General features: G+C 44.3%; 50 protein-coding genes, 3 tRNA genes, 1 other RNA gene and 1 pseudogene (2 of these 55 cut by a window edge). 43 read left to right on the top strand and 12 right to left on the bottom strand.

Annotation, left to right across the window (positions count from 1 at the left end; genetic code table 11):
- From fliR to C7Y69_RS04775, 19 genes are all read left to right on the top strand, one after another.
- A protein-coding gene (fliR, locus tag C7Y69_RS04865) for a flagellar biosynthetic protein FliR (protein ID WP_126871972.1) crosses the window boundary here: on the top strand, positions 1 to 740 show its 3' portion. The gene continues 40 nt to the left of window position 1, outside the view; 740 of the gene's 780 nt are visible here — the last part of the coding sequence; its start codon lies beyond the left edge, outside the window; its stop codon occupies positions 738 to 740.
- Positions 741 to 758: 18 nt separating this feature from the next.
- On the top strand, positions 759 to 1,889 hold the full coding sequence (gene flhB, locus C7Y69_RS04860) for a flagellar biosynthesis protein FlhB (RefSeq protein ID WP_126871971.1): 1,131 nt from the start codon (positions 759 to 761) through the stop codon (positions 1,887 to 1,889).
- Positions 1,890 to 2,099: 210 nt separating this feature from the next.
- Complete coding sequence (gene flhA, locus C7Y69_RS04855) at positions 2,100 to 4,199, top strand: flagellar biosynthesis protein FlhA (RefSeq protein ID WP_013785092.1); 2,100 nt, start codon at positions 2,100 to 2,102, stop codon at positions 4,197 to 4,199.
- 29 nt (positions 4,200 to 4,228) lie between these two features.
- Positions 4,229 to 5,620, top strand: a complete 1,392-nt coding sequence (flhF, locus tag C7Y69_RS04850) for a flagellar biosynthesis protein FlhF (protein ID WP_013785091.1) — start codon at positions 4,229 to 4,231, stop codon at positions 5,618 to 5,620.
- Positions 5,617 to 6,483, top strand: coding sequence for a MinD/ParA family protein (locus tag C7Y69_RS04845; protein WP_126871970.1), 867 nt, complete (start codon positions 5,617 to 5,619; stop codon positions 6,481 to 6,483). Before flhF ends, C7Y69_RS04845 begins: the two co-directional genes overlap by 4 nt.
- Complete coding sequence (locus C7Y69_RS04840; RefSeq protein ID WP_013785089.1) at positions 6,480 to 7,211, top strand: RNA polymerase sigma factor FliA; 732 nt, start codon at positions 6,480 to 6,482, stop codon at positions 7,209 to 7,211. The genes C7Y69_RS04845 and C7Y69_RS04840 overlap by 4 nt, the downstream gene beginning before the upstream one ends.
- Before the next feature lie 36 nt (positions 7,212 to 7,247).
- Positions 7,248 to 7,631 (top strand): chemotaxis response regulator CheY, encoded by a 384-nt coding sequence (gene cheY / locus C7Y69_RS04835; protein ID WP_013785088.1) that lies wholly within the window; start codon positions 7,248 to 7,250, stop codon positions 7,629 to 7,631.
- Between the two features lie 34 nt (positions 7,632 to 7,665).
- The gene (locus C7Y69_RS04830) at positions 7,666 to 8,430 is read left to right on the top strand and encodes a protein phosphatase CheZ (RefSeq protein ID WP_126871969.1); all 765 of its coding nucleotides are present in this window, start codon (positions 7,666 to 7,668) and stop codon (positions 8,428 to 8,430) included.
- Between the two features lie 12 nt (positions 8,431 to 8,442).
- Positions 8,443 to 10,659, top strand: a complete 2,217-nt coding sequence (locus C7Y69_RS04825; RefSeq protein ID WP_126871968.1) for a chemotaxis protein CheA — start codon at positions 8,443 to 8,445, stop codon at positions 10,657 to 10,659.
- A 30-nt stretch (positions 10,660 to 10,689) separates the two neighbouring features.
- The gene (locus C7Y69_RS04820; RefSeq protein WP_013785085.1) at positions 10,690 to 11,820 is read left to right on the top strand and encodes a chemotaxis response regulator protein-glutamate methylesterase; all 1,131 of its coding nucleotides are present in this window, start codon (positions 10,690 to 10,692) and stop codon (positions 11,818 to 11,820) included.
- Between the two features lie 71 nt (positions 11,821 to 11,891).
- Positions 11,892 to 12,656: a ParA family protein gene (locus C7Y69_RS04815; protein ID WP_013785084.1), complete on the top strand. Its 765-nt coding sequence runs from the start codon at positions 11,892 to 11,894 to the stop codon at positions 12,654 to 12,656.
- Between the two features lie 6 nt (positions 12,657 to 12,662).
- Positions 12,663 to 13,514 carry a chemotaxis protein CheW gene (locus C7Y69_RS04810; protein WP_013785083.1) on the top strand — a complete coding sequence of 284 codons (852 nt, stop codon included), beginning with the start codon at positions 12,663 to 12,665 and terminating at the stop codon, positions 13,512 to 13,514.
- Entirely contained in the window at positions 13,489 to 13,980 is a 492-nt protein-coding gene (locus C7Y69_RS04805) for a chemotaxis protein CheW (protein WP_013785082.1), read from the top strand. Before C7Y69_RS04810 ends, C7Y69_RS04805 begins: the two co-directional genes overlap by 26 nt.
- 89 nt (positions 13,981 to 14,069) lie before the next feature.
- On the top strand, positions 14,070 to 14,510 hold the full coding sequence (locus tag C7Y69_RS04800; protein WP_013785081.1) for a DUF2802 domain-containing protein: 441 nt from the start codon (positions 14,070 to 14,072) through the stop codon (positions 14,508 to 14,510).
- Between the two features lie 100 nt (positions 14,511 to 14,610).
- A complete protein-coding gene (gene metA, locus C7Y69_RS04795; protein ID WP_013785080.1) occupies positions 14,611 to 15,549 on the top strand; it encodes a homoserine O-succinyltransferase in 939 nt (312 codons plus the stop codon).
- Positions 15,550 to 15,552: 3 nt separating this feature from the next.
- Positions 15,553 to 16,620 (top strand): homocysteine S-methyltransferase family protein, encoded by a 1,068-nt coding sequence (locus tag C7Y69_RS04790; protein ID WP_126871967.1) that lies wholly within the window; start codon positions 15,553 to 15,555, stop codon positions 16,618 to 16,620.
- 8 nt (positions 16,621 to 16,628) lie between these two features.
- Positions 16,629 to 19,253 (top strand): methionine synthase, encoded by a 2,625-nt coding sequence (gene metH / locus C7Y69_RS04785; RefSeq protein ID WP_126871966.1) that lies wholly within the window; start codon positions 16,629 to 16,631, stop codon positions 19,251 to 19,253.
- The gene (locus C7Y69_RS04780) at positions 19,246 to 19,842 is read left to right on the top strand and encodes a DUF938 domain-containing protein (protein ID WP_126871965.1); all 597 of its coding nucleotides are present in this window, start codon (positions 19,246 to 19,248) and stop codon (positions 19,840 to 19,842) included. Before metH ends, C7Y69_RS04780 begins: the two co-directional genes overlap by 8 nt.
- 543 nt (positions 19,843 to 20,385) lie before the next feature.
- On the top strand, positions 20,386 to 22,407 hold the full coding sequence (locus tag C7Y69_RS04775) for a methyl-accepting chemotaxis protein (RefSeq protein WP_126871964.1): 2,022 nt from the start codon (positions 20,386 to 20,388) through the stop codon (positions 22,405 to 22,407).
- Positions 22,408 to 22,421: 14 nt separating this feature from the next.
- Here the strand turns inward: C7Y69_RS04775 and C7Y69_RS04770 are convergent, their stop codons facing one another.
- Positions 22,422 to 23,315, bottom strand: a complete 894-nt coding sequence (locus tag C7Y69_RS04770; protein WP_013785075.1) for a LysR family transcriptional regulator — start codon at positions 23,313 to 23,315, stop codon at positions 22,422 to 22,424.
- 100 nt (positions 23,316 to 23,415) lie between these two features.
- On the bottom strand, positions 23,416 to 24,360 hold the full coding sequence (locus tag C7Y69_RS04765; protein WP_013785074.1) for a hydrogen peroxide-inducible genes activator: 945 nt from the start codon (positions 24,358 to 24,360) through the stop codon (positions 23,416 to 23,418).
- A 138-nt stretch (positions 24,361 to 24,498) separates the two neighbouring features.
- Between C7Y69_RS04765 and C7Y69_RS04760 the strand changes: the two genes are divergently transcribed.
- The 4 genes from C7Y69_RS04760 to betI all read left to right on the top strand — a co-directional run bounded on the left by C7Y69_RS04760 (position 24,499) and on the right by betI (position 30,074).
- Positions 24,499 to 25,146: a carbonic anhydrase gene (locus C7Y69_RS04760; protein ID WP_126871963.1), complete on the top strand. Its 648-nt coding sequence runs from the start codon at positions 24,499 to 24,501 to the stop codon at positions 25,144 to 25,146.
- Positions 25,147 to 25,181: 35 nt separating this feature from the next.
- Positions 25,182 to 26,819: a SulP family inorganic anion transporter gene (locus tag C7Y69_RS04755; RefSeq protein WP_013785072.1), complete on the top strand. Its 1,638-nt coding sequence runs from the start codon at positions 25,182 to 25,184 to the stop codon at positions 26,817 to 26,819.
- Positions 26,820 to 27,003: 184 nt separating this feature from the next.
- Positions 27,004 to 29,418, top strand: coding sequence for a TonB-dependent receptor domain-containing protein (locus tag C7Y69_RS04750; protein ID WP_013785071.1), 2,415 nt, complete (start codon positions 27,004 to 27,006; stop codon positions 29,416 to 29,418).
- Positions 29,419 to 29,492: 74 nt separating this feature from the next.
- Positions 29,493 to 30,074: a transcriptional regulator BetI gene (betI, locus tag C7Y69_RS04745; protein WP_013785070.1), complete on the top strand. Its 582-nt coding sequence runs from the start codon at positions 29,493 to 29,495 to the stop codon at positions 30,072 to 30,074.
- Positions 30,075 to 30,219: 145 nt separating this feature from the next.
- Here betI and C7Y69_RS04740 read toward each other — a convergent pair whose 3' ends face one another.
- Complete coding sequence (locus C7Y69_RS04740) at positions 30,220 to 32,298, bottom strand: M13 family metallopeptidase (protein ID WP_013785069.1); 2,079 nt, start codon at positions 32,296 to 32,298, stop codon at positions 30,220 to 30,222.
- A complete protein-coding gene (locus C7Y69_RS04735) occupies positions 32,295 to 33,569 on the bottom strand; it encodes a GNAT family N-acetyltransferase (protein ID WP_126871962.1) in 1,275 nt (424 codons plus the stop codon). The genes C7Y69_RS04740 and C7Y69_RS04735 overlap by 4 nt, the downstream gene beginning before the upstream one ends.
- A gap of 104 nt (positions 33,570 to 33,673) precedes the next feature.
- Here C7Y69_RS04735 and C7Y69_RS04730 point away from each other — a divergent pair, with 104 nt between their 5' ends.
- The 10 genes from C7Y69_RS04730 (at position 33,674) to C7Y69_RS04685 (ending at position 41,962) form a co-directional block, all read left to right on the top strand.
- A complete protein-coding gene (locus C7Y69_RS04730; protein WP_126871961.1) occupies positions 33,674 to 34,123 on the top strand; it encodes a regulatory protein RecX in 450 nt (149 codons plus the stop codon).
- Positions 34,124 to 34,366: 243 nt separating this feature from the next.
- On the top strand, positions 34,367 to 36,964 hold the full coding sequence (gene alaS, locus C7Y69_RS04725; protein ID WP_126871960.1) for an alanine--tRNA ligase: 2,598 nt from the start codon (positions 34,367 to 34,369) through the stop codon (positions 36,962 to 36,964).
- 133 nt (positions 36,965 to 37,097) lie between these two features.
- Complete coding sequence (csrA, locus tag C7Y69_RS04720; RefSeq protein WP_013785064.1) at positions 37,098 to 37,289, top strand: carbon storage regulator CsrA; 192 nt, start codon at positions 37,098 to 37,100, stop codon at positions 37,287 to 37,289.
- A gap of 283 nt (positions 37,290 to 37,572) precedes the next feature.
- Positions 37,573 to 37,663, top strand: a tRNA-Ser gene (locus tag C7Y69_RS04715).
- A 41-nt stretch (positions 37,664 to 37,704) separates the two neighbouring features.
- Positions 37,705 to 37,781: transfer RNA gene (locus C7Y69_RS04710), tRNA-Arg, on the top strand.
- 54 nt (positions 37,782 to 37,835) lie between these two features.
- Positions 37,836 to 37,912: transfer RNA gene (locus C7Y69_RS04705), tRNA-Arg, on the top strand.
- Between the two features lie 191 nt (positions 37,913 to 38,103).
- Complete coding sequence (locus C7Y69_RS04700; protein WP_126871959.1) at positions 38,104 to 38,580, top strand: acyl-CoA thioesterase; 477 nt, start codon at positions 38,104 to 38,106, stop codon at positions 38,578 to 38,580.
- Positions 38,581 to 38,742: 162 nt separating this feature from the next.
- A complete protein-coding gene (locus C7Y69_RS04695) occupies positions 38,743 to 39,003 on the top strand; it encodes an OadG family protein (RefSeq protein WP_126871958.1) in 261 nt (86 codons plus the stop codon).
- A gap of 25 nt (positions 39,004 to 39,028) precedes the next feature.
- Positions 39,029 to 40,828 carry a sodium-extruding oxaloacetate decarboxylase subunit alpha gene (gene oadA, locus C7Y69_RS04690; protein ID WP_126871957.1) on the top strand — a complete coding sequence of 600 codons (1,800 nt, stop codon included), beginning with the start codon at positions 39,029 to 39,031 and terminating at the stop codon, positions 40,826 to 40,828.
- A 3-nt stretch (positions 40,829 to 40,831) separates the two neighbouring features.
- Positions 40,832 to 41,962 carry a sodium ion-translocating decarboxylase subunit beta gene (locus tag C7Y69_RS04685; protein WP_013785060.1) on the top strand — a complete coding sequence of 377 codons (1,131 nt, stop codon included), beginning with the start codon at positions 40,832 to 40,834 and terminating at the stop codon, positions 41,960 to 41,962.
- A gap of 201 nt (positions 41,963 to 42,163) precedes the next feature.
- Here C7Y69_RS04685 and C7Y69_RS04680 read toward each other — a convergent pair whose 3' ends face one another.
- The 6 genes from C7Y69_RS04680 to pspF are packed head-to-tail and all read right to left on the bottom strand — an operon-like array spanning position 42,164 to position 48,641.
- Positions 42,164 to 42,970 carry an ATP-binding cassette domain-containing protein gene (locus C7Y69_RS04680; protein WP_126871956.1) on the bottom strand — a complete coding sequence of 269 codons (807 nt, stop codon included), beginning with the start codon at positions 42,968 to 42,970 and terminating at the stop codon, positions 42,164 to 42,166.
- Complete coding sequence (locus C7Y69_RS04675; protein WP_126871955.1) at positions 42,967 to 43,962, bottom strand: oligopeptide/dipeptide ABC transporter ATP-binding protein; 996 nt, start codon at positions 43,960 to 43,962, stop codon at positions 42,967 to 42,969. Before C7Y69_RS04675 ends, C7Y69_RS04680 begins: the two co-directional genes overlap by 4 nt.
- A gap of 1 nt (position 43,963) precedes the next feature.
- Entirely contained in the window at positions 43,964 to 44,857 is an 894-nt protein-coding gene (locus C7Y69_RS04670; protein WP_013785057.1) for an ABC transporter permease subunit, read from the bottom strand.
- Positions 44,844 to 45,875 carry an ABC transporter permease gene (locus C7Y69_RS04665; RefSeq protein WP_013785056.1) on the bottom strand — a complete coding sequence of 344 codons (1,032 nt, stop codon included), beginning with the start codon at positions 45,873 to 45,875 and terminating at the stop codon, positions 44,844 to 44,846. Before C7Y69_RS04665 ends, C7Y69_RS04670 begins: the two co-directional genes overlap by 14 nt.
- Complete coding sequence (locus tag C7Y69_RS04660) at positions 45,872 to 47,494, bottom strand: ABC transporter substrate-binding protein (RefSeq protein ID WP_013785055.1); 1,623 nt, start codon at positions 47,492 to 47,494, stop codon at positions 45,872 to 45,874. Before C7Y69_RS04660 ends, C7Y69_RS04665 begins: the two co-directional genes overlap by 4 nt.
- Before the next feature lie 4 nt (positions 47,495 to 47,498).
- Positions 47,499 to 48,641, bottom strand: a complete 1,143-nt coding sequence (gene pspF / locus C7Y69_RS04655; RefSeq protein ID WP_013785054.1) for a phage shock protein operon transcriptional activator — start codon at positions 48,639 to 48,641, stop codon at positions 47,499 to 47,501.
- A 199-nt stretch (positions 48,642 to 48,840) separates the two neighbouring features.
- Here pspF and pspA point away from each other — a divergent pair, with 199 nt between their 5' ends.
- The 7 genes from pspA to maiA all read left to right on the top strand — a co-directional run bounded on the left by pspA (position 48,841) and on the right by maiA (position 55,075).
- Entirely contained in the window at positions 48,841 to 49,524 is a 684-nt protein-coding gene (gene pspA / locus C7Y69_RS04650) for a phage shock protein PspA (RefSeq protein ID WP_126871954.1), read from the top strand.
- 120 nt (positions 49,525 to 49,644) lie between these two features.
- The gene (gene pspB / locus C7Y69_RS04645) at positions 49,645 to 49,884 is read left to right on the top strand and encodes an envelope stress response membrane protein PspB (RefSeq protein ID WP_126871953.1); all 240 of its coding nucleotides are present in this window, start codon (positions 49,645 to 49,647) and stop codon (positions 49,882 to 49,884) included.
- The gene (gene pspC / locus C7Y69_RS04640; protein ID WP_126871952.1) at positions 49,881 to 50,333 is read left to right on the top strand and encodes an envelope stress response membrane protein PspC; all 453 of its coding nucleotides are present in this window, start codon (positions 49,881 to 49,883) and stop codon (positions 50,331 to 50,333) included. Before pspB ends, pspC begins: the two co-directional genes overlap by 4 nt.
- A gap of 221 nt (positions 50,334 to 50,554) precedes the next feature.
- Complete coding sequence (phhA, locus tag C7Y69_RS04635; protein ID WP_126872079.1) at positions 50,555 to 51,358, top strand: phenylalanine 4-monooxygenase; 804 nt, start codon at positions 50,555 to 50,557, stop codon at positions 51,356 to 51,358.
- Between the two features lie 180 nt (positions 51,359 to 51,538).
- A complete protein-coding gene (gene tyrR, locus C7Y69_RS04630; protein WP_126871951.1) occupies positions 51,539 to 53,095 on the top strand; it encodes a transcriptional regulator TyrR in 1,557 nt (518 codons plus the stop codon).
- Positions 53,096 to 53,302: 207 nt separating this feature from the next.
- Entirely contained in the window at positions 53,303 to 54,313 is a 1,011-nt protein-coding gene (locus tag C7Y69_RS04625) for a fumarylacetoacetate hydrolase family protein (protein WP_126871950.1), read from the top strand.
- Between the two features lie 105 nt (positions 54,314 to 54,418).
- Positions 54,419 to 55,075, top strand: coding sequence for a maleylacetoacetate isomerase (gene maiA, locus C7Y69_RS04620; protein ID WP_126871949.1), 657 nt, complete (start codon positions 54,419 to 54,421; stop codon positions 55,073 to 55,075).
- 44 nt (positions 55,076 to 55,119) lie between these two features.
- Here maiA and C7Y69_RS04615 read toward each other — a convergent pair whose 3' ends face one another.
- Entirely contained in the window at positions 55,120 to 55,587 is a 468-nt protein-coding gene (locus tag C7Y69_RS04615) for an Lrp/AsnC family transcriptional regulator (protein WP_013785046.1), read from the bottom strand.
- A 194-nt stretch (positions 55,588 to 55,781) separates the two neighbouring features.
- Here C7Y69_RS04615 and C7Y69_RS04610 point away from each other — a divergent pair, with 194 nt between their 5' ends.
- Positions 55,782 to 56,840, top strand: coding sequence for a Glu/Leu/Phe/Val dehydrogenase dimerization domain-containing protein (locus C7Y69_RS04610; RefSeq protein WP_126871948.1), 1,059 nt, complete (start codon positions 55,782 to 55,784; stop codon positions 56,838 to 56,840).
- 85 nt (positions 56,841 to 56,925) lie between these two features.
- Positions 56,926 to 57,022, top strand: an RNA gene (gene ffs, locus C7Y69_RS04605) — signal recognition particle sRNA small type.
- A 52-nt stretch (positions 57,023 to 57,074) separates the two neighbouring features.
- Here ffs and C7Y69_RS04600 read toward each other — a convergent pair.
- Positions 57,075 to 57,362: a late competence development ComFB family protein gene (locus C7Y69_RS04600; protein ID WP_057793221.1), complete on the bottom strand. Its 288-nt coding sequence runs from the start codon at positions 57,360 to 57,362 to the stop codon at positions 57,075 to 57,077.
- 158 nt (positions 57,363 to 57,520) lie between these two features.
- Between C7Y69_RS04600 and C7Y69_RS04595 the strand changes: the two are divergent.
- A pseudogene (locus C7Y69_RS04595) lies at positions 57,521 to 57,671 on the top strand (tryptophan 2,3-dioxygenase family protein) (it continues 938 nt past the right edge of the window).

The following is a 57,671-nucleotide window of genomic DNA, read 5'->3' as shown; positions in this document are numbered from 1 at the left end:
ATTTAATGCTGCCTTTTATGCGCATTAGTGGCCTGTTTGTGGCGATGATTGGCTTAAGTGCACAATCTATTCCTCCGCAAGTTCGTGCTTTGCTAGGTATTATGCTGACCCTTATTATCATGCCGGTAGTGCCGCCAGCACCTGTTGATGATTTAGTGAATCTAGGTACATTCATTCTTGGCATTCAGCAGTTGTTAATTGGTGTCGCTATCGGGTTTGTTTCCATGATGGTGCTAAATACCTTTGTACTGGCTGGGCAAATTATCGCGATGCAAACGGGCTTAGGTTTCGCCTCAATCGTAGACCCCGTCAATGGTATTAACGTGCCAGCCGTAGGCCAATTTTACTTAATTCTAGCTACCTTGCTTTTTTGGACCTTAGACGGGCATCTCGCGATGATCCACATGATTGTGTTGAGCTTTCATGCGTTCCCAATAGGAGAAGCATGGTGGACAGGGGAGCAGTTTAGGGAAATTGCCCACTGGGGCGGTTGGATGTTTATCTCAGCGATTACGTTGTCATTGGCGCCCATTGTGTCCCTTCTCATTGTAAATTTAGCGTTTGGCGTAATGACCAAAGCGGCACCTCAGCTTAATATTTTCAGTATCGGCTTTTCTATTGCCCAGGTGATGGGGTTGCTCATCATTTGGATAACCCTAGATAACTTTACTGCGCATTTTGAAACGCAGTGGCTGCGGGCAGAGCAGTTTATGTGTCAACTTCTTAGGATTTGCCCATGAAAATAAGTCAGGTGATACATGGCTGATTCAGATTCTAGCGAAAAAACAGAAGACCCCACGGGGAAAAAACTCGAAGACACCCGAAAAAAAGGGCAGATAGCCCGATCCCGAGAGCTATCCACAACCTTAGTGTTAGTGGTCAGTGCCTTTATGTTTTTGTTCGTTGGAGGCTGGATTGCCGAGTCGGTATTTAAGCTGACGCAGCGCATGTTTGTTCTGTCTCGAGATGAAACCTACGATACCACCCATATGTTTGGTGCATGGGGTGAAGCAATTTCGACAGTCAGTGTACCTGTATTGCTTTATATGACGGTGGCCATGTTAGCCGGAATATATGGCTCTATTGCGTTAGGCGGCTACAACTTCACCTGGGAAGGTGCCAAATTTAAAGGCTCTAAAATGAGTCCGCTTAGTGGATTTAAGCGTATGTTTGGCATGAATGGCTTGGTAGAATTAATTAAATCTATCGCCAAAGTGGTTGTCATCGTTGGGATGGCATTAGGTGCACTGCTGTTTTTTGAAGACGAAGCGCTGCACCTTGATTTAGATCTGTACCCGGGTAATATTTTTCACGCGTTAGATATGCTGAAATGGGCTTTTATCATGTTGGTTTGCGGCATGATACCTATTGCGCTTATTGATGTGCCTTATCAAATTTATAAGCACAACAAAGAAATTAAGATGACTAAGCAAGAGGTGAAAGACGAGCGTAAAAACTCTGAAGGTGATCCTTTGGTAAAAGGGCGCATCCGTCGCTTGCAGTATCAAGCTGCCACTAAACGAATGATGCAAGAAGTTCCTCAGGCCGATGTGGTGGTAACCAACCCAACTCATTACTCTGTAGCAATAAAATATGATGACAGTGGTAATCGTGCCCCAGTCGTTGTGGCAAAAGGCACCGATGAATTAGCCATGCATATTCGTAAAATAGCCACTGCTAACGATGTACCGCTTATTCCATCGCCCATGTTAGCCCGAGCCGTTTACTACTCAACTGAGATTGACGGTGAAGTGCCTAATGCCTTGTTTATGGCGGTAGCGCAAGTATTAGCCCACGTTTATCAGTTAAAAGCACACAGAGCGGGTAAAGGGAAACGACCCAAACCGCTTAAACGTGATTTACCCATACCACCAGAGCTACGCCGTTAGAGCGCTGCTTTTGGCCTAAATTAGCGCTAAATTACGGCTAAGATATCGCTAAGGCCAGGGCTCAAAGTGAGCCCCTCTTAATTGTAATTCTGTAAATTGCGCCCCTCCTACTTACGTTTAATCGGTTTTGTATAAAGCTGGCACGGTAGTTGTAATACTCATTGAAAGATAGCGTTAAGCGTCAATTTTCCGATAGAGAGACTCCCTGTAATGCAGTTATCCGGTTACCTTCAGCGATTCGATAAAAGTCAGCTGCAGAACATTACCAGTGGCTTAGGCGCTCCCATTGTTCTTCTTGCCATTATGGGCATGGTTATTCTTCCCATGCCGCCATTTCTGCTCGACGTATTGTTCAGCTTTAATATAGCCCTGTCTTTAGTCATTATTTTGGTGGCAGTATTAACGCAAAAGCCAGTTGATTTCGGTATTTTTCCCCTAGTATTACTTATCGCTACTGTTTTGCGCTTAGCGCTAAACGTGGCCTCTACCCGTGTGGTATTGCTTTATGGGCATGAGGGGGGCGATGCGGCTGGTAAGGTTATCGAAGCATTTGGTGCGGTGGTTATTGGCGGCAACTATGCAGTGGGTGTGGTGGTCTTTGCTATCTTGCTTATTATCAACTTTAAAGTAGTCACCGCCGGTGCTGGGCGTATTTCAGAAGTAAGTGCCCGCTTTACGCTTGATGCCATGCCAGGTAAGCAAATGGCTATTGATGCCGATTTGAATGCGGGTTATATCGACCAAGATCAGGCGCGTGCTCGCCGAGAAGAAATAACCGCCGAAGCAGACTTTTATGGCTCAATGGACGGTGCGTCAAAATTTGTGAAAGGTGATGCGGTCGCCGGACTCTTTATCATGCTTATCAATATTGTGGGTGGCCTTTTTATTGGCATGATTCAACACGGATTAAGTTTTGGTAACGCCATCGAGGTATACACCATTTTAACCATTGGTGACGGTTTGGTGGCGCAAATACCCTCACTGTTACTGTCTGTGGCTACCGCTATTATTGTTACTCGTGAAAACGAAACCCAAGAAATGGGCAAAGAAATACGTAGTCAATTAGGTAACAGCCAAGCCCTTTATATTGCCTCTGGTGTTTTATTTGTCATGGGGATTATTCCTGGTATGCCTCATTTGGCCTTTATTGGGTTTTCAGTGCTTATCGCTGGTTACGCTTATTGGCAGGGTGTTGCGGCTAAACGCGAGGCAGAAAAACCTAAAACCCCAGCGAATATCGTGAAAGATGACACTGTTGCGCCCGAAATAAAAGAGCTTGGGTGGGATGATGTGCAGCACGTAGATACCATCGGTTTAGAAGTCGGGTACCGATTAATCCCCTTAGTAGATAAGTCTCAGGGCGGAGAACTGCTCACTCGTATCAAAGGGGTGCGTAAGAAGTTATCTCAAGAGTTAGGCTTTCTTATTCCACCGGTGCACATTCGCGATAATTTAGATTTAGAACCTAATTTATACACCATTGCGATGTTGGGCGTAACTATTGGCGATGCGCAAATAAGTCACGATGAAGAACTTGCGATTAATCCGGGTCAAGTATTTGGCAAGCTGGAAGGCCGTGCAACCAAAGACCCTGCCTTTGGCTTAGATGCGGTATGGATAAAACCGAATAAGCGTGAGCATGCGCAAACACTGGGTTATACCGTGGTTGATGCTGCTACTGTGGTTGCTACTCATTTAAGTCAATTGCTGACTAACAACGCCTACCAACTACTTGGACATGAAGAAGCGCAGCAGCTTCTAGATATGCTAGCTAAGCAGCATCCTAAACTAGTTGAAGGGTTAGTGCCTGATATTCTGCCGTTAAGCACCATTGTTAAAGTGCTGCAAACCTTGCTGTTTGAAGGAGTGCCTATTCGTGACATGCGTACCATTGTACAAACCTTGAGCGAATACGGCCCGCGTAGCCAAGACCCAGATGTACTAGTGTCTGCGGTACGTATTGCGCTTAAACGCCTAATCACCCAAGAAATTACCCAAGGTGCGAAAGAGATACCCGTCATAACCTTGGCGCCAGAGTTGGAACAGATGTTGCACCAGTCATTACAAGCAGGTGGCGAAGATGGCGCTGGTATAGAACCAGGACTGGCCGATAAGCTGCAAAAATCATTGCAGCAAGCTAGTCAGCAACAAGAATTAGAAGGTGAGCCTGCAGTACTTCTCACTTCCGGTATGTTGCGCCCCGTACTATCTCGCTTCTTAAAGTATTCGGTCGCGGGTTTACATGTACTTTCCTATCAGGAAGTACCCGACGATAAGCAGATAAAAATAGTCAGTTCGGTCGGTCAATAATCTGACACTGGGTGATTGGAGAGTTTTCAATGAAAATCAGACGTTTCTTTGGCAAAGATATGCGAGAAGCTTTAAGCCAAGTTAAAGCGGAATTGGGCAGCGATGCCGTTATCATGTCAAACCGAAAGCTTGCTGACGGTATCGAATTGGTCGCCGCTTACGATAAAGAACCGGAAGCCAAACTGTCGATTAAAAAGCCAGCGCCTAGTGCAGCAGGGCGAGCGAAAGCGGCTGTTCCAAGTCTTAGCGAAATCATCGGTGATGATGGCCCAGATAGCTTAAAAGCGCTGTTGGAAAAACAACATGGTGGCAGTATTCAAAGCCCAGCTTCAGCACCTAGTGCTAACGCTCAGCATGCCAATAAAATTGCATCACACTTAGACTTTTCAGAAGCCTTTATCGACGATGTAGAAGCCAGTCAAGTCGCCTCAGAATTCCCAAGCCATCAAGCGTCAAGTCTTAATGAAAGCATTGATAACAGCAGTGCTCCTCAGTCTGACGAATTATCTCAAATTAAAGAAGAGTTGGCGTCACTACGAAATGTGCTTCAATACCAAGTTGCTGATTTGATGGAAGCAAAAAGTCGTCGTCAGCAGCCTGTACATCATTATTTAATTCAGCGTTTAACCGACATGGGGTTAAGCCAATCATTGGCAGAGCAACTGATTAGTTATACGCCGTCGCATTACAACGAGCGTGACGCTTGGGTATATCTTTTAAACCTATTGGCTAATCGCATTAATGTGACAGGTAACGATATACTTACGCAAAAGGGCGCAGTAGCGTTAGTGGGTCCTACCGGAACAGGTAAAACCACTACAGTTGCTAAATTAGCTGCTCGTTACGCACAGAAATACGGCGCCGACTCCGTTGCCATGATTACGATTGATACCTATCGTATTGCAGCGTTTGAGCAATTAGCCACATATGGAAAAATTATTGGCTGCACAGTGCGTAAAGCACAAAGTAGTGAAGAATTATCAGATTTATTGTTTCAATTACGCCATAAGAGACTAGTGTTAATTGATACGGCAGGCTTTAGTCAACGAGATAGTCGATTAATTAAACAGATAAATCAATTTGATAACGGTCAAATGCAGCCAGTGAAAAAATACCTAGTAGCGCAAGCGAATACCCAATATGCTGCATTACAACGTATTATAGATGCGTACGAAGGGGTGGAACTTAGCGGTTGTATCTTTACAAAGCTTGATGAGTGCTACTCTCTAGGCGAAGTGCTTAGCGCAGCGGTGGAGTACCAGTTACCTGTCAGTTATGTAACAGATGGACAGAAAGTTCCTGAAGACATTAAGATTGCAGAAGCAAAATCTTTAGTATCTGCTGCTGCAAAGCTTTATAAAAAGTACGGTTTGAATCATACTACTAGTAACAATGTGGTTAAAACAGCACGAGCAGTATGATTGATGATCAAGCGAGTAGCTTACGAAAAATGAAGCAATCACGATTAATCAAAGTTATCGCCGTCACCGGAGGTAAAGGTGGCGTTGGTAAAACAAATATTACGCTAAACACAGCTATTGCTATGGCAAAGCAGGGAAAGCGGGTAATGGTATTGGATGCAGACTTAGGTCTGGCCAATGTGGATGTAATGCTAGGATTGCGAGTAGAGAAAAACCTCTCCCACGTATTATCTGGTGAGTGTACCTTGGACGATGTTCTCGTTACGGGTCCTCACGGTATAAAAATAGCACCAGCCACATCAGGTTCTCAATCAATGGCAGAGCTATCACCAACGCAGCATGCAGGACTCATAAGAGCATTCAGCGAGTTGCGCACGCCCATTGATGTGCTTATTGTGGATACCGCAGCGGGTATTTCCGATATGGTGCTAAGCTTCTCCAAAGCCTCCCAAGATATTATGGTGGTAGTGTGTGATGAGCCCACTTCACTTACCGATGCCTATGCATTAATTAAAATTCTTAACCGAGAACACGGTGTCTTTCGCTTTAAAGTGGTCGCTAACATGGTCCGCGATGTTAGAGAAGGTCAGGAACTTTTCAGCAAATTATCTAAAGTAACAGGGCGATTCTTAGATGTTGCGCTAGAATTGGTAGCAATAGTTCCTTTTGACGAGAACATACGCCGAGCAGTACGTAAGCAAACGTCAATTGTAGATGCTTATCCAAGTTCTCCGGCAGCAGTGGCGATTAGCCAGCTAGCAGCCAAAGCAGGATCATGGCCTATACCTGCGCAACCGGGTGGCCATTTAGAATTTTTTATTGAGCAACTAATAGCAGATAAAGCAGTAGGAAGTCAGCGTTGAATAGCAAAGCAGCCGCTTATCAACAGCAAACAGACAAGTCACAATTAGTTGAGCGTCACGCTTCGCTAGTGAAGCGGATAGCACACCACTTAATGGCGAGACTACCAGCCAGTGTTCTTGTCGATGATTTAATCCAGTCAGGTATGATTGGACTGCTAGAAGCTGCACGAAACTTTGACGGTTCCAAAGGGGCAAGTTTCGAAACCTTTGCAGGTATTCGTATTCGTGGCGCCATGCTTGATGAAATAAGAAAAGGTGATTGGACTCCTCGTTCCGTTCATAAAAACGGTAGGGCAATCACAGAAGCCATCTCTCAAGTTGAAGGTGAAACAGGCCGAGACGCGCGAGATGTAGATATTGCAGCTAAAATGAATGTTAGCATGCAAGATTATCATCAAATGCTGAACGAAGTGAATGCCGGAAAATTGGTGGGGATTGAAGACCTTGGGGTTTCTGAAGATGTCATTTCTACAGAAAAAAACCGAGGCAGCGACGCACCGTTAGAAGATTTGATGCAAGGGGCTTTCCAAAAAGCGCTAGCACATGCTATTACTACATTACCCGAACGGGAAGCGATTGTACTTTCTTTATACTATGATGAAGAACTGAATCTTAGAGAAATAGGCGAAGTTCTTGATGTTAGTGAATCGCGAGTAAGTCAAATTCATAGTCAGGCCATGTTAAAACTCAAATCACGAATGAAATCGTGGCAAGTTGACGAAGAATAGAAATTAATAACAATTAACCCCTCATTGGAGGCTATTTTGGATAAAAGTATGAAAATTCTCGTGGTTGACGATTTTTCTACCATGAGACGTATCATAAAGAACCTGCTAAAAGATTTGGGTTTTGCCAATATCCAGGAAGCGGACGACGGTAACACCGCGCTGCCTATGCTACAACAAGGTGATTTTGACTTTGTTGTAACAGATTGGAATATGCCAGGTATGCAAGGTATCGACTTATTACGCGCTATACGTGCCGACGATAAGTTGAAACACCTACCGGTTCTTATGGTGACAGCAGAAGCGAAGAAAGAACAAATCGTTGCCGCAGCGCAAGCTGGTGTGAATGGTTATGTTGTTAAACCTTTCACTGCCGCTACGTTGAAAGAAAAATTAGATAAAATCTTCGAACGTTTAGGTTGATCCAGACGCTCACCAGAGAAATGAGGTTTACTGGATGTCGACAAATGAAAGTGTCTCCATAACGCTCGAAGAAGCCAAAAAATTGGTAGCGTATCTTGAAGAGGGCGATAACGCATCAGCGAACGCTGTCTTAGAAGCTGTTTCGATGAAAGAGTCCATTGAGCTCTTTGCTGAAGTGGGTAAATTAACGCGTCAACTTCATGACTCGTTGAATAACTTCCAAATCGATGAACGTATTAAAAATTTAACCGTTGATGACATTCCTGATGCGCAAACGCGACTGATGTACGTTATCGAAGAAACGGAAAAAGCTGCCAATACCACCATGGACGCAGTTGAAGAGAGTATGCCAATTGCTGAAGTGCTCTCTACCCGTATCGAAAAAATTATGCCGGAATGGAAGAAACTGATGAATCGTCAACTTGAGTTGGGCGAATTCAAAGTTTTATGTGCAGATTTAGACGAATTGCTAAAAGACGGATCGAAACAATCAGCTAAGCTTACATCATTGCTTACCGAAGTGTTAATGGCACAAGGTTATCAAGATCTTACCGGTCAAGTTATTCGCAGAGTGATTGAACTCGTAAAAGAAGTGGAAGATAGCTTAGTTAATATGCTGACGATGTTCGGTGAACCCGAACAGGCGGAGCAAGACAAGCCATTGGAAGCGAAAGTCGAAAAAGTTAACAAGATCGATAGTGTCGAAGCCGAAGGTCCAATTATTGATGCAGACCAACGCGATGATGTGGTATCTGGCCAAGATGACGTAGATGATCTTTTGTCTAGCTTAGGTTTTTAGGGGAGCGGGCGCATGGCGTTTGATGTTGACGAGGATATATTACAGGACTTTCTAGTTGAAGCTGGGGAGATCCTTGAACAATTACAAGAACAGCTCGTTGATCTGGAAAATAATCCTGAAGATGCAGATTTACTGAATGCTATCTTCCGTGGTTACCATACCGTAAAAGGTGGCGCCGGCTTTTTGTCGCTTACCGAATTAGTTGAAATTTGCCATGGTGCAGAAAACGTTTTCGATGTAATGCGAAACGGACAACGTACTCTTACGCCTGAATTAATGGATACCATTCTTCAGGCCACCGATGTAGTAGTCGATATGTTTGAGCGTGTTAAAGCGCAAGAACCACTAATTCCTGCAGACGCAAAGTTAGTTGATTTGCTGCATAAGTTAAGCACCCCAGAAACCCCAGACGAAAACATCTTTGGTGACAGTAGTGAAGCGGCTGAAGTCCCCGCTGCCGAAGAAGAATTCGCGTTAGAAGAAGCGCCTGTACCTGAAGCGCCTGCCGCAAGTAGCGATGGCGGCATCGACGAGATTTCTGAAGATGAATTTGAAGCCTTGCTGGATGAACTTCATGGTTCAAATGCCCCAGGTAAATCTGCGAAAGCAGAACCAAAAGCGGCAGCCCCCGCGGTTGGTGGTTCAGGTGATGATATTACCGACGATGAATTTGAAGCACTGCTAGACGAATTGCACGGTAAAGGTAAATTCAAAGAAGAAGAACCAGCGCCTGTAGCTGCGTCGAAAGCGGCAGCGCCTAGCGGTGAAGAAATTACCGACGATGAATTTGAAGCATTGCTTGACCAATTACATGGTTCAGGACAAGGCCCTACAGCGCAAGGTGCTGAACCAGCAGCAAATACGCCGCCCGTAGATAAAAAGGCGACAGAAGCAATTCAGAAAGCCAAGGCAGAGCAATCTGCCGCTAGTACGCCGGCTAAATCAACGCCTGCCGCAAAAGCGCCAGCGCCTAGTCCAGCAGCTAAAAAAGCGTCAGAGCCCGCTAAACCAGCGGCTAAGAAAGACGACAAAAAAGCAACCCCAGCACCTCCTCAAGCAGAAACTACAGTTCGTGTTGATACCAAGCGCCTAGACCAAATTATGAATATGGTTGGCGAGTTAGTATTAGTACGAAATCGTTTGCTGAGTTTAGGAATAACCAATGCCGACGAAAGTATGTCGAAGGCAATTGCTAACCTAGATGTGGTGACGGGTGATTTGCAGGGTGCGGTTATGAAAACCCGTATGCAGCCAATTAAGAAAGTGTTTGGCCGCTTCCCTCGCGTTGTTCGAGACTTAGCACGTAGTTTGAAAAAAGAAATTACCTTGGAATTGGAAGGTGAAGAGACAGATTTAGATAAAAACTTGGTAGAAGCATTGGCTGATCCCTTAGTTCACTTAGTAAGAAACTCAGTGGATCATGGTATTGAAATGCCTGATGACCGTGCTGCTACAGGTAAAACCCGAATGGGGACCGTGAGATTATCGGCTTCTCAGGAAGGTGACCATATCTTACTTACCATTGAAGATGATGGTAAGGGGATGGATGCTGAAAAACTGAAAGAGATTGCTATAAGCCGAGGTGTTTTAGACGCCGATGCGGCTGCGCGTATGTCTGATGTTGAAGCGTTCAATCTTATTTTTGCACCTGGTTTCTCAACGAAAACTGAGATTAGTGATATCTCGGGCCGTGGTGTAGGCATGGATGTGGTTAAAACAAAAATTAACCAGCTTAACGGTACTATTAATATTGATTCCCAGCTTGGGAAAGGTACTCGACTCGATATTAAAGTCCCACTCACGCTTGCAATATTACCGACCCTAATGATTGTGGTTGGGAAACAAACGTTCGCGTTACCGTTAGGTGCGGTCAACGAAATTATCAATATGGACATCAAGAAAACCAATACGGTTGATGGCCAATTAACCATGATAGTTCGTTCTAAAGCGATACCACTGTTCTTCCTCGGAGAATGGTTGATCCGCGGACCTAAAAATATAAGCAAAGAAAAAGGTCACGTCGTCGTGGTTCAAATAGGCACCCAGCAAGTTGGATTTGTTGTTGATGCGCTAATAGGCCAAGAAGAAGTGGTGATAAAACCATTAGATGCCTTATTACAAGGAACGCCAGGTATGGCGGGAGCAACTATCACATCCGACGGTGGAATTGCACTCATCTTAGATGTTCCTAGCTTACTGAAGCGTTATGCTAAAAAGCCCTTAAAGTAAAACGGCGTAACAAATAGGAAATTAACATCCATGGTCTTTAAAGTCCTGGTCGTGGACGATTCTACTTTTTATCGTCGTCGAGTTCGCGAGATTCTCGACGATGACAGAGAGCTTGAAGTTATTGGTGAAGCTCGTAACGGGCAAGATGCACTAGATAAAATAGATACACTGCTACCTGATGTAGTCACAATGGATGTGGAAATGCCGATAATGGATGGCATTTCAGCGGTAAAAGCCATTATGGAAAAACGGCCCGTGCCTATTTTGATGTTTTCGTCGCTTACGCACCATGGTGCACAAGCGACCCTAGATGCGTTAGAAGCCGGAGCATTAGATTTTCTACCAAAGAAATTCGAAGATATCGCCCAAGACCGTAAAGACGCAGCACGACTGCTGTGTACAAAAGTAAGATTGATTGCACGGCGTGGTGTCGGTATAAAACGCCCTGTATTAAAGCGTATTGAAAGTAGGAAGTTTCCTGATAACGCGCCGAAACCAGCGTTTTTCAAGAGTTCTAATCTACTTAGCGGAAGGAAAGATGCCACGAGGCAGCCCACCGTTTCCTCGATTAAGGCTTCTGGTAAAAGGTATAAGTGTTTAGCAATTGGAGCATCTACGGGTGGACCAGTGGCATTGCAGAAGATACTGGTAGCACTGCCATCAGACTTTCCTTATCCAATTGTGTTGGTGCAACATATGCCAGGCACTTTTACTAACGCATTCGCACAGCGACTTAATTCACATTGCGATATTGCGGTTAAAGAAGCTGAACATGGTGACATATTGAAACCAGGTTGCGCTTATTTAGCGCCCGGCGGTAAACAAATGTTGATAGAGAGTTCAGGCTCTCATAAGAAAGTAGTAATTACCGACGCTAACCCGTCTGATAAAATAAACTATAAGCCGAGTGTTGATTTAACCTTCGGTTCGCTGGCCAAAGCTTATGGTGGCGATTTATTGGGTATTATATTAACTGGTATGGGTGCAGATGGGCGAGAAGGTTGCCGGTTGATGAAAGACAACGGTGCCACTATTTGGGCGCAAGATCAGGATTCATGTGTTGTTTATGGCATGCCTCAAGCGGTAGCTGTTGCAAACATATCGGTTAACAGTATTGATATAGATGATATGAGCAGCTGTATCTTAACCGAAATGACATAGCCTAAGCGCAGCGATAGTATTGCCTGTGAGTGAATGACAACCCAAGTAAATATAAGCTGGGAATTAAAACGATGAAGGTGTGGACAGTTGCAAACCAGAAAGGCGGAGTTGGTAAAACAACAACAACAGTAACCTTAGGTGGTTTGTTAGCTCAACGCGGGAAGCGGGTATTGATGGTCGACACCGATCCCCACGCCTCATTGAGTTACTATTTTGGCATAGACGCAGAGTTACTCAGTCAATCTGTCTACGACATTTTTATTAAGTCTTCTGAAATTACTGCCGATATGGTCATGGACTGTTTGTGTCCAACTAAGCTAGATAATTTGTACGTTTTGCCCGCTACCATGGCGCTAGCCACATTAGACAGAACAATGGGTAGCGAGCAAGGAATGGGCTTAGTGCTAAAAAAAGCGCTGGCCAAAGTAGAGAAAGAATTTGATGTGGTCATTATTGATTGTCCGCCAGTACTTGGTGTACTTATGGTCAACGCATTGGCAGCATGCAATAAAGTGATAGTGCCGACACAAACAGAGTATTTGGCGCTGAAAGGCTTAGACAGAATGATACGCACTATGGAAATAATGGGGCGCTCTCTTCAAAAGTCTTTTGACACTGTGATTATTCCTACTATGTTCGACAAACGCACTAACGCGGCGCTTGAATCTAGAAAGCGTTTAATGAGCGATTATGGAGAGCGGGTTTGGCAAGGTGTAATTCCCGTAGATACGCATTTTAGAGATGCGAGTTTAGTACAGTTGCCAATTTCCGCAGCATACCCGAAAACCCGAGGGGTAACGGCTTATAGCAAGTTACTTGAGGTTTTGGAGAAGTAAAGTTAGATGAGCAATCAAGGACCTTTTGCACGGGAAGACGTTGTAGAGGCTTATCTCGATAGCCTATTAAAAGAGCCAGATGATCCGGCAGACGTGACTGCGCGAACGGCAAAATTGCTTGAGCAAGCGGTGCAAACGTTAGCCGAAGAAGCCACATTTGATGAAGCACCTACCACTGAACAAGTAGTGGTTGAAGAAGCCATTATTGAAGCAGTGTCATCTAGCACAGGCAAAGATGTCGAAGAAACTACGCAATACGAAAAAAGCGACTACAATGAAATAGATAATGAGACTGCTGAATCAGTCGATGCCTCTTCAGAAGAGGAGCAACCTTTAGAAAAAGCATTGTTGGTCGACAGCCTCGAAAATAATTTTCAGGCATTATTTTTTGAAGTGGCAGGGTTAACATTAGCAGTGCCATTAACCACCCTAGGTGGTATACATCAGATTGAAAAGATAGGCCCTCTATTTGGGAAGCCGGATTGGTTCATGGGGGTAATGATACATCGCGAAGAGAAGCTTAGCGTTGTAGATTCTGCAAGATGGGTCATGCCAGAAAAGTATGATGAGAGTCTCGCAGAGTCATTGAACTACCGATATCTTATTATGTTAGGGGATAGTTCGTGGGGATTGGCCAGTGAGAAACTGGTTAACACGGTCACCTTGGCAAAAGCTGACGTCAAATGGCGTGAGTCTACCGGTAAGCGTCCCTGGTTAGCGGGGATGGTTAAAGAGAAAATGTGCGCGTTAATTGACGTTAACGAATTAATATCTATGCTTAACAAAGGCTTAGGCAGTAACGACCAGACACCGAGTATTGGGAGCCAGGTTCATGAGCGACGAAAGAACGAACAGTAATACCACCGATAGTAACGATGAAGTCCTTCAATGGGTGACATACCGCTTAGGTGAGGAAACATACGGTATTAACGTAATGCAAGTACAAGAGGTATTGCGTTACACTGAAATTGCACCTGTACCCGGCGCACCTGACTACGTACTAGGTATCATTAACCTACGTGGTAATGTTGTTACGGTCATAGATACACGTGCACGTTTTGGATTACCACCAACAGAAATAACGGACAATACCCGTATTGTGATCATCGAGTCTGATGAACAAGTCGTGGGTATACTTGTTGATAGCGTGGCTGAGGTGGTTTACCTTCGCTCGTCTGAAATTGACAGTGCGCCAAACGTGGGTACTGAAGAAAGTGCTAAGTTTATCCAAGGTGTAAGCAACCGAGACGGTGAGCTTCTTATTCTCGTGGATTTAAACAAGCTTTTAAGTGACGAAGAGTGGGATGAACTAAGTTCAATTTAGTCAACCTACACGTCTAAAGGGCAGGTAACTAAGTTATCTGCCTTTTTTATTTCCGGTTTACATAGGTACGAATTAAGGCTTCTTCGCATATGGATCTGCAGTTTATTGCTCCAACAATCAACGAACTTATATTGCTTGCGCTTGTGATAGCACTTGGTGTTTTTGCAATATGGCTGACGTTTAAAGAGCGAAAAACACATGCGGCATTAAGCGAACTGCAAGACCTGGTAACGCGTAGAACCGATGACATGGATACCCAAATTCGAGATTTTGGTCATCAACAAAATGAAGCACAAACCAGAAGCTTAGTGGTCACTCGCCATCTACAAGCCCTTCAAACTAAACAAGATGACTTCGAAAATCAGATTCGTGAACTAAAACTCCAGGATCCCTCCCTAAGGCTTTATCAGCGAGCGGCCGAGTTAGTAAAGCAAGGCGCTAGTATCGAGGAAGTGATGGAGGCTTGTGATATTCCTCGTGCCGAAGCAGAAATGTTATTTATGGTACACAAACAATCCCCTTCTGGGTAATGTAATTAAACGTCCGTTTAGACGTCTAGACGTAAAGATGTTGACATCTGTGTGGTAATTGCCACAATACAGTCATAGTAACTTATGACTGGAGCCTTCTATGCCAATTCGTATACCAGAACAACTGCCTGCGCAGAATGTGTTGTTGGGCGAAAACATCTTCACCATGGAGAGCAATAGGGCGGCGAATCAGGATATACGTCCTCTTAAAGTGGGTATCTTAAACTTGATGCCTAATAAAATTGAGACTGAAGTACAGCTGTTGAGATTACTTTCCAACACGCCACTTCAAATTGATGTAGATTTTATTCGCATCGATAGTCAGGCACCCAAAAATACCCCTCAGTCTCACATGGATGCTTTCTATCACGACTTTTCACAAGTGGCAGACAAAAAGTACGATGGGCTTATCGTGACTGGTGCTCCTCTAGCATTGTTGAAATACGAAGACGTAAAGTACTGGGATACCATGACTACCATTTTAGAATGGGCACAGCGTCACGTTAACTCCACGCTATATTTATGCTGGGCTGCACATGCTGCTATGTACCATTTTTATAACTTTACCCGCACGCTGCGCAAAGAAAAATTTTCAGGCGTGTTCGAGCACAAAGTAAACGACCCCCATAATGAATTATTGCGTGGCTTCGACCCGGTATTCTATGCGCCTCATTCTCGCTATGGTCATATCGATACCGCGAATTACAATAGTGTAGATGGACTGCATGTGGTGGCAGAGTCTGAAGAAGTAGGCGCTTATATTGTCGCCTCAGAAGATAAGCGCATGGTGTTTGTTACGGGGCATCCAGAATACGATGCTGATACCCTTGGCGATGAATATTTTAGAGACGTAAAGGCAGGGCAGACACCGTCTATACCCAAAAACTATTTTACGGATAACGATCCGACCAAGCCACCTATCGTCAGATGGCGCTCCCACGGGAGTCTGTTTTTTACGAACTGGTTAAACTACTATGTTTACCAAACAACGCCATATGACTTAAATCAGTTAGCTGAAAAATCACAGCCAAAGAGGTAACGCGTGAGTCAACATCCAGTTTCTAGCGCCCAAGCAACACTGCTACGCGCTGCACAACAACGTATTCTTGTATTAGATGGTGCGATGGGAACCATGATCCAGCAGCATAAGCTGGAAGAAGAAGATTACCGTGGTACCCAGTTTGCCGATTGGCACTGTGATGTGAAAGGCAACAACGACCTTTTAGCCATTACACAGCCGGATATTATTTATCAAATTCATTGTGATTACTTTGAAGCTGGCGCCGATATCGTTGAGACCAATACGTTTAATGCTACCACAATAGCCATGGCCGATTACGACATGGAAGCGCAGTCTAGAGACATCAATATTGCTGCCGCTAAATTAGCCAGAAAAGCCGCTGATGAGTTCACAGCGAAAACCCCTGATAAACCCAGATTTGTCGCTGGTGTATTAGGCCCAACGAATCGTACTGCGTCTATCTCTCCTGATGTTAACGACCCAGGTAAGCGCAACGTGACTTTCGACGCCTTAGTAGAAGCCTATACAGAGTCTACCGAAGCGCTAATCGAAGGCGGCGTAGATTTGATTATGCTTGAAACCATTTTCGATACGCTAAATGCTAAAGCGGCAGCTTTCGCCGTGGAAACCGTGTTCGAAAAACTAGGTAAGTATTTGCCAGTGATGATTTCAGGCACCATTACCGATGCCTCAGGCAGAACGCTTTCGGGGCAAACCTCTGAAGCCTTTTATTATTCAATGCGCCACATTAGCCCGTTTTCGTTTGGCTTAAATTGCGCTTTGGGGCCTGACTTGTTACGCCAATATGTTGAAGAAGTCTCAACTATTAGCGAGTGCCTTGTCTCTGCTCACCCCAATGCGGGTTTACCCAACGAGTTTGGCGAATATGATTTAGAAGCGCCTGAAATGGCCGAGCATATCAAAGAATGGGCAGCATCAGGTTTAGTGAATATTGTGGGCGGCTGCTGTGGCAGTACGCCAGAACATATTCGTGCTATTGCCGAGGCGGTAAGCAGCATAGCACCAAGAAAAGTGCCTAAGTTCGAACCCAAAATGCGTTTGTCTGGCCTTGAGCCGTTTGTACATTAGGAGGCAGCGTGAGCGCACAATTTTCTACATTTATTAATATTGGTGAACGTACTAACGTTACCGGTTCAGCACGTTTCAAGCGTCTTATTCTTGAAGGCGATTATGAAACGGCTCTTGATGTTGCCCGCCAGCAAGTGGAAAGCGGCGCGCAAATTATCGATATCAATATGGACGAGGCCATGCTTGATTCCAAGCAGGCCATGGTTACCTTTTTAAACCTGATTGCGTCCGAGCCCGATATCAGTCGGGTTCCTATTATGATTGACTCATCAAAATGGGAAGTGATTGAAGCGGGGCTAAAATGTGTGCAAGGCAAGGCGATTGTAAACTCAATCAGCCTTAAAGAAGGCGAAGAAAGCTTTCTTGCCCAAGCACAAAAAATCAAACGTTATGGTGCTGCCACGGTAGTCATGGCTTTTGACGAAAAAGGCCAAGCCGATACGCAAGCTCGAAAAGTAGAGATTTGTCAGCGCAGTTATAAATTACTGACAGAGTCTATCGGCTTTCCGCCAGAAGACATTATCTTTGACCCGAATATCTTTGCGGTAGCAACGGGTATAGAAGAGCACGATAACTACGCCGTAGACTTCATAGAAGCAACCCGAAAAATTCGTGAGCTTTGCCCTTATGCGCATATCTCGGGGGGGCTTTCTAATATATCGTTCTCGTTTAGAGGTAACAACCCTGTTCGCGAAGCGATGCACTCGGTGTTTTTGTATCACGCCATTCGTGCTGGTATGGATATGGCTATTGTGAATGCGGGGCAGCTTGAAGTTTATGATGAAATACCAAAGGAGCTTCGCGAAGCGGTAGAAGATGTCATTCTTAACCGCCGTAGTGACTCTACGGAGCGTTTGCTTGATATTGCCCCTAACTATCAAGGCGACGGTAAAGCAGCGGCAAAAGAAGATTTAAGCTGGCGAGAGCAAGACGTGAATAAACGTTTGGCCCATGCGCTTGTAAAAGGCATTACCGATTACATCATTGATGATACTGAAGAAGCCCGCCTTCAAGCCGAGCGCCCGCTACACGTAATTGAAGGGCCGTTGATGGACGGCATGAACATTGTTGGCGACTTGTTTGGTGAAGGCAAAATGTTCTTGCCTCAAGTTGTAAAATCGGCGCGGGTAATGAAAAAAGCCGTGGCTCATTTACAGCCTTACATTGAAGCCGAAAAATCCGATGGTACTAAGAGCAATGGCAAAATATTGCTTGCTACCGTGAAAGGCGACGTTCACGACATTGGTAAAAACATTGTAGGCGTTGTACTTCAATGTAATAACTTTGAAGTGATTGATCTTGGGGTGATGGTGCCCGCTGCCACTATCTTGCAAGTGGCAAAAGATGAAAACGTAGATATGATTGGCCTTTCTGGCCTTATTACCCCTTCACTTGATGAAATGGTGCATGTGGCAAAAGAGATGGAGCGTCAAGGCTTCGACTTACCGTTATTAATTGGCGGCGCAACTACTTCCAAAGCACACACTGCGGTGAAGATAGAGCAAAACTATCATGCGCCTGTGGTTTACGTACCCAATGCGAGTCGCGCTGTTGGCGTGTGTCAAAAACTACTTAATCGTGGCTCTCGAGATATTTACGCCGAAGAACTGGCAAAAGAATACGACAAAGTACGCGATCAGCATGCTCGTAAGAAGCCTCGAAGTAAGCCTGTGACCTTAGCGCAAGCGCGAGCTAATGCCTTCACGCCAGATTTTACAGAAGCACCGGTAACCCCTAAAAAATTAGGCGTAACGCCAGTGGATGTAGATATTGCTACGCTGCGTCCGTATATCGACTGGACGCCCTTCTTCCTAACCTGGTCTTTGGCTGGTAAATACCCACGAATTTTAGAAGATGAAGTCGTTGGGGAAGAAGCAAGATCCTTATTCGCCGATGCTAATGAGATGCTAGATAACATTATTGCTAACAACTCATTAGCCGCTAAAGGGGTTATTGGCTTATTTCCTGCCAACCGCGTAGATGATGATATTGAAGTGTATACCGATGAGTCGCGCTCAGAAGTGCAAGGTGTAGCGCATCATCTTCGTCAACAAACCTTAAAAGATAAATTTGCTAACTACTGCTTAGCCGATTATGTTGCAGAGAAATCATCAGGTATTAATGATTATATCGGTGCTTTCGCAGTGACAGGCGGAATAGGTGAAGATGAGCTAGCCGATAGCTTCATTAAAGCTGGTGATGACTACAACGGTATTATGGTGAAAGCCGTGGCCGATAGGTTAGCCGAAGCATTTGCCGAATACCTTCACGAACAAGTGCGTAAAGTGTATTGGGGCTATGCCGAGAGTGAAAACTTAACCAATGACGACCTTATTCGTGAAAAGTACCAAGGTATTCGCCCTGCGCCAGGTTATGCCGCGTGCCCAGAGCATACCGAGAAGCAGCTTATCTGGGATTTATTATCGGCGGAACAACACACCGGCATGAAACTAACCGAAAGCTACGCCATGTGGCCAGGTGCGGCGGTGTCGGGTTGGTATTTCTCCCACCCTCAAAGTAAATACTTTGCCGTGGCTAAAATACAAAAAGACCAAGTGGAAGACTATGCCACGCGCAAAGGTTGGATACTGGAAGAAGCTGAGAAATGGTTGGGGCCTAATTTACATGACTGAGTCGTTCTCAAAGCCGTTTAGCCAAGCGTGCGAAAACAATAAAGCGCCAATCTTAGCTGTGCTTAATCGCACGTTTGCTAATTGTAAAGGCGTATTAGAAGTTGGCAGTGGGACAGGTCAGCACGCGGTATATTTCGCTGAAAACTTGCCGCATTTGCAATGGTATTGTAGCGACCAACCTGACTATCATGAAGGTATTATAGCCTGGTTAGAAGAAGCTTCGTTACCCAATGTCACAAAGCCCGTGGCGTTAACTATAGGTAAAGACAGCTTTCCATCGCTACCCATTCAAGGTATCTACAGTGCTAATACCGCCCACATTATGCAGCGTCATGAAGCTGAACTGTTGATGAAATCAGTAAGTGAATACTTACCTTCGGGTGGTGTTTTTTGTCAATATGGCCCCTTTACTATTGGCGGCGAATTCTCTTCTGAAAGTAACAGAGTATTTCATGAATCACTTATCGAACGTGGATATGGTGGCTATCGTGATATCAGCGAGCTGACAGCATGGAGTAATGACTTAGTGCTGCGTGAAATACATAAGATGCCGGCCAATAACTTGTTATTGGGGTGGCATAAGCCGTAACCCTTATGTTTTTCCGCATACAGCCATGATGTATTTGGTCGTGGCTGTATTGTTCATCTTGTATTTTTAAAAGAGTCTTGAAGTCGTTTCGAAATAGTTTAAAAATTTTGGAAATTTTCGAAGACCTATCTTCTGTTATTACTCTAATCAGTTTTCAGCATCTCATTCTCTGTTGGCTTTATTCTCTATCAGTGTTTTATTCACTGTAGCATTTCTTACTGACATCACAGCTTACAGCTTACAGCTTTTTGTATCGACTTCCCTTCATTGATTGCAGTAAATTTAACCACTTAAAGCTAACTTGTGTGCAAAATAAACAAAAATATCTAATCTGTTTTTTAAACTTTAGTTGAATTGGCTTTTTGCGTTAAATATGAGTTGAAATCGACTCGCTTGTATTGGAAAGTAATAATGCACTGATTATTATGAGTAAAGTGGAAGGGAGCGCCTTTTACTATTTTAAGAGAGTGGACGATATTAAGCGCCAGATGTTCATTATCTATTGCGCGCGACTAAAATAAAAAAACAAATAGAGTAGTAATCATGAGTTCATTGTCCCTTCAGAAGAAGTTTATGTTGATCGTGGGGGGAAGCATTGCAGTTATGTTGCTTATCACCGCGTTCTTTTTGGTGAATATAGTTGGTGATAGTACGAGGCACCAAGTAGAACAAGAAGTTGCAGCACTAGTGGCTAACGAAGCCGATTCAGTGGAAGCTTTTTTTTCCCTCTATGGTGGTGTAGCCAAAACCTTTTTAAGTAACCCTTTTCTTAAAGATTTCTTTATACAACACACCCGTCGTGGTGCCAGTGAAGCCCAACTGTCTGACGCCGCCACTGTTTACACTGTTTTTGACAATATAAGTAGCCAAGACACTAATATTAAGTCGGCTTTTTTTGCATCTGCCGCTACCAGTGAGTACTTTTTTGAGCAAGGGCGTGTTGGGGTTGATGAAAGCGGCCCTGATGCTGGAGATGTGAATAAAGGCTACTTTGCATCTAAACGACCCTGGTTCCAAACGGCGGTAAGCAAGGGAGAGCTTTACGTTACCCCTCCCGCGGTAGATTCGCAGGATGGCAGTGTGTCAGCGGTAGTACAATCACCTGTTTATCAAAACGGTAGGCTGATAGGCGTAGGTGGCATTGATATTCTTATCAGTACCATAGGGTCGGTTATCGACAATATTCGGTTTGAAGGTCAAGGTACTGCGTTCCTACTGGATGAGAACCAAAACATTGTTTACTTTCCAAAGCAAACCACACCGCTCCCGCTGAGCTCGTCGTTAACGTCATTTGATTCAGTATTTAGTGATACTAAGGGTTTTAGTGCCTTGTCGAGAAAGATAGCGTCGACATCATCAGGGCAAGTGTCAGTAATATGGCAAGGTGAAGAATACGTGGCGATATTCAGGCACGCTAAGCTTGATAACCCTACGATGGATTGGTCGTTAGGTATTTTGATCCCCGCGAGTATTATAGCGGCACCAATTAATAACGCTATTTCTACCGCAGTTATTGTGGCACTAGCGATTATTTGCCTTATTGCACTTATCACTTATGTAGCCAGTGCAAAAATCACTCAGCCGTTAACCAAAATGCGTGTTGCAATGGCGGATATCGCTAGTGGCGACGGTGATTTAACAAAACGATTAGACATTACTAGTAAAGATGAAATTGGAGCATTGGCGGTAGAATTTAACCGTTTTACCGACAAGCTCCGAGGTTTGTTAACGGAAACGGCATTAAACACTAAGGCTGTTTCCGATGCAGCTGATCATTTACGAGACGTATCCCAAAGTACCAGTGCAGAAATTCATCAAGAGCGAAGCCAAGTTGATAATGTATCTTCTGCGGTTACTCAAATGGCCGCCACAGTCGTGGAAATATCAACAAATGCGGCGCACTCTAGTGAAGCGGCTAACCGAGCAGAAGCTATTGTTACTCAAGGTAGTCAACAAGCAAAAGACGCCATGGCTGAAATCACTTCTTTAGCCGAAGCCATCGACCAAGGGGTGGAAGTGGTGAGTGGGTTAAGTCAGGAATCGGATAACATTGGCGCGGTAATCGATGTTATTAACAGTATTGCTGATCAAACTAATCTACTTGCACTAAATGCTGCCATAGAAGCTGCTCGAGCTGGTGAGCAAGGCCGAGGATTTGCTGTCGTTGCAGATGAAGTCCGCTCTCTTGCCAGTCGTACGCAAGAGTCCACCACGGATATCCGTAAAATGGTAGAGCGTTTGCAGCATATGGCAGAGCAAACTGATTCAGTTATGCAAACAGGCAAGGGCCTTTCTCAAAGTGGCGTTGAAAAAACCGCTAAAGTGGTGACTTCGTTGGAGCAAATCAATCAAGCGATAGGCACCGTGCATGAACAAAGCACGCATATTGCCCATGCTACTGAGCAACAAACTGAAGTCGCCCAAGATATTCATAAATCTTTGGTGGCAATTACAGGTTTAAGCGATCGTACAAGCCAACACGCAGAAGAACTGGCGGTTGAAGCAACCCAGCTTAGCGGTGTATCAACTGAGTTAAATGATTTGGTAGGGCAGTTTAAAATTTAAGTACCTATAAGTACTTATTGAGGCCGCACGGTTGCTTTGGCTAACGAGATAAATTCGTCAACAAACCCAATTGGGTCAACCTCTTTTCGGTGACCCAAATATAAGGTTTTCTGTAAGCCCTTTTCACCTAAGGGCTTATACGTTAACACCGCAGATTCTTTCGCTTCATCAACCAACCATTTAGGTAGTGCGGTAACACCGCGCCCCGCTGCCACCATTTGCAAAATAATTTCTGTGGTTTCAATGGTTCTGTGTTGTTTCACGCTTGCCCCAGCAGGGGTAAGGAAACCTGAAAAAATATCCAGTCTATTGGTTTCTACCGGATAAGTGATCACCACTTCATTGGCTAATTGCGCAGGTGTGATATAGGCGCATTCAGCCAAAGGGTGCTCATTATGCATCACCAATACTTGTTCGTAATCTAATACGCCGGTGTAACTTATTGTATCTAAATGTAATGGGTCGGGCGTGAGTAATAAATCGATGTCGTAGCCATGTAAGGCTTGTAAGCCACCGAATGAAAAGGCCCGTCTTACGTCAACGTCTACATCGGGGAAGGCCTTTAAAAACGGTGCAACCACTTTTAACAACCATTCGAAGCAAGGGTGACATTCCATTCCAATACGCAATATACCTTGCTTGCCTTCCGCCATACGGCGAAGCTGTGCTTCGGTATGCTCGAATTGAGGAAGCACTCGCTGAGAAAGCCCAACCAGGCTTTTGCCAGCTTGGGTTAACACTAACCTTCGCCCTTCCTTTTGCCACAGTGGCAACGAAAAGCTTGCTTCAAGCTTTTTCATCGAATGACTAAGCGCTGACTGAGTAACGAACAACGACTTGGCAGCTTCCGTCATGGTGCCGTGTTTATGAATAGCGCTAATTATTTTAAGGTGCTGACGTTCAATCATAATTTATGAATTTTGTTCATGTATTAACGCAAATATACCATTTTTTTTATCAATCGTGTCATGAACATGGGGTAGCTCGCGATAATATCTAGACAAGTGATTAATCGTTAATAACTTCCACCGCAGTGGAAAGTCGATTACCTATAATATCTCTTATCACAGAGGTAATTTCTCTAAAGGTCTTGCGCCCCGGGGCGGTATTTCTCCATGCCAAGGAGTGCTGCCTTTCAATAGGCATACCCTCTATTTCACAAACGTGAAGTGCTTCAGGGTGATGCAACTCTGAATGTATATATAGCCCCGGCAAAAATGCAACGCCCATACCCATGACTACCATTTGTCGCAGTGTATCTAGGCTTGTTCCTTCATAGTCTCGTTGCAGGTCTGCGCCAATTTCATCGCAAATATGTTGCACTTGATGATGAAAGTGGTGTCTATCTTCTAGCGTGAGTACTTTTTCTCCAGCAATTTGCTCAGGGCGAACAAAGGCATTTCCGGCAAGCTTATGATCAGAAGGCACAACGAATTTAAGCGGTTCGTTAAACAGAGGCTCAGTTATAAGCTGCGAATATTCACTGGAAAGTGGTGAGATAATTAAGTCGTATTCACCGTGCAGCAATCCATGTTGTAGTGCCTGTGGTGCAGCTTCTCGCACGTAGAATCGAAGCCCTGGCTTGCGCTGATGCAATTCGGGTAAAATATGGGGCAACAAGTAAGGACCAAGCGTAGGGGGGATACCAAGGCGGAAAGTAACCACTTCACCTTCAGCCAGATCCCGTGCTATTTCATTGAAACGGTGATTCGCTTGAAGTACTTCTTCCGCCGCTTCGAGTAGCGCTTTGCCTTGAGGCGATAATAAGGTGCCAGTTCTTGAACGTTCAAATAAGACTAAATCTAAACTGTTTTCAAGGGCATTAATTTGACTCGTTAAAGTAGGCTGACTAATACCTAGGCTTGTGGCTGCTTGACGAAAGCTTAAGTATTTAGCTACTGCAACAAAATAACGAATTTGGTTAATAGATGGAGTTTTACCGTTCAGTAACATGGTTATTACGTCGCCTTAATTTTTTTAATTCTCACGCTTGATAGGTGTAGGCTATCACGAACTAGTGTATTAAACTATTAATCTATCAGGTGACACTGGTGCAGACAGTAAAAAAATAATTATTCAATGGAGATATTTATGGATCACGTAATTTCAGGTGTAGCTAAATTCCAGAAAGAAGTTTATCCAGGAAAAAAAGCAGCTTTCCAAAAACTGGCGAACGGTCAGAACCCAGAAGTGCTTTTCATCACGTGTTCAGACTCTCGTATAGATCCAAACTTGGTAACGCAAACCGAGCCGGGTGAATTGTTTATCTGTCGTAACGCGGGCAACATCGTGCCGCCGCATAGCAACCAAACGGGCGGTATGACTGCCTCAATCGAATTTGCTGTTGCAGCACTAGGCGTTACGCATATCGTTGTTTGTGGACATACAGATTGTGGCGCAATGAAAGGCGCATTAAAGCCAGAAGGGCTTTCTTCATTGCCGCACGTTAAAGAGTGGCTGGGCCATTGTCGCGCTGCAACTGAAGTTGTTAAAGAGCGTAGTGGTTGTTCTGAACTAACCCACGATCACCTAGAAGATGTAACGAAAGAAAACGTGGTACAGCAAATTCAGCATTTACGTACACACCCTGCTGTTGCCGCAAAAATTGCGAACAAACACGTTACGCTTCATGGTTGGGTTTATAATATAGGTAGTGGCGAAGTGTTGTGCTACAACAGCGAGTCTGGTGAGTTTGAGGTAATGGATCAATCTCACGCAGAAGCGCAGCTTAAGCGATAAGCACTTTTGCGCGATAAGAATTTAGGAAACATTCCATGTTTAAGTTAAATGTAAGTAATTTACGTGGTGACATCACCGGTGGTTTAACCGCCGGTATTGTTGCCTTGCCGCTAGCCTTAGCGCTAGGGGTAGCCTCAGGACTTGGTCCGATGGCCGGCCTTTATGGTGCTATTGCGGTGGGTTTCTTCGCCGCGTTGTTTGGTGGCACACCCTCACAAATCTCTGGGCCTACAGGGCCTATGGTTGTTGTATTAGCAGGTTTGTTTGCCAGCCTCTCAGGCGATGCAAGCTTGATCTTTACCGCAGTTATACTCGCCGGTATTTTTCAAATTATCTTCGGCTTCTTAAAAGTTGGGGAATATATCCGCCTAGTTCCATACCCTGTTATTTCAGGCTTTATGTCGGGTATTGGTGCCATTATTATCATTCTACAATTAGGCCGCTTGTTGGGGCATGAGCCTCCAGGTGGCACTATTGGCGCATTAAGCTATCTACCCACAGCACTTGCAGATATTAATTTTGCAACGCTAGGCTTAGGTATTGGTACATTAATTATTGCCTACAAATGGCCTGCGTCATTAGGTAAATATGTACCGGGTGCGCTAGCAGCACTGATCATTGGTACTCTTGTAAGCTTGGCGTTATCTGTACCTATCTTAGGTCAAATTCCTACGGGCTTACCAAGCATCCAAATGCCAGTATTCGAGCAAGGTACAGCATTACTAATTTTAGAAGCTGCGTTTATTCTTGCAGTTCTTGGCGCTATCGACAGTTTGTTGACGTCATTGGTAGCAGACAACATGACCCGTACTCGTCATGACAGCAATAGAGAGCTAATCGGTCAGGGTATTGGTAACACCGTAGCGGGTTTAATTGGTGGTATTGCGGGTGCCGGTGCAACCATGCGAACGGTTGTGAATATTCGTAGCGGTGGTAAAGACCGTATTTCGGGTATGGTTCACGCATTGGTTTTACTTGCGATAGTGTTGGGTCTTAGCCCGCTCGCGGCGCAAATTCCTCATGCTGTACTTGCTGGTATTTTGGTTAAAGTGGGCTTAGATATTATCGATTGGAGCTACTTAAAGCGTGCTCATAAGGGGCCTCGTTGGGACTTCGGTCTGATGATATTGGTACTTGCACTCACTGTGTTTGTTGACCTTATCACTGCTGTGGGTGTGGGCGTGGTATTCGCAGCCCTTGCTTATGTGCGCCAAGTTGCTCACTTGCAATTAGAAGAGCTTCGCAAAATTCCAGAGTCGCTTAACGATCCAGAAGAAAATGCATTACTTGAGTCGCTTAAAGGCAAGGTCTCTATTTTCAGCTTCGGTGGCCCGTTAAGCTTTGGTGCTGCTGCTGATGTAGGTCACCATGTAAGAGATAACGTGAAAGCGGGATCGAAGGTGATGATCTTAGATTTCACCCGTGTGCCTACTGTGGATGTCTCTGCAGCAATGGCGGTAGAAACAGTGACTGTGGATGCTATAGCGGCTGGTAGACAGTTAGTGATCTGCGGTGCTAATGCCGCTGTGAACGAAGTGTTAGAGAGTATCTGTGTTAATCATCCAGGCATCGTTATTTATGACAACCTGCATGATGCATTGCTTTATGCGAAAAAAAAAGTGACGGAAACACCTAACCAAGAAGTTAATTTTAAGGCTGTATCGCAATCTTAACTTACTGTTAAATAAGATTATTTAATGAAAGCCCTTCTCATGAAGGGCTTTTTTTTTCGCTTTTTTCATTTCCTGTCACTTTTTATTAATTGAATGTTCAATTTAACTTAACGTAACTGTCACATCTGCTTTTTAAGGTGGTTGGGTAAAACACACTCAAACGATTAAAAAGGGAACATTACACATGACGCGTTACCATCTCATTGCACTTAGTGTACTTGCCGGATTATCAGGCACATCGAATAGCCACGCCGAAGCGATAGCCGAAGATAAATCTAATGAAATAGAGGAAATTACGGTTGTTGGCCGAAGCGTGTCATACGCTAATAACGCCGCTTCTGACGACATGCAAAAGCAACAAGCTAATTTAAGCAGTGTGCTTGCTGTTGTAGATAACTTACCGGGTGTACTAATTAACGAAGGGGATACCTTTGGGGCCGATGATTGGTCTACTTCTATTGTTATTCGCGGCTTTCAAGTTAACTTGAACGAACAGCAAATCGGTATGACAGTAGATGGTATTGCCAACGGCAACTCTAACTATGGTGGCGGTGCTAAAGCAAACCGCTATATCGATACCGAAAACTTACAAACCATTGAGGTATCGCAAGGCACGTCCGATATTGCTTCTCGCTCTCATGAAGCGCTGGGTGGCACTTTAAACTTCACTACTATCAATCCTAGTGAGGAAGAAGGCTTTGTTGCAAGTGTTACGGCGGGTGAGTTCGATGCGTCTAAATACTATGTGCGTTATGACACCGGCGAGATCTTAAAAGATACGTATGCATGGATAAGTCTTTCTACGCAAGAAAGCAGTGATTTCATGGATCAGGTAGCTGAAAACACCCGTGACCATCTAGCGTTGAAAGTTACCTCTATGGTGGAAAACGTTGCGTTAACTGGTTACGTCTCGTACGACGATACCCACGAAGAAAACTACCAGCGTATCTATAGCCTAGAGCAATATGCGCAAAACCCAGACTGGGATCAGCTTACCAGTGAGTGGACGGGTATTCCTTATCAAGATCAATCTTATCGTCGAGGCTGGTCTACGCTACGGGAAAACCTATTGGCCTATTTAAAAGCTGAGTTCTCTGTTGGCGCGGTCGATATTTCTACTAGTGCCTATTATCATGAGAACGAAGGGCGTGGTGATTGGGTACCGCCTTACCTTGTAGACGTAAAAGATGACGGCACTGAAGGTCATTCAGAGTTGGTTAATGGGAATACGGTTTACGGTGGGAGCGCACTGGGCAATATTTATTTTGTCGACCGCGATGGCATGCAGCTTTCTCCTATTGCTGGCTGCGAAAGCTCAATTACTTTTCCTTATGGTGGCGCGGGTGCAGAGTACGATCCAAGCTGTCATGAACAAGGTGCAATTCCAGTTGGTTCATACCGACACACCCACTACAACAAAGAACGCATCGGTTTTAATGCAGATGGTATCTGGTACGCCAAGTTAGGCGAATTCGATAACACGCTTCGCTTTGGTTTGTGGTGGGAAGATTATGAGCGTGATGAGTACCGAGACTGGCACAAAATTACCGACTCAGCGATTGGGTACGATTTTAATAACTCGCCTTACTGGGTACAGTATGACCGCAGTTTCCCCGTTGATACCCTAATGTATTATGTAGAAGACGAAATTGATTTTGGGGTAGCGAAAGTACGTCTAGGCGCTAAGCGTTTCAACGTTGATATTGCGAAGAACGATAATTTCGACAGCGCTAACAACTTAGAGGTTAATTCAGATTCTGACACGCTATTTTCTGCCGGTTTTGTAGCGCCTATCGCAGTAGATGGGTTGGAGCTCTTCGCTGGTTACGGTGAAAACTTCGCTTCAATTAAAGATGCACAACTTGAGCGCGACGACACGGATTTACGCTTCATTGAACCAGAGACCGCAGAGAACATTGATGTGGGTCTTCGTTATTCAAGTGCTAAATTCAATGCCAATATTACTTATTACACCATCGAGTTCAATAACCGCATTCAATTCACCAGCAATGAAACTGCTAGCGGTATCGACTTCTTAGAAGCCGCGGCAGGTGGATATAGAAATGTGGGTGGTATTGAGTCTAGCGGTTTTGAAATGTCTGCAGACTTTGCGATTACCGATAACCTTACTGTATTTACGTCACTAACGTTAAGCGAGTCGGAATACATTGAAACCATTGGTGGCACGGGTACGCAGTATGACTCACTGGCTAGCGCACAAGCCGCTATTGCCGATACTACTAACGCTGAGTCTTCACTGGTAGCTGTAAAAGGAAATACGGTTATTGGTACGCCAGATACCATGGCAGTTATTAGCCTAGATTGGAGTAAAAACAATTATTTCGCAGGTATATCGACAAAGTATGTCGACTCTCGTTTCATCGATATTTACAATACCGCTGAAGTAGATGACTATTTAGTTAGCGACCTTTATATTGGTGGTTACATTAGCAATATAGGTCAAGGCATGGAAGAACTTGAAGTTCGCTTAACCGTAAACAACGTGCTAGATGAAGATTATGCGTCTACCATTGCCCCTAATGCATTTTGGATAGGTGCGCCACGCGCGGTTGCCATTAATGCGCGTTTAACGTTTTAATTCACTGTAAGACGGGTTGCTGTAACGTACATTTCGAGTGCGTTGCAGCGGCTCATACGGTATGGAGCAGTTACATGCCAAAAGTAGGAATGGAGCCCATTCGAAAGAAGCAGCTAATTGATGCCACCTTGGTGGTCATAGCTGAGTACGGGTTTCACAGCGCCACAATTAGTTTAATTAGTAAACAAGCGGGTCTTTCAAGCGGTATTATTAGTCATTATTTCGGCGGTAAGCAGGGGTTAATTGAAGCCGCTATGCGATACCTGCTCGAAAAGCTCAAACTCCAAGGGAGTTTTAGTAGTCATTTAGAGCGTATTGACACCATTATAGAAAGCAACTTCTCGGTTGAACAGCAAGAGTCGTCGGCAACGAATACATGGCTAAACTTTTGGGCTTTGTCGTTACATAGTGAGGGCTTACATAGACTTCAGCGAATTAACCACAAACGACTAGAAAGCAACCTAACTTATAGTTTTACAAACCTTATCCCTAGAGAGCATGCGAAAGAGGCAGCGTTGTCTACCGCAGCCATGATTGATGGTTTTTGGTTACGTAATGCCCTTGAAGGTGAAAGGCAAAATACTAAGGAAAATGTGACTAAGGCAAGCAACGCAGTTAAGCGTTATGTACGATTGGTGCTATCACAATATCAATAAAACGGTGTCTTATTACCAGTAAAATCGGCATGTAAGTCGCCGGGAAGTTGACGTTAAAAGCCTTCAATCATGAAAGCGGCATTTAAAAATACAGTCATCAAAGAAGCCCACACGGACAAAGCGTCCGCATGGGTATCCACTTACATTACCAAATACGAACACGCTCTTCTGGCGGAAGATACAAGTCATCGCCAGGTTGCACGTTAAACGCTTCATACCAGGCGTCGTGGTTGCGTGGGGCTTGTGCACGGTAACGACCCGGAGCATGCGTTCCACCACGTAGCTGGTTTAACATGCTTTCCTCGGTACGCTTTTCACGCCAGACTTGCGCCCATGCAAGGAAGAAACGTTGATCGCCAGTTAGGCCATCAATAACCGGCGCTTCCTCACCATTTAAGCTTAGTTTGTAAGCATGATAAGCCATCGACAAACCACCTACATCACCAATATTCTCGCCTAAGCTATTACGGCCATTAACGAAGTTACCTTCAATCGGCTCATATTGGTTGTATTGCTCGGCTAACATATCTGCTTTTTTCTCAAATGCAGCGCGGTCTGAGTCAGTCCACCAGTTGCGCTGAATACCATTAGCATCAGACTTAGAGCCCTGATCGTCAAAGCCATGTCCCATTTCATGACCAATAACTGCGCCGATTGCGCCATAGTTTACCGCGGCATCTGCGTTAGGATCGAAAAACGGCGGCTGAAGAATAGCGGCAGGGAAAACAATTTCATTAAACGAACTGTTGTAATACGCGTTAACCCGTTGCGGGGTCATGCCCCAGCGCTCACGGTCGGTTTTATCTAGTTCTTTTTCGATATCTTCAGCTTTAAAGAATTCTCTTAGGTGACGTACGTTCCCCACCAAATCATCACTGTTAATGGTTAGTCCATCGAAAGATTGCCATTTGTCTGGGTAGCCAATTTTAGGGCGAAACGCCATAAGCTTTTCTTTCGCATTTACTTTGGTTTCCTCTCCCATCCAGTCTAGGTTATCGATACGCTCACCTAGCGCGGTACGTAAATTCTCAACCAGCTCGGCCATTTGCGCTTTCGAGCTTTCTGGGAAGTACTCAGTAACGTATATCTTACCTATAGCAAACCCTAGAGATTCCGTGCTCGACATCTGGCTTACTGCACGTTTCCAGCGAGGGCGAGGCTCTTGCTGACCACTTAACGTAGTACCATAGAAATCAAAGTTGGCTAAATAAATATCTTCCGATAGTAAGCCAGCGTTGTTTTTAATGGTGTGGTACGTCAGGTAAGCCTTCCAGTCATCAAGGCTGGTCTCATTGATAATATCAATGACATCTTTGATAGGCTCAGGTTGGGTGATATTAAGTTCAGGGGCTTGAAAGCCGGTTTGTGCTAGAAAAGTGTCCCAATCAAATTGAGGATAAGCATCGGTAAGTTTGCTGCGTTCAATTTGATTCAATGTAAGGTCGCGGTCGCGGCGTTTTTCACGCGGCCACTGGATGTTTGCTATTTCGGTTTCAAGTTGAAGAATAGTGGCTGCTTCCTCTGCGGCATTTTCAACGCCTGCAAAGTTTAACATCTGTTCAATGTGCGCAAGGTAAGCTTCACGAATTTTTACGAACCTTTCGTGATCGCTAATGTAGTAATCGCGATCGGGTAAGCTAAGGCCACCAACACCAACGCTAAGCTGGTACTCATTAGGATCTAAACGGTTGTACCACATGCCAGTATCAATAGGAGAGCTAGCACCGGTGAGCCAACTTTTACCAAATACTTCGGTCAAATCTTTGGTTGAAGCAATAGCATCAATAGACGACAACACATCAGAAATAGGTGTAAGGCCTTTTTCATTAAGGGTTTCTACATCCATATAGGAGACGAAGAAATCATGAACAAGCTGCTCATCAGCGTTCAAGTTTTCTTTTTCCATTAACCCGTCAATAATATTTTTAACCTGCTCTTCACTGCGCTCGGCTAGGGCAGTAAAAGCACCAAATCGGGTTTTATCTGCAGGAAGCTCGTAATTGTCGTACCAGGTACCGCCAGCGTACATGAAGAAGTCATCGCCAGGTTTAACCGCCTCGTTTCGGGCAGATAAATCTACGCCAAATGAACCGAGTTCAGCCTGACCCATTTCTTCTTCCATCGCCGTCTTGTCAGCTGCTTGTTGTTTATTTTGTTCTGGCTGACCACAGCCTGCTAAGCCCAGCGATGCTGCTATGGCTAGCGCGAGTAGTTTTTGTTTCATATCGTTTTCTCATTATGATTATTCACCGCTAATAAAGGATTAGGGGTGTTTGTCGTTTTAAGGGTAGGTGTTATATCGTTATTAAAAGGTAAAACATCTTGGGCCTGATTGAAATACGCCACAATATGTTCTGATTCTTGTTGTAAAAATGACGCTACAGCATCATGAAAGGGGGCCGAAAATAGTTCATGTTGCGATTGGCAGTAAATAGGTTCAAAACCACGAAGAATTTTATGTTCGCCTTGGGTGCCAGGGTTAAAAAGTGGAAGCTTTTTTTCAATCGCAAAAGCAATACCCTCAAAATAACAGCACGCAAAATGTAAGCCGCTGACTTCCTCTAACGCGCCCCAATATCTGCCATATAAGCCTGTATCATCAAAAAAGAACAAAGCGCTGGCGATAGGAGAGTCATGTTTGTAAGCCGTGACAATAAGCATGTTCTTGGCCATGGTGTTACGCAACTGCCGAAAAAACGTCTCGTTTAAGTAGCCTGTATGCCCGCTGCGCTTTAAATACGTTGCTTGATAACACTGCAAGAAAAAGTCGATGACCTCATCGGTTATTTCACTGCCGGTTAAATGATGGTAGCGAATGCCTTGTTCAACAAGCTTTCGCTGTGTTTTTTTCATGTCTCGGCGCTTGCGTGATGTTAGCGCATTCAAAAAACTGTCGAAATTGGTATATTGGTAATTGTGCCATTGAAATTGAACGGCGTAGCGGGTGAGCAAGCCTGAATGATTAGCGAGTAACGCTTGAGTGAGGCTATTAGTAAATAGCCAATGACAGGAAGAGACGGCTTCTTCGCCCATGGACTGCACGGCTTGAGAAATAAGGGCTAAAAGCGCGTCACTAAAGGGCGCCTTTTCATGCGTTAGTATTCGCGAACCAGAGACTGGCGTAAAAGGAATAGCAGCAACCCATTTAGGGTAATAAGGAATACCGTGCTGGTGGTAGGCATTTGCCCATGAATGATCAAACACGTACTCGCCGTAACTGTGTGTCTTTAAATAGCCGGGTATAATGGCTATTACCGTGCTTTCAACAGACGAAGGGCACGCATCCTTGTTAATAGCCGCCTGGTCAGTCGTTTGCGCTTGTTCAATGACAAGATGTTGCGGGAACCAGCCTGACGCTTCATCGCAGCACGCACTTTGTTCTAGCGCATTTAAAAAGTCGTAACGTAAAAATGGGCCTTCGCCTTCTGCAAGCGCATCCCATGTAGCTTGGGGAACATCCGACACCGCACTAACAACTTTTACCTTATATTCCATGCTTACGTTTACTTTATTCACTTTCGTTCAACGACGCTAAAGATTACCATTAATAGTAATATAACGAGATTGAAAAGTATTTTAAGAAGGTTTCGATTAATAAAATGTCAGAATTTGACAGAAAATTCATTACCGACGCGATTACCCGCATGCTTGCACGACGAGAGCATAGCTTTTCAGAGATTTGCCGCAAGCTTTCACAAAAAGGCATCGAGAGTGAGGCGTTTATGCCTGTACTGGAAGCCTTTCGGGAGGCGGATATTCAAAGTGACGAGCGGTTCGCTGAAAGTCGCGCCCGTGCTTTGTACATGAAAGGCTCTGGCCCTCGAAAAATTAAACTCGATTTGCAGCAATACGGGGTGGATGAACTTGCCGCTGAACAGGCCCTTGATGAAATAGAACCTGACTGGTTTGAAAAAGCGAAATGGGTTAAAGACAAAAAATTTGGCCCCTTCAAAGAAACCGATTTTAAGCTATTGATGAAGCAAAAGCAGTTTCTTCAATATCGAGGTTTTTACAGCGAACACATTGAATATGCCGTCAAAGGTGAATAAAAATCGCATAAAATTCATTTATGCCCTTTATAACGGGTATAAAAGGGCTTATTTATACTAGTAGAGCAGGCTATGGGCTTAACAAAAAAGCGCTAACCATGGTATTGTTGCGCACATCCGTGCGAGGGCATGAAATGCATAAACAGCTAGGCGCTTATTAGAAAGGTTAATCTAAGGATTAATCGGCTAGTGGCATCAATCCCGCACATTCTCATTCAATGTATTAAGGAAGTTAGGTTTTCAATGACATTATCAACTGCTGACTTACGCCAAAAGTTTAAAGATTATTTCCAGAGTCATGGTCACCAGCCTGTGGCTAGCTCGTCTCTCGTTCCAGCAGATGATCCAACGCTTCTTTTTACTAACGCGGGAATGAACCAGTTTAAAGATACGTTTTTAGGAGCGGAAAAACGCAGCTACACGCGTGCGGTTTCTTCTCAGCGCTGTGTTCGTGCTGGTGGTAAGCATAATGATTTAGAAAACGTTGGTTATACCGCCCGTCACCATACTTTCTTTGAAATGCTAGGTAACTTCAGTTTTGGTGATTATTTCAAAAAAGAAGCCATTGAGTTTGCATGGAATTTCTTAACAAAAGAAATCGGCCTTCCAAAAGAAAAGCTTCTGGTTACCGTTTATTCAGAAGACGAAGAAGCCTTTGATATTTGGGAAAACCACATTGGTGTTCCTAAAGAAAAGATAATCCGCATCAGTACATCAGATAACTTCTGGTCTATGGGTGACACAGGGCCATGCGGTCCGTGTTCAGAAATATTTTACGACCATGGCGCGCATATTTGGGGCGGGCCTCCAGGAACTCCAGAAGAAGATGGCGATCGTTTTATCGAAATCTGGAACCTGGTATTCATGCAATACAACAAGCAAGCTGATGGCACGATGGAGCCATTGCCTAAGCCGTCTATCGATACCGGTATGGGGCTTGAGCGTATTTCAGCTATTTTGCAAAATGTGCACAGCAACTACGAAATTGACCTATTCCAAAACCTGATTCAAGCGGCGGCCACAATTGTAGGCAGCGAAGATTTAGAGAATAAATCTTTACGGGTTATTGCCGATCACATTCGTTCTTGTAGCTTCCTGATTTGTGATGGCGTAATGCCTTCTAATGAAGGCCGAGGCTATGTACTTCGCCGTATCATTCGCCGTGCTGTACGTCATGGTTACCAGCTAGGTGCCAGCGATATTTTCTTCTACAAATTGGCTTCAGCACTAAGCAAAGAAATGGGTGAAGCTTACCCAGAGCTTGTAGACCAATTACCGGTAGTTGAAAAGGTATTACGAGTAGAGGAAGAGCAGTTCAGCAAAACCTTAGCCCGTGGAATGGCAATGCTAAACGATACGCTAGAAACCCTCGAAGGTGACACTATTCCAGGTGATGTGGTGTTTAAGCTTTATGACACTTACGGTTTCCCCACAGACTTAACTAACGATGTTGCCCGCGAACACGACCTTAAAATTGACGTGGAAGGGTTTGAAAGTGCTATGCAGGCACAGCGCGCCCGTGCGCAACAAGCCAGTAACTTTGGTGCCGATTATAACAATACGCTGACTATAGACCATGCGACATCCTTCACCGGTTACAGTGATGTTGCAGGCGAAGCAAATATTGTAGAGCTTATTGCCGATAATGCGTTTTGTGAGCGTTTAGAAGACGGTCAAGAAGGGGTTGTGGTTTTAGATCAAACGCCTTTTTACGCAGAAAGTGGTGGTCAGTCTGGTGATAAAGGGGTACTTCGTGTCGCGAATGGCGAGTTTATCGTTAGCGATACTCAAAAAATGGGTAATGCTTTTGCGCATAAAGGTAAGGTAAAGGGCACCATTACAAAAGGTGAGCGAGTTACTTCTGCGATTGATAACTCAAACCGTGATGCTGTGAAGAAGAATCACAGTGCTACACACTTACTTCACGCAGCACTTCGCGAGACGTTAGGTGAGCACGTTACCCAGAAAGGTTCATTAGTAGAAGCGCAGCGTATGCGTTTCGACTTCTCTCACTTTGAAGCAGTAACACCCGCTCAGCTTATTCAGGTTGAGCGCAGAGTTAACGAAGAAATTCGTGCAAACCATGCGTTGAAAACCCAACTGATGGATTTAGATGAAGCCAAAGCATCAGGGGCAATGGCGTTGTTCGGTGAAAAGTACGACGAGAAAGTACGTGTAGTCACTATGGGACCTTTCTCTGTAGAACTATGTGGTGGAACGCATGTTAATCGTACTGGCGATATTGGTTTATTCAAAATTACCAGCGAAGCGGGCATAGCATCAGGTGTGCGTCGTATAGAAGCCATTACTGGTGAGCAGGCGCTGCATTATGTTCAAGACCAGCAAGCTACGCTAGCAGAGCTGTCTAGTTTGTTAAAAACCGATACGCAAAACTTGGTTGAACGGGTAGTCGCAGTACAAACTCATACTAAAGAACTAGAGAAATCTCTCACTTCTGCCACACAAAAACTGGCGAGTCAGCAAGGTGCTGATATGCTTAGTAACGCTATTGAAATAAATGGCGTAAAAGTACTTATTGCTAAGTTAGAAGGTGTTGAAGCGAAATCACTGCGTTCAATGATGGATGATATTAAAAACCGAATTGGCGAAGGCATCGTAGTATTAGGTGTGGCAAGTGAAGATAAGGTCAATCTTATCACTGGGGTGACGAAAAACCTTACCGGTAAAGTGAAAGCAGGCGAGTTGGTTAACTTTATTGCCGCGCAGGTTGGCGGAAAAGGGGGAGGTCGCCCTGATATGGCTCAAGCGGGTGGCGATAAGCCAGAGCATCTAAGCACAGCGTTAGAATCAGTTAACGCTTGGTTAGAAGATAAGCTATAATCAAATCTGAAACTTGCAGTGAGTTTTTGAAGTGACACAGAAACATGGAATCACTGTTGCTACCGTCGGGTCGTGCCGATGAGTGGCGGAGTAATTAAGGAAATGTTCAGTATTAAGGAACAGGAGCAAGCGAATGCTTATTTTGACTCGTCGAGTTGGTGAAACACTTATGGTTGGTGATGATGTAACTGTCACTGTTCTGGGTGTTAAAGGGAATCAGGTCCGAATTGGTGTGAATGCACCAAAAGAAGTTTCTGTGCACCGTGAAGAGATTTACATGAGAATTCAAGCTGAGAAAGGTGGACAACCTGGAACGGCTGAGTAATCACTCTCTGCACAAAAATTGGTCAGCTTATGCTGGCCTTTTTTGTTTATAGGGATTTTTTTTAAATTAATTTAAAAAAATTTAGGTATTTTTCGATATTTAATATAAAAGTTCATTTTGCGCCAAGGCGTGCATTCCTAAATTAATCCGCTAAAATTTGATTATAACCTAACCAAAATACAGGTTTTTTGTACGAATCGTACAAAATGACAGCGAGTAAACATTTTTATCTAAAAAAGGTTTGACTCCGGCCGGTGAATCCGTAAAATGCGGCACCACTTAAGGAGAGGTGGGTGAGTGGCTGAAACCAGTTCCCTGCTAAGGAACCATACCTAATACTGGTATCGAGGGTTCGAATCCCTCCCTCTCCGCCATTGTTCGTTGATGGTGTGACGGTCAACAAAAGTTTTACTGCGCGTGTGTAGCTCAGCTGGATAGAGTACCTGGCTACGAACCAGGCGGTCGGAGGTTCGAATCCTTCCACACGCGCCACTTCTTTCAAATGCGTCACCTTTGGGGGTAATACCCTAAAGTAAAAAAGTTTACGCGTGTGTAGCTCAGCTGGATAGAGTACCTGGCTACGAACCAGGCGGTCGGAGGTTCGAATCCTTCCACACGCGCCATATAAGAAAACCCACCATCTGGTGGGTTTTTTTATTTCCGCCTATTAAATTTCTATTCTTTTGTAGTTCTACATAATTCACTTCTAGCCCACTATACACTTTAGTCTCCTATCGTTGCCTTACGCTAACCTCTGTTCGAATTATGAACTAACCTTTATAAATAGCAGTTTCCCTACGAAGGTGTAGTACTAATGTCACTTGCAACAATAACATTTCAATTTCTCGCTGAGCCTACCGATGTGAACTTTGGTGGTAATGTTCATGGTGGTGTGGTGATGAAGTGGATAGATCAAGCGGCCTATGCCTGTGCGGCGCAGTGGTCGAAGGAATATTGCGTTACTGTGTCGGCCAACGGCATTCGGTTTATTAAACCAATCAAAGTGGGGCAATTGGTAAAGTTAACCGCCTCTATAGTGCACACAGGTACCTCTAGTATGCATATCTATGTTTCTGTTAGTTCCGGTGAGGCAACAGAAAGTAAGATGACTGTCGCGAATCGTTGCTTCATCTCCTTCATGGCGATTGATAAAGAAGGACGTTCGGTTAATGTATCTTCTTATACTCCTCAAGAGAAAAACGACTTCCAGTTAGACCTTGTTGCTATGCACGCTAAACATTTCACTAAACAACTTGATATGCATTTCACGAAAACCACAGGAGTTCATTAATTACATTTTGTGAAAATATATCCATTCACTTAGCATAAATAGTTATTTTATTGCTTTTTATTAGCATAAAGTGTGATTGCATATGCATTTTACTTGCTTTTTTGTTGTGTTTTATACCCTCGCATGATACTTATTCACAACGAAATTTTTGAAGGGTTCACCATGGAAACAGAATCAGTTAGCAGTTTGCTGCTTGAAGCCGGCTCACTGATGCTAATAGGAATGGTATTTGTTTTTTCATTCCTGGCATTGTTAATCGTTGGAATTCACCTAATTGCAAAGTTTTGTGAAGTATTTCCGGGCGAAGCCGCACCTCAGTATGCTGCACCTCGTAGAAAAGCGGTTCAAGCTGGTGTCGATGGTAATGTTGTTGCTGCTATCACCGCTGCTGTTCATACTCATCGTCAAGCCAATAAAAATTAATTAAACAAATCATTCAGGAGTTACCATGTCTAAGCCACTGGCCTTAACCGAGCTAGTCTTGCGTGATGCCCATCAATCGCTACTTGCTACGCGTATGCGTATAGAAGATATGCTGCCTATTGCCGAAAAACTTGATAAAGCAGGTTTTTGGTCTGTTGAATCTTGGGGCGGGGCGACATTTGATTCCTGTATTCGCTATTTAGGGGAAGATCCTTGGGATCGCATTCGCCAGCTTAAAGCGGCAATGCCAAATACGAAGCAACAGATGTTGTTGCGAGGTCAAAACTTATTAGGCTATCGCCATTACGCTGATGATGTAGTGACACGTTTTGTTGAGCGTGCACATGAGAATGGGGTTGATGTATTTCGTATTTTCGACGCCATGAACGACATGCGTAATCTAAAAACTGCGATTAAAGCGACTGTTGACAGTGGCGCTCATGCCCAAGGTACAATTTCTTACACGGTAAGTCCTGTTCACAATCTTCAACTGTGGCTCGATATGGCTAAGCAACTTGAAGATATGGGCGTTCATTCTATTTGTGTAAAAGACATGGCAGGGCTGCTTAAGCCTTACGACTGTGAAGCACTTATTAAAGGGCTTAAAGAAACCGTCAGTGTGCCTATTGCTATGCAGTGCCATGCCACCACAGGATTGAGTACGGCCACTTACCAAAAAGCCATCGATGCCGGCATCGACATGCTCGACACAGCCATATCTTCAATGAGTATGACTTACGGTCATACCGCAACGGAAACCATGGTGTCTATTGTAGAGGGCACAGAACGAGATACGGGCATGTCATTGCCGGATCTTGAAGAAATCGCCAGCTACTTTCGTGGCGTGCGCAAAAAATACAGTAAATTTGAAGGTAGCTTGAAAGGGGTTGATGCCCGTATCTTGCTCGCTCAAGTACCTGGCGGCATGTTAACCAACATGGAAAGCCAGTTAAAAGAGCAAGGCGCTGAAGATAAGTTTGAAGAAGTATTAAAAGAAATTCCTCGCGTACGTGAAGACTTAGGTTTTATTCCTTTGGTTACGCCAACCTCGCAAATTGTAGGTACGCAGTCTGTATTAAACGTACTGACCGGCGAACGTTACAAGAGCATCACCAAAGAAACGGCAGGTGTCCTTAAAGGCGAATATGGCGCTACAGCTGCGCCAGTGAACAAAGAATTACAAGAGCGTGTGCTTGATGGTGGCCAGCCCATTACCTGTCGTCCGGCAGATAATATTGCACCTGAACTAGACAGCCTTGAAACCGAGCTCACTAAGTTAGCATCAGAGAAAAGCATTACATTGTCAGATACTAAGATTGACGATGTACTTACCTATGCCTTGTTCCCGCAAATTGGCCTTAAGTTTTTAGAGAATCGCGGTAATCCTGACGCATTTGAACCTGCACCCGGCACTGAATCTGATGTTGCATCAAGTGCACCAACTGCTGCGGCACCGGTTTCTGCTAGCGGCGCACCGGCGGCCTACGATGTGAAAGTTGAAGGTAAGGTATACCATGTTGAAGTAGCAGCATCCGGTGAATTATCTAGTGTAACCCCAAGTCAGCCATCGACAGCCGCACCTCAGCCGGCATCTGCTAGCAGTAGTGAAAGTGCACAAAGCATTAACGCACCGTTAGCCGGTAATGTGTTTAAAATACTAGTGCGTGCTGGCGATGTAGTGAACGAAGGTGATGTGGTTATTATTTTAGAAGCCATGAAAATGGAAACTGAAATTCGCTCTGCTATTTCCGGTACCGTTAGTGAAGTACTCGTGGGTGAAGGCGATGCCGTAGCCAGTGCTCAACCACTTATTGCGCTGGGGTAATTCATGGATAAGTTGATGGTGCTGTGGGACAGCACTGCACTGGCACATTTTGAGTCAGGCCAGTTAATCATGATGGCAGTAGGTTTCCTGTTGCTGTTCTTAGCGATTGTGAAAAAATTTGAACCGCTGTTGTTAATTCCTATTGGGTTTGGTGCCTTATTAACCAATATCCCGTTAGCTGGGTTTTCAGAGGCGGGAGGATTGCTTCATTACATTTACGCTATCGGTATAGACACCGGGGTTTTCCCGCTGCTTATCTTTATGGGTGTGGGCGCAATGACGGACTTCAGTGCCTTAATTGCAAACCCTAGAATGTTGTTGCTAGGCGCGGCTGCGCAGTTTGGTATTTTTGCGACCTTGTTCGGTGCTATTGCGCTTAATATGATCCCAGGCTTTGAGTTTACTCTCAAAGATGCCAGTGCGATTGCTATCATTGGCGGTGCTGACGGTCCAACGGCTATCTTTTTGGCCTCTCGATTAGCGCCCGATTTATTAGGGGCTATTGCGGTCGCAGCTTATTCATATATGGCGCTGGTACCTATTATTCAGCCTCCAATTATGAAAGCGCTGACCAGCAAGGAAGAACGCACCATAGAAATGGCGCAATTACGCCCTGTATCGCAACGTGAGAAGATTATCTTCCCACTGGCTACACTATTCCTAACTATCCTATTTTTGCCATCAGCAACGCCTCTAGTGGGTATGTTTTGCTTTGGTAACTTATTAAAAGAGTGTGGTGTAGTAGATAGGCTTAGCAAAACAGCGCAAAACGAGCTAATTAACATCGTTACTATTTTCTTAGGGCTAGCGGTAGGGTCTAAGCTATCTGCCGAGAAATTTTTAACCGTTGAAACCTTGGGTATTCTTGGGTTAGGCGCTGTAGCGTTTGCTATTGGTACTGCAACAGGCGTGTTAATGGCTAAGCTAATGAGCCGAATGAGTGGTGGTAAAATTAATCCACTGATTGGTGCTGCTGGTGTATCGGCAGTGCCAATGGCTGCAAGGGTTGTGAATAAAGTTGGACTTGAAGCTAACCCTCATAACTTCTTATTGATGCATGCCATGGGGCCGAATGTGGCAGGTGTACTTGGTTCAGCTGTTGCTGCGGGTATCTTGCTGGCGCTAGTAGGTTAATGTTTAAGCTAATTTGCTTAAATTGGCGACAGTGCGAGGTTATATAGACTCACTCATATAAATAACAAAATGCGGCCTAGGCCGCATTTTTTGTTTGGGTATAAAGCGCAATGTTAAAAGGCGTTGTAAGAAATGGCGTCAGAGTCGCTGAATGACGTAGCGTCAAATCAATTTCCAAGCACCTTCAAAAACCAACGTTAGCTAACTAATGGTATTGTTCGTAATTAACGACTGATAGGCCAAGATCAGCTTCTTAGTGATGGTATGTTCTGGCCAACGAAAAATCGTTTCGGTTTTCCCCTCTTCCACAATATTGCCATTTTCCATCACAATAACCCGATCGGCGATATGTCGAACTATTCCCAAATTGTGGCTTATGAAAATAAACGCCAACCCCATTTCTTGTTGTAGCTTCAAAATAAGGTTTACCGTTTGCGAGCGTATAGACGGATCTAGGGCTGCAAACGGTTCGTCGGCAATCAGTACTTTCGGCTTTAATATAATGGCGCGGGCGAGGGATACACGCTGTTGTTGGCCGTCAGACAGCATATGACGATAGAAATAATAATGTTCTCGTAGCAAGCCTACTTTTGTCAGCATTTCTTCAATAAGGGATTTACGTTCCGCTTCCGTTAACTCTGTGTTTAAACGAAGGGGTTCGTCGAGCACTTTTCCCACGGGCACAGAAGGGTTCATCGACTCACTACTGTGTTGCAATATCATACGAATGTCGTGGGTGCGTTTTTGTTGATTGTTGTGTTGGTTGTATTTCGCCAAATATTTGTGGCTATTAAGCTCAATAACCCCTTCATCAGCAGGAATAGCGCCCACTAGTAATTTTGCTAACAATGACTTACCTGCGCGGTTTTCACCAATAATCGCAATGGTTTCGCCACGTTGCACTGTCAGGTCGATAGGCCCTAATTCAAATATCTCAGGCTTTTTTAGCCAACGTTTCTTATCGTTATGCCTAAACGTTAATCCATCTACCTGCATGATATCTGTCATAACTTCTCCATATGCAGCGGGAAATGGCAGTTATAGGTGTGGTCGTGAATATGCCTTACTGCAGGTCTAGACACACAAGCACGCTGTGCACGAGGACAGCGTGGCCCTAACCTGCACCCAATAGGTAAATGCTGCAACGTAGGGATAGAGCCGCCCAGCGTAGGAAGTTGAGATTTCGGCGGCAAATCCTTCCTGAAGCTCGGTGCGCTGTCCAACAATGCTTTGGTGTACGGGTGAAGCGGGCGTTTCTTAATGTGCTTCATTTTACCCGACTCTACGGTTTGCCCTGCGTAAAGCACGGTCATGGAATGGGACATACTGGCAATAGCCAGCAAATCGTGACTCACAAACAATATACTTAGCGAACGGGTTTGATTTAAGCGAGTAAATAACTTAAGAATTTGTGTTTTGGTAGTTGGCTCCATCCCACGGGTGGGATCATCAGCAATTAATAGTTTCGGCTGAGATACCAAGGCCATGGCTATCATAAACTTTTGCCCAATATCACTGGGGATTTGGTGGGGATAGGCATTCAAATAATGCCTGTGTTGCTTTATGCCCACCTTATGTACAGTGCTTATGGCTATGCGTTTTCTATGTTGCGCACGTTGCCAAAACCAGTAACCTTCTACAAATTCGTCGGGAATGCTTTCCTCAAGTTGTTCACCTAAGGTGGCTGAGGGATCTAAGCTAGTTTGAGGGTTTTGAAATACAACAGCAATATCTCGGCGCATGACTTCTCTGCGCTGATATTTTGACATGCTTAATAAGTTTTCCCCTTTCCAACTCATGCGATCTGCAGTCATTCTCCACTGCGAGGGCAAGGCGCCACAGATGGCAGATACAATTAGACTTTTCCCCGAGCCAGACTCTCCCACCAGAGCGCGAATTTCACCGGTATTAACGGTTAAATTTACCTTGTCGAGCGCCTTGATGGTGGTGTCACCATCTACCATTTCTAAGGTCAAATTTTTAATGTCTAGCATAGGCATATTAGTGGCTCACTCTTTTTCTGAGTGCAGAACGTAGACCGTCACCCACAATATTTATCGACAACACCAATAAGAAAATCGCAATGCCAGGCAATGCCACATTCCAAGGGGCGAGGTAGGCCACATCAAGACCGTCGCCCAAAATTGCCCCAAGCTCTGCGAGTGGTGACTGCGCTCCTAAATTCAAAAAGCCTAATGCAGACACATCAATTACCGCAATCGAAAGTGCCACAGTACCTTGCACCACAAGCATTTCTGTCATGTTAGGAAGAATAGAGTGTACGAATAGTTGCCATCTATTCGCGCCGTCTAATTTCGACGCCATAATGTATTCTTTTTTCATTTCAGCGCGCACAAAGGTACGTGTACGGTGAACAAATTGTGGAATGAGCGCAAGCGTAATAGCCCACATACTATTGACCAACCCTGTTCCAAGAATAGCCACGATAATAATAGCAATAAGTAAGGTTGGAATGGCCATTAAGGCATCTAGCAAGTGGTTCACAATACTTGAACGCACGCCCCGTAGCATACCCGCAAATGTACCTATGCTTACGCCAATCAGCATGGCTAGCACTACCATAAGAAACCCCGACCCTAACGTAGTGCGGCAGCCGTAAATAATACGAGAGAAAACATCTCGGCCGAGGGGGTCGGTGCCAAATAAATGAGTTATTGAACCACTGCTTTCCCAACTAGGGGGAATGAGTAGCGCATCTATATTTTGTTCCGCTGGGTTGTATGGCGAAACCACCGGGGCGAACAGTGAAAAAATGATAAAGAAGCCAAGCAAAATAAGACCAACAATCGCAATGTGACTGCCACGGAAGGCTGCCCAAGTGCGTTGCCAGGGAGACGGATGAAACTCCTCTTCGTATAAACTAAACTGTGGCACGTTCGTACTTTTCTCGGCTAGGATCGATAATGCGGTTAAACAAATCGACCATAATAGTTAACGTAATAACGAGCGTTGATACCGCCAGCATTCCTACTCGAAGCGCAGGGAAGTCTCGTTGATAAATTGCTTGAATTAACCAGCTACCAATCCCTGGCCATGAAAATAAGGTTTCAACTATCATGGCATTGGTGATGAGCGTAGTAATTTGGATTGCCATTAAGGGCAATATAGGCAGCAATGCATTGCGAAGAACATGCCTAAAGAAAATTTGCCATTCAGATACACCTCTAGAGCGCGCGGCTACTATATACGGGCGGTGAATAACATCAATAACCGAGCGACGGGTAATTCGCACCATTGAAGCGGTTGTTATTGCTCCTATTGCCAGCGTAGGCAAAGCAAGGTGCGAAATAGCATCTCGGTAGGCAAGCCCATGATCGATATCCTCGGCCAGCATAATATCTATAAGCACAAAGCCAGTTACAGGTTCAATATCGAACAATAAACTAAGCCGGCCAGACAAAGGCGCAATATCAAGGTGTAAGCTAAAAAACAGGATTAGAATAAGTGCCAACCAGAACACGGGAAATGAATAAGTGGTAATGCTCAATGCATTAATAGTGTGGTCGGTAGTAGAGTAACTTTTCAGCCCTGCGTAATATCCCAAGGGGATACCAATGAAAAGCGCCATCAGCATCGCATAAGTGCTGAGCTCGATAGTCGCGGGCATGGCGATACCAATTTCTTCTCGAAGGGGCAGGCCTGACGCTAGACTGTAACCCCAATCGCCTTGTAGTAAAGACGATAAATAGTAAAAAAACTGTACTACATAGGGTTGGTCTAGGCGAAATTGACGCATAAGCGCCTCACGCTGAATCTCATTCTGCGGCACAATGCCGGTAAGGTTTTCTAGCACATCACCAGGAAATAGATACACCAATGAGAATGACATGGCGGTTAACACCAAAAGGGTTAAGATAAATAACACACCGTATCGCGATAATATTTGAATCACAGTGATTTACCTACTCCGCCAAATCTAACACCGCCAAAGGGGTTAATGGTCATGCCTTCAAGTTCATTTCTATAGGCTTGATAACGATAAGCGTGGGCAATAGGAACCAACGGCAATCGCTCGTAAAGCAGTCTATTTACCTGTTGATAGATTAGTCGCCGCGCTTCAAGGTCTTCTGTCTGCAAGGCTTTATCTAAGAGCTCGTCATAATCGTTATCACACCACATGGCTCGGTTAGTACCAGAAGGTATGGCACCACAACTCAGTAACGGTCGGTAAAAGTTATCAGGGTCGCCATTATCGGCAGACCAGCCTATTAATACAGAGTCGTGTAGGCCTTCTTGCAAGTGACGTCTAAATGTCGCCCAGTCGTAACTAACGATTGTGGCGATAACGCCCACTTCCCGTAAATATCGTTGGATCAGCTCCGCCATTTTGGCCGCGTTAGGATTATAAGCACGCTCAATGGGCATAGCCCATATGGTCATGGTAAACCCAGGCTCTACGCCTGCATTTTCTAGTAGCTTTCTTGCTAGTACAGGGTTGTAAGCCGTATCATCCGCATCGTTTTGAAAGGCCCAACTTGCGGCTGGTAGCAGTGTTTTCGCGCGGGTAGCACTGTCGAAATAAACCGCTTCTAATAACGTGTTTTTATCAATAGCCGCGGCTAATGCACGCCGTACATCGGGATTATCGAAGGGAGGGCGCTGGGTATTGAATGCCCAAAAACCAACATTCAAACCGGGCTTTTCAGCCAGTAATAAGTCGTCACGGGAGCGGATAATTTCCAATTCCGTTTGTGCAGGAAATGCCGTCGCATCACACTCGCCGGTCATTAACTTAGCCAAACGCAACGAGCTCTTCGGCGTTATATCGTAAATTAAGCGTTCCGCATTGTTTTGTTCACCCCAATAGGTTTGGTGACGTTGGTAACGGATGTAGTGATCTTTGCGGTAGTTTTCGAATTTAAACGGGCCTGTACCAATAGGGTATTGGTCAATTCGATTGGGCAGACCTTGTTGTAACAATGCCTCACCGTACTCTTGTGACAACATCACCGAAAAGTCCGTGGCTAAATTAGCTAAAAAAGAACTGTCCCTGCGCGTTAATTTTATTTCTACCCTGTACCCGTTTAATCGCTCAACTGAAGCAATATTTTGTGCCAACCCCAAACTTTCAAAGTACGGGTAGCGTCCGCCCGATACGTAATGGTATGGGTGTGAGGTAAGTCGCCACCTATCAATACTAAAAATGACATCATCAGCATTAAAGTTTCTGCTAGGCGTGAAATAGCTGGTGGTATGAAATTCAACGTCTTTTCTGAGTTGAAAGGTGTAGGTTAAGCCGTCATCAGAAACTAACCAGCTACTCGCCACGCTAGGTATAATACGGCCTGAATCAGGGTCGAAATCGAGCAACCTGTCATACAACTGATGCGATGACGCATCGGTTGTAGTGCTAGACGTATCTAACTGAGGATTAAACGTCACAGGGTTGCTTTCAGAGCAATACACCAAACCGCTATTATAAAATGCATGTTCATCTTGTTTTGAACAGGCCGCTACCAGTATTACCATAACAACAGTAAAGGCAGCGTAAAAAAGCGGTTTTACAGGCATTCAGTTAGCACTCCATCGATTCAGGGGAAGAGTCTAACAGGTTGTATTTTTTTAGATAACCTCGAAGTTGATGATAAGTGAGACTAAGTTTCTCAGCAGTCTTCTTCTGATTAAATTGACTGTCGGACAATGCTTGCTTAATCATGTCAATTTCGTATTGCTGAGAGCGGTCTTTTAAATCAATTGGGTATTCAACCGTTTCGGGTTTTAACGACGGTAATACAGCAGGCGATGAGTTTGCCGCAGGTTCACTATTGGTGACTATGCCTTCTACATTAGCTGCAACTGTATTGGAAGGCACTGTTGGTTCTGCTTCAGATGTACTCGAGGTTCTGTCGTTTGTTTTAATACGAGAGGTTGGTCTGAATAAAGACTCAAAAGGGTCGAGAACAATATCATGAACAGGTAAATGTGGGTTGTTCGTTCTATAAACCGCACGTTCAACCACGTTTTTAAGCTCTCGAATATTTCCAGGCCATTCGTAATCAAGCAAGGTGCGTTTTGCTTTTTCGGTAAAGCCGCTAAAAAGCTCCATCTCCATTTCTCTTGCCATACTAATGGCAAAATTTTCAGCAAGCATCATGATATCTTCACGTCGCTCTCTTAAAGGAGGGATGGTAATAACATCGAAGGCGAGCCTGTCGAGTAAGTCAGCACGGAACTCTCCAGCGTCAGCTAAGGCCGGTAAATCTTCGTTTGTAGCAGCAACCAAGCGCACATCGGTTTTAACCGTTTTATTCCCGCCCACACGTTCAAATTCGCCGTATTCTACTACCCGCAATAATTTTTCTTGGATTAAACCAGACGTGTTCGCCAGCTCATCAAGAAATAGGGTGCCATTGTGGGCAATCTCAAAGCGTCCTTCTCGGCGCTTTGCTGCGCCAGTAAATGCGCCAGCTTCATAGCCGAACAGCTCACTTTCTAATAAGCTTTCGTTAAGCGCGGCACAATTGAGCTTGACGTAATTTTGATCCCAGCGCTTAGACAGAAAGTGTAAACGGGCTGCTATAAGCTCTTTACCGGTTCCGCGCTCACCAATTACCAATACGGGTTTATCCAGTGGTGCTATTTGTGAAATTTGCTCTAGCACTTCTAAAAAACTATTCGCTTGGCCTAGCAAATTATCCTGCTGACGATACCTACTCATTAAATCCCTCAAATATTAGTCATTTCGACCAATTAATAGTGTAGAGTAAAAAAACTTGTTGTTCGAGCATTATTTAAACTAAACGAATATCTTTTAAAATTATCAAGTTAGGGTAATTCAAAAAACTGGCAAGCATATTGAATAGTCTTACTACAAGTTTATCTTGGTACAACCAGTTTTCGACTATGAGGTAATTATTATGGGTATCTTCTCGCGTTTCACTGACATTGTGAATTCGAATATTAATGCGCTTTTAGATAAAGCGGAAGATCCGGAGAAAATGGTCCGGTTGATTATTCAGGAAATGGAAGACACATTAGTAGAGGTGCGCTCAGCATCGGCTAAAACGTTGGCGAACAAAAAGGAAATTGTAAGCCAAATTAATAAATATGAAGCAGACGCCAACGATTGGCAGATGAAAGCGGAACTTGCGTTAAGCAAAGACCGTGATGATTTAGCCCGCGCAGCACTGCAGGAAAGAAAGAAATCAGCCGAAGCTGCTGAGACACTGACTAACGAATTGACCGTTGTTGAACAGCAAATTAGCAAACTTCAGGATGAAATTGGTCAGCTTCAAGACAAGCTAGCTGATGCGAAGAGTCGTCAAAAAACGATTATCATGCGTCAAAAAACGGTAAGTTCACGCTTAGAAGTGAAACGTACGCTAGATAGTACAAAAGTAGATTCAGCTATGGGGCGCTTTGAACAATACGAGCGTAAGATTGACGATTTAGAGTCGCAGGTAGATGCTTACGACCTAGGTAAGAAAACCTTAAATGATGAATTTGCAGAATTAGAAACAGGCGATAAGATAGACGAAGAACTAGCTGCGCTTAAAGCAAGAGTGAAAGGTGACACAAGCTCATCTTCAACATCAGAATAATAATTACAGGTAGCCTGCTTACGTACTAAGTGCATTACGTTAAGCGTTTTGCACAATGCATCAGGTATTTGGTGTTAGGGCCTTGAGCAGGCTAATCGGGGTTTTTTGGAGGTATTTACAATGGATGAAGGTATCATTGCAATGTTGGTAATGCCCTTGGTCATTTTTATGATTTTTGTGGCGCCGATTTGGTTAATTCTGCATTACCGCAGCAAAAAACAAGTCAATCAAGGGTTGAGTGTTGAAGAGCAAGCTTCATTACAATCACTTGCTGAACAAGCTGAAAAAATGAGTGATAGAATTCAAACCCTTGAGGCTATCTTAGACAGCGAAGCCCCAGAGTGGAGGTATCGCGCATGAGAAACGGCAAGCAGCTATACCGTGATACAGACAACGCCAGAATAGCGGGTGTATGTTCAGGAATAGCGCACTACTTTGGTTTAGAAACTTGGTTAGTGCGAATTCTAGCTGTGACGGGCTTTTTCTTACTTGCAGGTCCATTCATGTTTGTTGCTTATATAGCGGGCTGGTTCATCTTAGATAAGAAGCCTTTAGGTGATGCTTCAGAAGAGCAAAGCCCTGTGCATCAAAGCCGCGGCAAAGGATGGAAAAATACAAATTCTACATCAAGCAATAGTCGTCATAAGGTCGAAGTGAAAACAAAAGTTTGGCAGTCTGGTGAGCCACCTAAACAAGCATTTCACGATATTCGTAATCGTTTTCAGAAATCGGAAGTACGACTACGCAAGATGGAAACGTATGTGACCTCTAGAGAATTTGAACTTAACCGAGAAATCAGTAGATTGTAGTTAAGTAAGATTAAAATACATTCGCTAGAGACGCCCCGACAAATGCAAAACCGCTCTTCTTTAAGAGCGGTTTTTTGTATGTAAAGCATTATGTTATGAGGTTTTGTAAATAAGTTGTTACGGCTTGGCTGTGTAGCAAGAATAGGTAAACACTTCCCGTTAGCGTGCATTTCATTAGACTAATTGACAGAAGTCAGTCACGGAATATGTCGAAAGCAGTTATGGCAAAATCTAGCGTTTATCAATCAAAAACCTCAGGCAACAAAGGCGTTATAAACTGGTCAGAAGAAGAAAATCAAATCTGGGCAGAGTTGTACGCCAAGCAGCTTCCGTTATTGAAAACGCGAGCCTGTAGTCAATACATGGAAGGCTTATCGTTACTGGCACTGCCTGATGATCGCATTCCCCAGCTTCCCGATATCGATAAAGTACTATTAGCACAAACCGGTTGGAAAACTGCCGAAGTTCCCGCGCTCATCAATTTTGGCGAATTTTTTAGATTACTCGCCAACAAGCAGTTTCCTGTCGCAACCTTTATTCGCTCGAAAGACGAATTTGATTACCTACAAGAGCCCGATATTTTCCATGAGGTTTTCGGTCATTGTCCTTTACTTACGAATCCGGCTTTCGCGCACTTTACCCATACCTACGGAAAGCTTGGCTTAGCGGCTAGCAAAGAGGACAGAATCTACCTCGCACGACTTTATTGGTTTACGGTTGAGTTTGGGTTAGTTCGAAGTAAAGCAAATCCAGAAACGCTGGAAATTTATGGTGGAGGCATATTGTCTTCACCGGGTGAAACGCTATATGCATTAGAGAGCGGCGAGGCAATAAGGAAACCGCTTAAAGCGATAGATGCGTTAAGGACACCGTATAGAATTGATATCATGCAGCCTTTGTATTACATACTTCCTGACTTTGATTATCTGTTCGAGTTGGCCGACATGGATATTATGAGCCTAGTGAATAAAGCGAAAGGACTCGGGCTATATCCCGCCTTATTCGACGCCAAAAAGCAGGCTTAAGTTAATATTTTGTTACAGCGTGGCGTGATGAGGGGAAACGTTTTCACACCTTTCGCTGCGTGGAATCGCTTTAAAAACCAGTCTTTCAAGGTGATAATTTGGCATAATTAACTTGTTATCTTTTTGTAAAAGTGTGATATTGTGTACATATAAGTTTACAAGAGATGTGAAGTCACACCCATGCGATTAGAAATCAGTTGTCAGGACAGACTGGGTATTACTCAAGATGTGTTGGATATCCTCGTTACCCACGAAATCGATCTAAGAGGTATTGAGATTGATGAGACAGGTAAAATTTTTCTTAATTTTCCCAATATTGAATTTGCAGACTTCCAGCATCTAATGCCCAAAATTCGTCGCATCGATGGTATTTCAGATGTTAAAACGACGCATTTTATGCCAAGTGAAAGAGAAAAAACTCAGCTTTCTGCCATATTGCGCACGCTTCCTGATCCGGTGTTTTCCATTGATGCTCGTGGACAAATCTTGTTATGCAACGAAGCAGTAACCTCTGGGTTAGAGCAGAGCGTCCACGATGTTGAAGGCGTAGAAATAGGCGAAGTAGTGAAAGGCTTTAACTTCACCCGCTGGATGGATGGAAAGCTGCCTCGCGCTCAGTCTTCTAAGGTAAAGTTTATCCAACAAGACTATGTGGCTGACATGTTACCTATCACAGTGCCTGATGGCGACAACAACATCATTATGGCCGGAGCGGTGGTCATTTTAAAATCGGAAATGCGGTTAGGCCAGCAGTTTAGTGTATTCCATCAATCGCCCACTGACAGTTTTGATAGATTCATAGTGGAATCTCAGGCAATGAAACGCGTGGTGAGTGAAGCAAAACGTATTGCTGATCTAGATGCACCGGTTCTTATTTTCGGTGAAACAGGCACAGGTAAAGAAATGATTGCCCGCGCTTGTCATCAATCCAGTCGCCGCAGTGAGGGGGCGTTTTTAGCGCTCAATTGTGCATCGCTACCAGATAGTGTGGCGGAAACTGAATTATTTGGTTACGCACAAGGTGCTTTTAATCAACCTAATGCTAAAGAAGGCCTGCTAGAGCAAGCAAGAGGTGGCACACTGCTACTTGATGAAATTGCAGACATGAGTTCTCAGCTACAAGCCAAACTGCTTCGGGTGTTAGAAGACGGTGAGTTTAGACGAGTAGGTGATGCGGAACCGGTTACGGTAGATGTTCGATTTATTTGCACTACCTGTCGCGACTTAGGTCAACTGGTAGAAGAAGGGCGTTTTCGCAAAGAATTGTATTATCGCTTAAATGTATTGAGCTTAGTGATGCCATCGTTAAAAGAACGCCGCCACGATATTGTTCCACTTGCCGAATCGTTTATTGCCCAGCACAGTACGAAGCTGGGTCGTAGACCGGCCAAATTAAGTAAGTCCTGCGTTGATTTTTTGCAGCAATACCCTTGGCCTGGCAATGTCCGTCAGCTTCAAAATGCACTGTTCAGAGCGTTGTCTTTGCTAGATGGTAAGGAAATAACCAAAGAAGATATTCAGCTTCCTAGTTGTGCCCCTAGTGTGACCTTTATCGATGAAAACTTCGAAGGTACATTAGACGATGAAGTGAAAAAATTCGAAAAAGACCTACTGAAGCGGCTCTATCCTTTCTACCCAAGTACGCGTCAATTGGCGAGAAAGTTAGGATTAAGTCATACCGCGATTGCGAATAAATTACGTGAGTACGGTATTAATAAGGCATCAATAAAAATGTAGGTTTCACTGTTTCGTTAAATTTACGTTGCCTTGCTTAGCTAATAAGGGCGGTACTTCAGTAAGAAGTGCCGCCTTTTTTTGTACAACCAAGCTTACAGTGAAAATTATTGTCGTGTGCTCCTGACTTTTCATCTTGTTACGGGTGATGCATAAAGAATAATAAATGTTATATACGCAAAAGCGCTGATCACAGTAAGGATCCAATTTATGAAACTAGCTACTTATAAGAACGATAGCCGAGATGGCCGTTTAATGTTGGTATCTAAAGATTTAACGCGTACCTGTTCAGTAGAAGATATCGCTCACACTATGCAGCAAGCACTCGACAGCTGGCAGGTTACTGCTCCGCAATTACAGATGCGCTACGAACAGCTCAATAATGGGGTAATAGAAAGTATTGAATTTGATGCTACTCGCTGTGAGTCACCCCTACCGCGCGCTTACCAGTGGGCAGATGGCAGTGCGTATGTAAACCATGTAGAGCTAGTACGAAAAGCGCGAGGCGCTGAAATACCTGAAAGTTTCTGGAGCGACCCACTCATGTACCAAGGGGGATCTGACGACTTTATCGGTCCTTGTGACGACATTATTCTGCCCAGCGATGAATGGGGCATTGATTTTGAAGGTGAGGTGGCCGTTGTTACCGATGATGTTCCGATGGCCTGCACTGATGCACAAGCGGCAGAGCGAATTAGACTGGTAATGCTTGTGAATGATGTATCCCTAAGAGGCTTAATTCCAGGTGAGTTGGCGAAAGGGTTTGGGTTCTTTCAGTCAAAGCCGGCCTCTAGCTTTTCACCCGTGGCGGTAACACCCGATGAACTCGGGGATGCGTGGGAACAAGAGAAAGTACATTTACCGCTTCGTTCCACCTACAACGGTGAATTGTTCGGTAAACCACAAGCAGGTGAAGACATGACATTTAGCTTCGCTAAGCTGGTGTCACATGCAGCTAAGAGTCGAAACTTAGGCGCTGGCACCATTATTGGTTCAGGTACCGTATCGAACAAACAAGGTACTGACCACGGCTCAGCCATTGCTGAAGGTGGCCTTGGCTACTCGTGTATTGCTGAAGTGCGCATGATTGAAACTATCAGGGATGGAAAACCTACTACTCCCTTTATGCAATTTGGCGATCGAATTAGGATAGAAATGTTCGATAGTAACGGACAAAGCATTTTCGGTGCTATCGAGCAACAGATTAAGCCTTTAAGCTAAATTTGATAAACGTAAGCTGAGGGTTAGGCCCATACGCTCGCCCTCAGCAAATTACGCTATGATTATAATGAGTAATACAACACACACGTAAGGCGGCGGGTATTTATGAGTTTAACTTTATATGGTTACTGGCGCTCAACGGCGTCTTACAGAGTAAGAATTGCACTTAATTTAAAAGGTGTAGAGTATCAATATGTGCCTGTGCACTTAGTCAATGAAGGTGGGCAGCAGCACAGTGCGCCCTATAAACAGCTAAACCCCGCTCAGCTAGTGCCCACTTTGGTTGACGATGATGAAGATATTATTCTTAATCAGTCTTTAGCCATTATCGAATACTTAGATGAACGTTTTCCCTCACCGTATCAATTGATACCATCGCACAAGACAGAACGAGCAAGGGTAAGGGCGCTGGCTCAGGATATTGCATGTGACACTCAACCTTTAAGTAACTTGCGTGTACTCAATCAGCTTAAGAATGAATATAGTGCCGAACAAGAAAGTGTAAACAAATGGGCGGCGCATTGGATAACGCTGAGTTTCGATGCCATTGAAAAGCGGCTACAAACCCAAGCTGGTAAGTTCTGCTTTGACTTTGATGTGACCATGGCTGACTTGTGTTTGGTACCGCAGGTTTATAACGCGCATCGCTTTAATGTGGATATGACACGATATCCGCTTATTCAAAAAATAACAGACAATTGCAATGCATTACCTGCTTTTGAAAAAGCACTGCCTGAGAATCAGGTTGATAGCGTGCTTTAATAACGTGAGAAAGAAGGGCAGCAGGGCGTAGGTTTCAATGAAACCTACTGTCGTTTGATGGGGAGCTCAGTGGTGTTCTTCACTTGTTTTAACGCGAAGGTGGAGCTGACGTGATCAACTAATGGAAGGTGAGTCAGTTTCGTTTTAAGTAAAAATTCGTATTCTTCAATACTTTCCACAATCACTTTAAGCAAATAGTCTTTCTCACCGCTGGTGGTGTGGCACTCAACAATTTCATCAATGCTCTGTACCGCATTTTCAAAATCGGTGAGGGAATCACCATCGTGATTTTTAAGCGTGACATAAATGAATACCGATACACCAAGGTTGAGTTTTTTACTATTTAAAAGAGTGACTTTACCAATAATAATGCCATCGGCTTCCATCCGCTTTACACGTCGCCAACAGGGGGTATGGGACAACCCAACCTTCTGGCTCAACTCAGCCATAGAGACAGTGGCATCTTGTTGAAGTACTCGTAAAATCTCACGATCGAATTTATCTAATTTCATTGAACGCAGCTTCCGTCGTTTTTATGATGTTTATTATATAGAAAAATAAATTCTAGGATAGATATCCTAGAAAAATAGTATTCATACTTTGTGTATTTCACTTTACGAGGGCCGGTCATTAACTTAGCAAGGCGTGTCCTCTGGTTGTTGGGCTACACTTGGGCAAAATCCATCACATTATTAATAGGGAAAGTATGTCGGTTTTCGATCACATAGAGTTTGATAGTCACGAGCATGTCGCTTTTTATCACGATAAAGAAGCAGGCTTAAGTGCCATTATTGCCATACACAACACAAACCTAGGCCCAGCATTGGGTGGTTGTAGAATGTGGCCCTATGTAAGCAGTGCAGAAGCACTAACCGATGTACTCCGTCTTTCTAAAGGAATGACCTACAAAGCCGCCATGGCTAATATCGCATTGGGCGGTGGTAAATCAGTCATTATTGGTGATCCTCGCAAACAAAAAACGCCGGCGATGATGGAAGCCATGGGGAAATTCGTTGATTCATTAAGTGGCAAATATTTTACCGCAGAAGACTCGGGCATTTCAGTTACCGATTTACAAACCATGGCGACTCAGTCTGATTACATTGCCGGAGTAAACGCACAATATCACTACGCTGACGAACAGCCAGACGGTAATCCAGCACCCTCTACCGCTTATGGTGTGTTCGTGGGCTTAAAAGCCAGTGTAGAACACGGATTGAATCGCAGCTTAGAGGGGGTAAGCGTAGCAATTCAAGGTATGGGGCATGTAGGGTATCGCCTTGCGTCACACCTTCATGCAGCCGGTGCAAAGCTCTATGTTGCTGATATATTCCCCGAAGGTGTTGAAAAGGCCGTAGCAGAACTGGGTGCTACGGCGGTAGCGCCTGAAGAAATTTTAGGGCTGGACGTTGATGTACTAGCACCTTGTGCATTAGGTGCTGCAATTAATGACCAAACATTACCCATGATTAAAGCTAAGGTCATCGCTGGTGCGGCGAACAATCAACTCGCACGTGAAGAAATTGGCGATATGTTAGTCGAACGAGGTATTTTGTACGCGCCTGATTATGTGATTAATGCAGGTGGCATTATCGATATCTTCCATCAGCGTATGGAAAAGAGCACAAACGCAGCGCTACGCAAGCATATTGAAGATATTGGTACGACGCTAAAAGAGATTTATACCCGTGCTGATGCCCAAAAAGCAGCCACAAATCGTGTGGCAAACATCATTGCAGAAGAGAGATTTTCGTTAAAGGGTTGAAAGTTATCGGGCAAGTAGTCATAATGCGCCCCGCGCTTAAGACTGCTGACGCCTGTTAGCATTTTATTCGCTTTCTATGGTGGGCTTTTGGTCCTCCCGCAATGATACTCTGTGAACTCGGTCAGGCCTGGAAGGGAGCAGCCGCAGCAGACGACTCATGTGCCGGGATGTGGCTGGGAGCCCGCCACCCAATTTACTCCCCGTATTTTTGACCTTACACAACCTTGTATGGCGTTACTCTGCTTTCTCGCTTACCGACGTTTTATCTGTGTCGTTTAAATATTTCATCGCATTGTCGATAGCGTATGTAACATTCATCTCCATTTGGTTTCGTTCACTCTGGGGAAGATAAAATGCCATATCGACTTCGTAGCGAATGTAGCGTGGAGGAACTTGGTTAAGTGCCAAGCAGCATAGGTCAGCTAAATAATCAGGACTTTTAGTATTATCCAGCCCAAGTTCTGTTACACGTTGTAATACAAGATGTTCGTAATAATTATGAATGTCATCATCAAGCTTCATATTTTTGCCCTAATTAAAATTTTAACGCGATGTTATTTTTTATGGGTGTGTATATTTTTAATAACGCCCCTAGATAATTTATAGCCTGTATTTTGTCGATGTCGAGTTAGCGATGTTAGAATTTCCTTCTGTCCATAACGACGATAAGAATAATCGGCATGAAAAAAAATATAGAACCCTGCTATTACGGTGATTACCTAGCGTTAGATAAAATACTTGGCGCACAAAAGCTTCAAAGTACCAAGTACGGTGAACCTGCTCATGAGGAAATGCTATTTATAGTAGTGCATCAAGTGTATGAGCTATGGT

This window comes from Alteromonas sp. KS69, from assembly GCF_003989595.1.
GTDB classification, from domain to species: domain Bacteria; phylum Pseudomonadota; class Gammaproteobacteria; order Enterobacterales; family Alteromonadaceae; genus Alteromonas; species Alteromonas naphthalenivorans.
The sequence above is the reverse complement of the archived record's forward strand: the minus strand, read 5'-3'. Positions and strand labels throughout refer to the sequence as shown.

Coding starts and splice junctions, on each gene's coding strand:
- flhB (WP_126871971.1), top strand. CDS start 759: ATGGCTGATTCAGATTCTAGCGAAAAAACAGAAGACCCCACGGGGAAA.
- flhA (WP_013785092.1), top strand. CDS start 2,100: ATGCAGTTATCCGGTTACCTTCAGCGATTCGATAAAAGTCAGCTGCAG.
- flhF (WP_013785091.1), top strand. CDS start 4,229: ATGAAAATCAGACGTTTCTTTGGCAAAGATATGCGAGAAGCTTTAAGC.
- C7Y69_RS04845 (WP_126871970.1), top strand. CDS start 5,617: ATGATTGATGATCAAGCGAGTAGCTTACGAAAAATGAAGCAATCACGA.
- C7Y69_RS04830 (WP_126871969.1), top strand. CDS start 7,666: ATGTCGACAAATGAAAGTGTCTCCATAACGCTCGAAGAAGCCAAAAAA.
- C7Y69_RS04825 (WP_126871968.1), top strand. CDS start 8,443: ATGGCGTTTGATGTTGACGAGGATATATTACAGGACTTTCTAGTTGAA.
- C7Y69_RS04820 (WP_013785085.1), top strand. CDS start 10,690: ATGGTCTTTAAAGTCCTGGTCGTGGACGATTCTACTTTTTATCGTCGT.
- C7Y69_RS04815 (WP_013785084.1), top strand. CDS start 11,892: ATGAAGGTGTGGACAGTTGCAAACCAGAAAGGCGGAGTTGGTAAAACA.
- C7Y69_RS04810 (WP_013785083.1), top strand. CDS start 12,663: ATGAGCAATCAAGGACCTTTTGCACGGGAAGACGTTGTAGAGGCTTAT.
- C7Y69_RS04805 (WP_013785082.1), top strand. CDS start 13,489: ATGAGCGACGAAAGAACGAACAGTAATACCACCGATAGTAACGATGAA.
- C7Y69_RS04800 (WP_013785081.1), top strand. CDS start 14,070: ATGGATCTGCAGTTTATTGCTCCAACAATCAACGAACTTATATTGCTT.
- metA (WP_013785080.1), top strand. CDS start 14,611: ATGCCAATTCGTATACCAGAACAACTGCCTGCGCAGAATGTGTTGTTG.
- C7Y69_RS04780 (WP_126871965.1), top strand. CDS start 19,246: ATGACTGAGTCGTTCTCAAAGCCGTTTAGCCAAGCGTGCGAAAACAAT.
- C7Y69_RS04775 (WP_126871964.1), top strand. CDS start 20,386: ATGAGTTCATTGTCCCTTCAGAAGAAGTTTATGTTGATCGTGGGGGGA.
- C7Y69_RS04770 (WP_013785075.1), bottom strand. CDS start 23,315: ATGATTGAACGTCAGCACCTTAAAATAATTAGCGCTATTCATAAACAC.
- C7Y69_RS04765 (WP_013785074.1), bottom strand. CDS start 24,360: ATGTTACTGAACGGTAAAACTCCATCTATTAACCAAATTCGTTATTTT.
- C7Y69_RS04760 (WP_126871963.1), top strand. CDS start 24,499: ATGGATCACGTAATTTCAGGTGTAGCTAAATTCCAGAAAGAAGTTTAT.
- C7Y69_RS04755 (WP_013785072.1), top strand. CDS start 25,182: ATGTTTAAGTTAAATGTAAGTAATTTACGTGGTGACATCACCGGTGGT.
- C7Y69_RS04750 (WP_013785071.1), top strand. CDS start 27,004: ATGACGCGTTACCATCTCATTGCACTTAGTGTACTTGCCGGATTATCA.
- betI (WP_013785070.1), top strand. CDS start 29,493: ATGCCAAAAGTAGGAATGGAGCCCATTCGAAAGAAGCAGCTAATTGAT.
- C7Y69_RS04740 (WP_013785069.1), bottom strand. CDS start 32,298: ATGAAACAAAAACTACTCGCGCTAGCCATAGCAGCATCGCTGGGCTTA.
- C7Y69_RS04735 (WP_126871962.1), bottom strand. CDS start 33,569: ATGGAATATAAGGTAAAAGTTGTTAGTGCGGTGTCGGATGTTCCCCAA.
- C7Y69_RS04730 (WP_126871961.1), top strand. CDS start 33,674: ATGTCAGAATTTGACAGAAAATTCATTACCGACGCGATTACCCGCATG.
- alaS (WP_126871960.1), top strand. CDS start 34,367: ATGACATTATCAACTGCTGACTTACGCCAAAAGTTTAAAGATTATTTC.
- csrA (WP_013785064.1), top strand. CDS start 37,098: ATGCTTATTTTGACTCGTCGAGTTGGTGAAACACTTATGGTTGGTGAT.
- C7Y69_RS04700 (WP_126871959.1), top strand. CDS start 38,104: ATGTCACTTGCAACAATAACATTTCAATTTCTCGCTGAGCCTACCGAT.
- C7Y69_RS04695 (WP_126871958.1), top strand. CDS start 38,743: ATGGAAACAGAATCAGTTAGCAGTTTGCTGCTTGAAGCCGGCTCACTG.
- oadA (WP_126871957.1), top strand. CDS start 39,029: ATGTCTAAGCCACTGGCCTTAACCGAGCTAGTCTTGCGTGATGCCCAT.
- C7Y69_RS04685 (WP_013785060.1), top strand. CDS start 40,832: ATGGATAAGTTGATGGTGCTGTGGGACAGCACTGCACTGGCACATTTT.
- C7Y69_RS04680 (WP_126871956.1), bottom strand. CDS start 42,970: ATGACAGATATCATGCAGGTAGATGGATTAACGTTTAGGCATAACGAT.
- C7Y69_RS04675 (WP_126871955.1), bottom strand. CDS start 43,962: ATGCCTATGCTAGACATTAAAAATTTGACCTTAGAAATGGTAGATGGT.
- C7Y69_RS04660 (WP_013785055.1), bottom strand. CDS start 47,494: ATGCCTGTAAAACCGCTTTTTTACGCTGCCTTTACTGTTGTTATGGTA.
- pspF (WP_013785054.1), bottom strand. CDS start 48,641: ATGAGTAGGTATCGTCAGCAGGATAATTTGCTAGGCCAAGCGAATAGT.
- pspA (WP_126871954.1), top strand. CDS start 48,841: ATGGGTATCTTCTCGCGTTTCACTGACATTGTGAATTCGAATATTAAT.
- pspB (WP_126871953.1), top strand. CDS start 49,645: ATGGATGAAGGTATCATTGCAATGTTGGTAATGCCCTTGGTCATTTTT.
- pspC (WP_126871952.1), top strand. CDS start 49,881: ATGAGAAACGGCAAGCAGCTATACCGTGATACAGACAACGCCAGAATA.
- phhA (WP_126872079.1), top strand. CDS start 50,555: ATGGCAAAATCTAGCGTTTATCAATCAAAAACCTCAGGCAACAAAGGC.
- tyrR (WP_126871951.1), top strand. CDS start 51,539: ATGCGATTAGAAATCAGTTGTCAGGACAGACTGGGTATTACTCAAGAT.
- C7Y69_RS04625 (WP_126871950.1), top strand. CDS start 53,303: ATGAAACTAGCTACTTATAAGAACGATAGCCGAGATGGCCGTTTAATG.
- maiA (WP_126871949.1), top strand. CDS start 54,419: ATGAGTTTAACTTTATATGGTTACTGGCGCTCAACGGCGTCTTACAGA.
- C7Y69_RS04615 (WP_013785046.1), bottom strand. CDS start 55,587: ATGAAATTAGATAAATTCGATCGTGAGATTTTACGAGTACTTCAACAA.
- C7Y69_RS04610 (WP_126871948.1), top strand. CDS start 55,782: ATGTCGGTTTTCGATCACATAGAGTTTGATAGTCACGAGCATGTCGCT.
- C7Y69_RS04600 (WP_057793221.1), bottom strand. CDS start 57,362: ATGAAGCTTGATGATGACATTCATAATTATTACGAACATCTTGTATTA.